Consider the following 57671-nt stretch of genomic DNA (forward strand, 5'->3'; position numbering starts at 1 on the left):
GCTATTTGACGAAGAAGCAGGAATTTTTAGACCAATTTATCGCAACCGCAGTAGGGTAGTCTATTCTCGGACAGGCTCCTAGGAGCCTGTCGGACTTAACCCGGATATTTCATAAACATGCTCCTGGCCTTGCTTGCTCCTTGCGGCTCTAAGGGCAGTTTATGAAATATCCGGGTTAAGACAATGTCGGCCTAAAATCCAGAAAGTGCGGCCAGAAGCGTTGTCACAGCATAGCATCATTTTATGCTTTTACTTTCTTTACGAATGTCTTCCGGCGAATTGAACATTAAATACAGCTCCATCAAAACGTCGGGAATCTGCTCAACCATATCCTCTGTCAGTTGTTCGTCACTGAGAATAGGCTGAAAGTCTGGCTCATCACTGAACAAGCCTGAAGCCAGCATAATTGGCAGCAGTAATTCGCAGACCTCCTGCTCATGGGCTTCAAACCATCGCTTTTCAGCAAGAAAATGTGCTTCCATAAAGCCTGTACACCAGTCAGCTAGATGACCTTGGTCGTTCATAGAGAAGGGCAGGCCAACGGTCTCTTCCTCATGAAAAGCACGGTCAATACTGTGCGTTAACCGGGTGAGGAGGGTTGTAAAGTCTGCACGAGCTTCAGTGGAAAGCCTGGCTTCACCATCAAGCATTACCGCAATGATGTCATCCTGCGTGTTTTGGCTGGCGCAAATAGCCTGTGCGGTCATAAAGCCATGGGCACAAAGGTATGGCATAGGATCAGCGCCGACTGCATGTTGTTGAATCAAGTCCTTGAAGTGTTGCTCAAGGTCAGCCATGATCAAAATCCTGACAGTAAAAAGAAGCACATTCTACGTGCTGCTTGCAGGTTATTAAAGCAATCAAAAACAGCTGATATCAATAACGGGAAGTGGTTATACTCTTTTTCCAGTTTTTCCAGTTTTTCCAGTTTTTCCAGTTTTTCCAGTTTTTCCAGTTTCGAAATAGCCTGGGATAACACTGTTTGTTACACATATGGGGTACCTATGTCCGAATCAGCTTTGGCGATTCTGAAAAACACGTTTGGGTATGACACTTTTCGAGGTTTTCAGGAGCAGGCTATTGCTGAAGTGCTGGCGGGCCGCGATGCCATGGTCTTAATGCCAACCGGTGGTGGCAAGTCATTATGCTATCAGATTCCAGCTTTGGCCCGCCCGGGCGTTGGGGTGGTTATTTCACCGTTGATCGCCCTCATGGAAGACCAGGTGGAAGGACTGAGGCAGCTCGGTGTCAATGCGCAGCGCTTACACTCCGGGATCGATTATCATCACCAGATACAGGTTGAGCAGGCGCTGCTAACGGGACACATTGATGTCTTGTATGTCGCGCCGGAGCGCTTGTTAACGGTGTCTTGCCAGCGCCTACTGGATCAGGTCCGTGTCAATTTGTTTGCTATTGATGAAGCCCACTGCGTCTCCCAGTGGGGGCATGATTTTCGCCCGGAATATTTGCAGCTGTCTCGTTTAAAAGAGCGATACCCGGGAGTGCCTCGTATTGCCTTGACAGCCACTGCTGATCAACGAAGCCGACAGGAAATTATTGAGCGATTGTCGTTGAATAATGCCCGTGTTTTTATCGATAGTTTTAATCGACCCAATATTTTTTACCGTATTGGTCAAAAAAAACAGGCCAGGCAACAACTATTGCGCTTCCTGCAAAAAGAACACCCTGGTGATGCCGGTATTGTCTATTGCCTGTCACGAAAACGGGTGGAAGATGTGGCCCGGTGGTTGTCATCACGGGGAACAAAGGCGCTACCCTACCATGCAGGCATGCCTGCTGAACAGCGTAAGGTTCATCAGGCACGTTTTCTCAAGGAGCAAGGTGTTATCATTGTCGCTACCACTGCCTTTGGCATGGGCATCAATAAGCCTGATGTGCGGTTTGTCGCCCATTTGGACTTACCGCGCAGTATTGAAGCTTATTATCAGGAAACCGGACGGGCAGGCCGTGATGAGTTACCGGCAACGGCATGGATGGTTTATGGTTTGCAGGATGTGGTGCTGTCGCAGCAAATTCAGTCCCGATCCACAGCCAGTATGGCGATTCAACGGGTAGAACAACAAAAGCTTGATGCCATGCTGGCGCTGTGTGAAGTGACTCGTTGCCGACGACAGGCGTTGTTGAATTACTTTGACGAACCCCTTGAAGAAACATGTGGGCACTGTGATTTATGTCTTGAGCCTGTGAAGACATGGGACGGTACAGAGGCCGCCCGAAAGGCGCTTTCCTGTGTTTATCGAACTGGGCAGCACTTTAATGCTGCCCATCTTATCGATGTGCTTACTGGTAAAAAGACAGCCAAAGTGATCCAGTACGGGCATCAACACCTGAGTACGTTTGGTATTGGCCAGACATTATCCATTACCCAGTGGCGTTCAGTGTTTCGCCAGCTTGTGGCTCGGAGACTGATCAATGTCGATACAGACGGCTATGGTGCCCTTCAGCTTCACCCAACGTGCAAACCATTGCTTAAAGGTGATCAGACAATTCACTTTCGAAAAGACCGTTATGAACAGCCTATTAAAGGAAAAGCAGAGGAAAGAGCTAAGGGTATCTCTGATTATTTGCACGACTTCGGCTAGTTTTGGACAAGCTGCCAGAGGAGTCGTAGGCGGCACCCCACAGGTATTTTCTGATACACTGTTTGACCGGAGTCCAGCAGTTAGCCGCTTTTGATACCCATTGACCTTTCTAACGAAACTGTTGTGCTGTCAACCTGAATGCCCGCAGAAAAATAATCACTCCGCCAAAAATAATGGATTATCAGGCGTTTTACGACACCCTCATTAGACGGATAGTCCGTCATTGACACTTAAACCTCATTTTGGTGTGAAAAGTGGGTTCACTTTTGACATTAGGCAGAAAAAAAACGACCGGATCAATAGCCTGTATCACTTCAGCAGTCTTGCCAATCGCTTTGTCTATTGCTTCTGGTTCGATTTTTTTTGTATCTATTTTTATCAAGACTACGTTTTTGCCCATGGCTTGACATCGTTTGCCGGCAGCTTTGTTGGCACTGGTTACCGCGTCTATTTCGGAGGCAGCACTCACTACCGCTTGAAACTCATTTTTAGGCAGATTCAGTATGGTAACTTTGGGTGAATTAGACCCACATCCGCCCAATAACAAAAAAAGACACAAACCAAGCGTATAGAAAGAAGTTACCTTCATCATTTATCCTTATTAATAAGAAACTGTGCTTTGGATAATTTCTATGCCACAAAAGATCAGCCAACAACGGGTCGCAAGCGTATCTTCCCTTTCTAGGAGCCTGTTGAGCTTAAGCTTTCGAGCATGAAATTCAGTAGCGCGAGTCAGATTTTTCGATGGATTTGCGCGAATAGTTGACCTATTTAAGCAAATTCATCGGAAAATATGGCCGCTATTTCTGGATTTCAGACCGAAATTGCCTTAAGTCCGACAGGCTCCTGGCAACTCATGGCCGGTTATGGGTTGCGAGATAGAAGAGTATAGACAATGCTTCAGACAGCCGCTGGTCAGTCAAACAAACGTGAATCCTTGTCTGGGAGCCTGTCGGACTTATGCTTTCGAGCATAAGTCCGACAGGCTCCTCGTTCAGGTGGGATTGGGTAGTGTTATGACCCATCTCGGTCACTTGGCCTGATGCTATTTATTGTTAGATAGACGTAATGGTATAACCGCACGTTATCTCAACGCCGCCTTTCCCGAGCATTTGCGCCACAGAGCAATACTTTTCAGCCGATAAACCTACGGCGCGCTTGACCAGAGCTTCTTTAATATTTTCTCCCTCTACGACAAAGTTCATATGAATATGTGTGAATACCGCAGGAATAGTCTCAGCCCGGGTAGCTGACATTTCAACATAACATTGATGAACGACCTGCCTGGATTTTTCGAGAATGCTGATAACATCCACCGATGAACAGCCACCAAGCCCCATAAGCACCATTTCCATGGGACTACCAGCCGTCCTGGCTTGCTTGTCAGCATCCATCACAATAGTGTTATTGCTGCCACTAATACCAACAAAGCGTTTGTTATCAATCCATTTTACCTGGGCTTTCATCTATAACCATTCCTGTAAAAAAGTAGAGGAGGCAAGGGTATAGAAAAAACGACCAAAGACCAACATCGCCAACCTTGTGATTGTGTAAGCGTACCTGACAACCTTGAAAAGCTAACTATGCTTGATGTTGAAAATATGTTGAGAGGTCGCTATGAAGCCTAGAGGTATGGCAGTGATTGCCACTGCTCTTTTCCTGTTACTATCAGGTTGCGCGAAACATTCAGTGACTGTAAAAATGCATAAGGTCTCAGATACAGGCGAAGGGGCTGACATGGGGGATATTATTATCACGCCGACGAAAAAAGGTGTACAGTTTCAGGTAGATTTAAAAGGCTTTACACCGGGGGAACACGGTTTCCATATTCATCAAAATCCATCTTGTGCTGCTGGTGAAAAAGAAGGCAAGCTCGTAGCAGCATTAGCTGCTGATGGTCATTTTGACCCACACCATACAAAAAAACATGCCGGACCCTACGGTAATGGGCATTTAGGCGACCTGCCTCGTTTGATTGCCAATGATAAAGGCGAAATTCATATGGCAGTGATTGCCCCGCGCCTTACCATGAAAGACCTGAAAGGACATTCACTAATGATTCATATGGGTGGTGATAATTATACAGATACCCCCCCTATGGGTGGTGGTGGCGCCAGGGTATCATGTGGCGTAATGAACTAAACGCGGTGAGTGTGGCTGTCTTTGAGCGTGCCACACTGTCTTTTGTTTAGCCGCCTGAACAGATAACCTTTGTCTTGTATCCCTGTTTCGTATGAGTGTCTCAAGTCGTGCGTTTTGCCCCCTCCAAACTACTTGTTTTTCCGCTGCTACGATAAATAATCAGAAAATAACCGCTGTAATCCTTCCCCTGGCTCAGGCTCACGCATAAAAGCCTCACCCACCAGGAAACAACGGATATTGTGGTCGATCATTGCCTTTACATCGTTTTGTCTGTGAATGCCACTTTCAGTAATCACCAGCCGTCCCTCAGGAATAGCAGGTAACAATGAGAAAGTGTTGTCCAGGCTAACCTCAAACGTGTGCAGGTTGCGATTATTGATGCCAAGCAAGGCATCAGGTAACGGCAGCGCCCGGGTCAGCTCTTCGGCGCCGTGCACTTCCACCAAAACACTGATCCCAAGCTCCTGGGCAATACCGTTAAAATCACGCAGCTGCCCGTCGGATAAAGCAGAAACAATAAGCAAAATACAGTCAGCGCCCATCAAACGAGCTTCATAGAGCTGCCAGGGGTCAATCACAAAGTCCTTGCGCAAAACCGGCAGTGAAGTGGCGGCCCTGGCTTGGCGCAAATACTGTGCATGCCCCTGGAAAAAATCCTGATCGGTCAGCACCGACAGGCAGGTTGCGCCCGCTTGCTCGTAGCTTGCCGCAATACTCGCCGGGTCAAAATTCTCACGAATAACGCCTTTGCTCGGGGAAGCCTTTTTCACTTCAGCAATCACAGCCGCCTTTGAGGCAGCGACCCGTGCCGTCAACGATTGGGCAAAACCGCGGGCAGGCGCACAATCAGCTGCCCTGGCTCGCGCTTCTGTCAATGGCAATTTTCGCTGACCAAAGGCCACTTCTTCCTGTTTACGTGTGATAATTGTATTCAGGATGGTGGGTAAGGACATGGCGCATTATTCCTGATTAAAACCCTGGCTGAAAGTAGCCAGGGTCCGCATTTTTTTAAGGGCCAGGCCACTCATAATGGTTTCCCTGGCAATGGCAACACCCTCGGCCAGTGAGTCGGCGACACCGGCCACATAAATAGCGGCACCACTGTTCAGGGCGATCATATCAGCCGCTTTTGGCGCATGCTGCCCCACCCGTTGGCCCAGGGCATCTTTGATCAGCGCAAGGGAGGCTTCAGACCCGTCAACTTCAAGGCCTTCAAGGCTTTGGCGCTTGATGCCAAGGGCTTCGGGGCTAATGGTGTACTGCGCAATCTTGCCGTTTTTAAGCTCAGCAACCCGCGTTTCAGTGGCAAGACTGATTTCATCCAGACCATCACCAGAATGTACGACCATTACCTGCTCACTACCGAGCTCACGAAACACCTCTGCCAGGGGTTTGCACAGTGTTTTGGAAAATACGCCGACCACCAGATTTTTTACGCCAGCAGGGTTGGACAAGGGGCCGAGGATGTTAAACAGTGTGCGAATCCCCAGCTGCTTACGCGCAGCGGCAACATTTTTCATGGCGCTGTGATGTGCCGGAGCAAACATAAAACCAACACCCACTTCTTTAACACACTTTGCCACCTGCTCTGGCGAGATGGCCAAATTAACACCGGCTTTTTCCAGCAGATCCGCACTGCCACTGGCGCTGGAAACGCCCCGATTACCGTGTTTGGCCACATGGGCACCCGAGGCGGCAGCGACAAAAGCAGACGACGATGACACATTGAATAAATGCGCACCGTCACCGCCTGTGCCAACAATATCCACCAGGTGTTCAATATCGACACTGACCGGCGTTGCCAGAGCGCGCATCACCCTGGCTGCGCCGGTAATCTCATCAAGGCTTTCACCTTTCATTCGCAGGCCAGTGAGAAAAGCACTGATCTCAAGATCAGAGCACTGACCTGCCATGATCTGCTCCATGACACTGACCATTTCACTCCCGCCAAGGTCACGGTGCTCAACAATGCAGGCAATAGCTTCTTTAATATGCATAAAAAGGTCTGTTTTTATCGGCGTAAAAAGTTATTGAGTAGCTCATGACCGAGCTCGGTCATAATAGACTCTGGATGAAACTGAACACCCTCAACGGGTAATGCGTTGTGGCGTACCCCCATGATTTCATCGTCTTGACCGTCATCCGTACGCGTCCAGGCAGTCACTTCGAGGCAGTCAGGCAGACTCTCTTTCTCAATGACCAACGAGTGGTAGCGGGTGGTCTTGACAGGATTAGGCAAGCCTGCAAAGACCCCTTTATCGTTGTGAAATACCGCTGATACTTTCCCGTGCATCACTTTTCGGGCACGAATGATCTTGCCGCCATAAGCCTGCCCGATACTCTGGTGCCCAAGGCAGACACCGAGCAGCGGAATATCACCCTGAAACCGTTCAATAACAGCCATGGAAATACCCGCTTCATTGGGCGTACAAGGCCCCGGGGAAATCACTATATGATCGGGCTTGAGTCGTTCAATGTCAGCCAGGGTTATTTGATCATTACGGTACACCTCAACGCTGGCACCGAGCTCACCAAAATACTGCACCAGATTCCAGGTGAACGAATCGTAATTATCAATCATCAACAACATGAGTTTGGCTCCTCTGGCATTTTTTTGTTCAACCCTGCCTGAGCCATTGCAACAGCCCGAAAAACAGCACGCCCTTTATTCATGGTTTCTTTCCATTCCAGCTCGGCAATGGAATCTGCTACGATGCCGCCGCCAGCTTGTATATGCAACTGTCGGTCTTTGATCACGGCCGTTCTGATAGCAATGGCGGTATCCATATTGCCATTCCAGGCCAGATAGCCCACAGCACCGCCATAGACACCGCGTTTAACCGGCTCCATTTCGTCAATAATTTCCATGGCCCGAACTTTGGGCGCGCCACTTAACGTGCCAGCAGGCAAGGTAGCTTTCAGAACATCCAGCGCGTCAAGCCCCGGTTTTATCTGACCGGTGACGTTTGAGACGATATGCATCACATGGGAGTAGCGCTCCACGATCATTTTATCCGTCAGACTAACGGTGCCCGTTTTTGCTACACGTCCCACGTCGTTACGGCCAAGATCTATGAGCATCAGGTGCTCCGCCAGCTCTTTGGGATCAGCCAGTAATTCAGCTTCGAGGGCTTTATCCCGTGCCTCTGTGGCACCTCGCTTACGGGTTCCGGCAATGGGACGAACAGTAACCTCACCGTCTTCCAGTCGTGCCAGAATTTCTGGCGATGAGCCGACAATATGGAAGTCATCCAAATCCATGTAATACATGTAAGGGGATGGGTTGGTGCTGCGCAGCGCACGATATAAATCAAGGGGGGCACTGTCAAAGGGAATGCTCATGCGTTGGGACAGCACCACCTGCATGGCATCACCACTGAGAATATACTCACGAATTTTTTCCACATAGTCTTTATGACTGGCCTGCCCCATGCTGGAGAGAAAATCCTGCTCTGCTACCTGATGGTCATTAGCGTGCGACGTGGGTATAACATAGGGTGACTGAAGCCGATATTCCAGCTCATTGAGCTTTGCTTCTGCTTTTTGCAGCGCGTCGGACTCTGCCGGGTCAGCGTGGGAAACCAACATCAGCTTACCACTGAGGTTGTCAAAGATCACAATATCGTCAGAAACCATCAACAGGATATCCGGTGTACCAATAGTGTCTTGCGGTGTGGTTGCCTTTAGTCGTGGCTCAATATACCGGACAGTATCGTAGCTGAAATAACCCACCAATCCCCCATTAAAGCGTTGCGGATGGGGAAGCTCAGCCACACGATAGCGCTGCTGAAACGCTTTGACGAAAGCCAATGGGTCATCAACGGTATGACTCTCAACCACGGTTGAGTCTGTCTCGACTTCAACGGTGTGACCATAAATACGAAGGAGCGTGCGACAAGGCAGGCCAATCATGGAGTAACGCCCCCACTTTTCACCACCGTGCACAGACTCCAGCAGATAAGAATAACGGCCATTGGCCAGTTTAAGGTAGGTGGTTAACGGGGTATCAAGGTCAGCAAGTATCTCACGACTCACCGGAATACGGTTGTACCCCTTGCTGGCCAGATGGGCAAAATCTTCAGGCGTCATATGGCTCTCTTTTTGAAAGTGGATCGGTCACAGAAAAACGGTAGCAGATTAAGTACAGGTTTGACGCAGAGTACTCTATATTGAAACCTTGTGCCAGACATCCCATAGCCCGCTGAAAACACATGGGGGAATTCCCCATGATCATTATGACTTTTTTTTCTTTCTTGTTATTTCCATAAGACTCCCCAATAAAGTACTGGCTTTTTCAGCACTAGCCTCTTGAATTAAATTTGACAGCTCTTGGGATGAATTTAAGCAGTCAGCGAAATCTTCCAGTAAATACTTGTTAAGGCGAGCCAGGCGGTGTACTAATCCTTTGTACGTTGGGGCAAATAACACAAAACCCCGTTTTATTTCGAGTGGCGAATTTCGAAAGGATAAATAAAAAACAGTATTGTCGTCTAACTCACCGGACATAAGGCAGAAATTACTGTGCTTAGGATCAGCAGCACCCATGATTTGTTCCTCTGACAACGGTCGTGTTACTTTATTCCTGGTGCGGCAGTATGAGATAAGATGGATAATCTTAAGCTCTCTGCCCATGCTGGGCTGAAAAGCACTTCTTTGTATGGATTTGTAGGAACTTTTCTCGGTATCGTTAGTGATCCGCCAGTTATTGACCTCGGCAAGTATAGGCTCAATCTTACCTACCAGGCTCACCGGATAAGGAATTACCCTCATTAAGCCATCGTATAAAAGAATGCCACGCAGGCCAGTGGTTGCGTGACAGTGTAAAATAGCTTGTCTGAGGTTACTGATGTCTTTGAAGTCCAGGTACTTAAAAAGCGTTGTATAAACAGGCGGCTGCTCCATTACATGAACGAAAAGCCGCAGCGTTCTGGCTTCCACCAGGCACGTTAATTCATGCCTGACCATCCCTTCCTCAGACTCAGTTCCACCTAACAGGCTGACCGCTTCTTCAGGTTCAATCATGTCACAGACCCTCGTCAAGCTAACTGCTAATAATGCTACCGTTATCCCCACTGCGAAAGCTGGCATCTATTATCTGAACAGCCTTACCTTCGCCAGGAGCCTGTCGGACTTAAGAAGCAGTCTTGGAACCTTGGGAGACAGGCCCCTTTTTCAGGGCCAGGCTTATGTTTTGAATAAAGAGTTATAAAGGGTGGAAGTCGAAAATTCTTCCCTTACAAGTGGATCGTACACAAAAAACGGTGGCAGATTAAGCACAGGCGTGACGCGGCGTAGTCTCTATTCAGGCGTTGAGCCAGAGGTGAAATGGCCAGCTCGAAGCACTAACTCTCATCACCCTGATTTCTTACCTGGCTTTATCTCAATAGCACCCTGTAATACAGTACTGGCTTTTTCAGCACTGGCTTCTTTGATTAATTTTTTCAGCTCGTGGGATGTATTTAATTGGTTAACGAAACTAGCTAAAAAATTCAGGGGAACCATCGGAGTCAGGCGTGTTAGTAGACTTTTATACGTTGGGGCAAAGACTACACAACCCAAGTTTCTAAAATCTGAACGTGAACTATTTATAAAACAGAGATGAAAAAAAGTGTTGTCATCTAACTCGCCGCCCATTCTGCAGAAGTTTCTATACTCAGGATCAACACCCTCGAACGCCTGCCCCTCTGGCAACGGGTCTAATAATTTAACCCTTTTGCGTGAGTAAGAGAGCAGATGGATAACCCTCAGCTCTCTACCCGGGTTGGGCTTGTATCCCCTTCTCGTCATGGCCTTCCAGGAATCGTTATCTTCATCAGATATCAACCACCTCTGAACTTCTGCACGAAAAGGCTCAAGCAAATGACATAGATTTATACTATAAGGAATCACCCTTATTAAGCCATCGTATAAAAGAATGCCACGCAGTTCAGTCGTTGCGTGACAGTACAAAATAGCTTGTCTGAGATTGCTAATGTCTTTGAAATCCAGGTACTTAAAAAGCGTGGTATGAACAGGCGGCTGCAGCATCGCACGGACGAAAAGCTTCAGGGCCCTGGCTTCTACGATGCAAGTTAACTCATGCCTGACCATTCCTTCCTCAGATTCAGTTCCACCTAACAGGCTGACCGCTTCTTCAGGTTCAATCATGTCACAGACCCTCGTAAAGCTAACTGCTAATAATGCTATCGTTATCCCTACTGCAAAAGCTGGCATCTATTACCTGAACAGCCTTACCTTCCCTGGGAGCCTGTCGAACCTAAGACAATTTCGGCCTGAAATCCAGGAAGTGCGAGAAAGTGCGAGAAAGTGCGAGAAAGTGCGGCCAGAATGATGGTAATGGAAGTGTTTCAGCAGTCTTGGAACCTTGCGAGACTGAACCCCTTTTCAGGGCGCAGCCTTATGTTTTGAATTCAGGTAAAGGGTTAAAAAGGTGGAAAGTGGAAAGTGGAAAGTGGAAAAATCTTCTCTTGCAGATGGATCTTACACAAAAAACGGTGGCAGATTAAGCACAGATGTGACGCGGCGTATTCTCTACTCAAGCCCTGTGCCAGAGGTTAACACACCCAGGGATGCTAACTCTCATCATCCTGACTTCATGCCTGGCTTTATCTCAATAGCATCCTTTAATACAGTACCGGCTTTTTCAGCACTGGCTTCTTTGATTAATTTTTTTAGCTCGTGAGATGTATTAAAATTATTAATGAAATGATCGATAAACCCCTGGCGAATCAAGCGGTTTATTAACACTTGATACGTTGGGGCAAATATCGCTATTCCCTCGTTTTTTTCTTCGGCTGTATCATGTTTGAATGAGAGATGAAAAAAAGTGTTGTCGTTTAACTCACCGGCCATAACGCAGGAGCTAAAAACACTCGCGGGAGTCCCCCCCCCATAGGCCCCTCGCAACGCCGGAATTCTTACCTTTTTGCGGCGGTAAGAGATAAGGTGTAACACCGTAAGTTCTTTACCCAGAGAATTCTGGGAAGTCCACCTCGGCTTTTTTCTTGAAGAAGTGCTGCTCTTATTACAAATCTTCCAACTATTGATTTGTGCAAGTAAAGGCTCAACCCCACGCACCAGGCTCGTCTGATAAGGAACTATCCTCATCAAACCATCGTATAACAGAATGCCACGCAGGAAACTACTGGTTGTATGACAATGTATAATAGCCTGTCTGAGATTAGCGATATCTTCAAATGCTAAATACTTGAAAAGGGTGGTATGAACAGGCGGTTGCATCATTGCATGAACAAAAAGCTCCAGGGCTTCACTTTCCACGATGCAAGTAAAATCACACCTGCCCCCCCTCTCCTCAGTTTCACCTGACGAGCCGGCCACTTCCTCTTCAAATTTATTGTCAATCATGTCATAAATCCTGATACAGACAAATGAAAAACTACCGTGATCCCTCTACTGCGCGCGCTGAAGCCTATTATCTGAACCTCCTCCCCTTCGCAGGCATGATGGCGATGGAAGTGTTACAGCAGTCTTAGCCTGGCGAGATTGACCCCTTTTCAAGGTGAAGCATTATGTTTTGAATAAATAATTAAGATAATTAAAATAATTAAAAATTGGAAATGCCTCCCATACGGGTGGATCAATCACAGAAACGGTAGCAAGCTGCTTACAGTTTAACACAGCAGCGTAATTCCTACTCAAATCTTGTATCACATGTACCAAAGCCTGCTGGAAGCGCATCGGAGGTTAACCATGTTCATTATGACCTTTTTTTGTCTTTTTATTTCTATAACTTTTTATTTCTATAACACTGTCCAATAAAGCACCGGCTTTTTCAGGGTTCTCCTTTTTGATTAAAGTTGCTAGGAGCCTGTCGGACTTAAGACAATTTCGGCCTAAAATCCAGAAAGCGCGAGAAAGCGCGAGAAAGCGCGAGAAAGCGCGAGAAAGCGCGAGAAAGCGCGGCCAGAATTTCCGATCAATTTGCTTAAACAGGTCAACTATTCGCACAAATTGATCGAAAATTCTGACTCGCTCTATTGAATTTTATGCTCGAAAGCATAAGTCCGACAGGCTCCTAGTCAGAAAGACTCTATGTCCCTCACCAATTTATTCTGCGATCTCGATGGTTTCTACCTTGAGAGCATCAAATTAACGTTACTTTATCTCTTGCATAAAAACCATTGATTACAAAATCTCACCGGCTTATCCTCCTGCTATTAATAGGTGTCAGTCCTTCCAGGGAGTCGGTGAGGGCCTATAAGATACCCGACGACAAGGTACGCTGTAGAGGAATCGTTGTTCATGCCCGTTTATCGCTCCAAAACCTCAACCTATGGCCGCAATATGGCCGGTGCCCGTGCGCTCTGGCGCGCAACAGGCATGAACGATGATGATTTTGGTAAACCTATTATTGCTGTTGCCAACTCATTCACCCAGTTCGTGCCGGGGCATGTCCACCTGAAAGATATGGGACAACTGGTCTGTCGTGAAATTGAAAACCGCGGTGGTGTCGCTAAAGAATTTAATACCATCGCCGTGGATGACGGGATTGCCATGGGGCACGATGGCATGCTTTACTCCCTGCCCAGTCGCGATATTATCGCAGACTCCGTCGAGTACATGGTGAACGCTCACACCGCTGACGCTTTGGTGTGTATTTCCAATTGCGACAAAATCACTCCCGGGATGCTGATGGCGGCCATGCGGTTAAATATCCCGGTGATCTTTGTCTCTGGCGGCCCTATGGAAGCCGGAAAAACCCGGTTGGCAAGTCATGGACTGGATCTGGTGGATGCCATGGTCATTGCTGCCTCTGATGCTGATGATGAAACCGTTGCAGAAATTGAGCGCTCTGCCTGCCCAACCTGTGGCTCCTGCTCAGGAATGTTTACCGCCAATTCCATGAACTGTTTAACCGAAGCATTGGGCTTATCATTACCTGGCAATGGGTCCATGCTGGCAACCCATACTGACAGGAAAAGCCTATTCCTGGACGCTGGTCGAATCATCGTTGAGATAACCAGACGCTACTATGAACAAGACGATTACAGTGTATTGCCTCGAACCATTGCCAGCTTTGAAGCTTTTGAGAATGCCATGAGCCTTGATATTGCCATGGGCGGTTCTACCAATACTATTTTGCACTTACTGGCAGCCGCTCAAGAAGGTAACGTCCCTTTTACTATGAAGGATATTGACCGTCTTTCGCGCAAAGTCCCCCAGTTGTGCAAGGTTGCACCGAATATTCAACGGTATCATATGGAAGACGTTCATCGTGCCGGTGGGGTAATGGCTATTTTAGGCGAACTTGAGCGTGCGGGTTTATTCCATGACCACATTCCCACCGTACACAGTACCTCATTCCGTGAATCACTGGCAAAATGGGATATCATTCAAACCGAGCATGAGGGGGTAAAACAGTTTTACCGTGCAGGGCCTGCCGGCATAAGAACCACGGCAGCCTTCAGCCAGAGCACACGCTGGGACACGCTGGATGATGATCGCAAAGAAGGCTGCATCCGCAATCATCAACATGCTTACAGTGAAGAAGGGGGCTTAGCTGTCCTTTACGGTAATATTGCCGAAGAGGGTTGTGTGGTTAAAACCTCGGGGGTTGACGACAATATTCTGGTGTTTGAGGGCTCTGCCCACATTTGTGAAAGCCAGGATGCTGCCGTGCATGATATTCTCAATGGCAAGGTGAAAACCGGGGATGTTGTGGTCATCCGCTATGAAGGCCCCCGTGGTGGCCCTGGCATGCAGGAAATGCTATACCCCACCAGCTACCTGAAATCAAAAGGGCTGGGTAAAGCCTGCGCGTTATTAACCGATGGCCGCTTTTCTGGTGGCACCTCTGGCTTGTCCATTGGTCATGTGTCACCCGAAGCGGCTGCCGGTGGTGCCATAGGGCTGATTGAACAAGGTGATATTATTCGTATTGATATTCCTGCACGCTCAATCAATGTCCTGCTTTGTGACAAAGAGCTGAGCCAGCGGCGAACGGCAATGGAAGCTAAAGGTTCACAAGCCTGGAAACCAGCAATGGACAGACCCCGCCAGGTATCAGCAGCCCTTAAAGCCTATGCCATGATGGCAACCAGTGCTGATAAAGGCGCTGTTCGGGATATTGAAAAGCTGCGTTGACATCCTCCTCCAGCCAGATCACTGGAGAAGTCCAATTAAACAACGATTTTCTTACGGCTTTGACCATGTTTCTGCTTCATGCAGACAGCTGAGGGGCGCTGACATTAACGTCACAGGATTTACTTTTCTTCTATCTCAAGGTAAGTCAACTGACAAGTGGAGGTTTAACAGAATATCAGTTGTGCCCCAAATGGCGTGAAAAAGAGACGTTATTTTTGAACAAACCCCTAGGAGCCTGTCCGAGAATAGACTACCCTACTGCGGTTGCGATAAATTGGTCTGAAAATTCCTGCTTCTTCGTCAAATAGCCCCACTATTATCCTCAGAAGCAGAAATTTTTATCCTCAATTTCTCGTAATCCTCGCTACGGGCGCTATTCTCGGTCAGGCTCCTAGCAGTAATGTTTGGAGGCTTGCTATGCGACTGGTGATAGCTTTCAATTTTAGTCAAACGCTGGCTTGCAAGAAGACGGATGAGAATGCGATTCCTAGAGGCAGAAATGATTATGAAAGTTGTTTAACCGAGTGTCAGCAAAATGAAAAAGGAGTGGAACCCCTCTTAATTCCAGCCCTGAACAGTAAAAAGGATCCAGTTAAAACCTTTCAATACCCCCTTGCTGTTGGTGTCATGCGGAATTTGGTTTTTGCATTGAACGATAACCCACAGATCGTTGGGCGATCAGTATTTATCATGGTTATTACCAAGGGACGCTATACGCCAGACTCTATCAGGCGCTTTTTCATAGAAGCATACAATGCTTCACTGCCGGTTGCCGCAAGTATAAGAGTTGTGACCAGTATCGCACATTGTGATAGAGGTCTACGGTACAATGCTATCATCAACAACGTGCTGGAAGGCTTTTGTCAATTCCTGAATAGTTCAGATAATAGACAAGAGTCTTATAATGCAGCGGCTGATCTTTGGAGTTTTATCAGGCCTGAAATGGTTTATTTTTTTGATGATAATCCTGAAAACCGTGAGGCAGCAAGTAGTGCGGGGTTTACTGCTGTTAATTCACGTGAACCAGAATTTTTCAACCATCTTATCATGCTGGCGAATATTATTCGTTCTGAAAGCTTTTTTAAGGGAATACCTGATATAAGCTATGACGATGCGGAGGCACTTGAGGCTGATGGTTGGGCAGTCGTCAGTGGGCCTTTGCCTCTCTGATTCTCAACAGTTAAAAACTGTTTAACACCAGCAAAAATATCAGCGCAGGACACACAATCCGAATATACCAGGGCCATATTGTCCAAAACAGGTGAGTCTCCACGTCTGGAAAACCACGACGAATTTCACTTAACAACCGGTCCTGCCTCATTAGCCAGCCACAAAATATTGATGTAGCCAGACAAAGCAGGGGCATCAGGTAGTGAGTTGTTATTTTTACCGTCAGGGACAACAGGGTATCCCTATGGATAATAATGGCGAAGGCGATCACTGCGGCAATGGTGCTTACCAACCAACAAGCAGTGTTACGTCGCAGGTTGCCCCGTTCAACCAGGAAAGAAACCGGCGTTTCCAGCATAGCGATAGAGGACGTTAACGCAGCAATAGTCATCAGTACAAAAAAGGCAAAAAATACCCATTGACCAGCTACCCCAAGCTGCTTAAACAGTGCGGGCAAAACGACAAACACCAGTGCGTCAGCGTTGAGCAGCGAGCCATCAGGAGCGTAGATGGTTATGCCCTGACGCATCGCAGCGTACATGCACGGTATCACCAGTAGCCCTGCCATAAAAGCCACCGTACTATCAAGGACAGCCACATGGGCGGCTGTTGTTGGAATATTCGCGTTTTTATTCAGATAAGACCCATAGACCATCATTGCCCCAACCCCCAGGGACATGGAGAAAAATGACTGCCCCAGTGCGCTGATGAGCAGTTTTGAGTCCAATAACCGTGAAAAGTCCGGCAACAGGTAGACCTTTACCCCCTCCATACCGCCTTCGCGGGTCAACCCAAAAGCAATCAGCACCAATAAAAGAACAAACAAAGCAGGCATCAAACGACTGGACCATCGTTCAATACCTTCTTTCACACCCCGGGTCACCATTAACGTGGTCAGTAGCATAAAAACCAGCATAAACAGGAGAGAAAATACGGTAGAAAATGCGCCCATTGACTCTCCGAAGCCCTTTAAGCCTAACCCGTCAGCAACGGGGATAACGCTAAAACCAATAAACCAGCCTCCAACAATACTGTAGAAACTGTAAATCAGTGTGATGGTCGTCATTGCCGCTAAACCTGTCAACTTACCCAGCTTTTGCCACAGCGGACGGGGATTAATACGCTCAAGCGCGGTCACCGGGTCAGACGTACTGAAGCGCCCGATGGTCAGCTCTGCCACCAGCGCCGGGTAGGCAAGGGTGAATGACATGACAAGATAGACCAATACAAAGGCCGCGCCCCCATTTTCAGCGGTGAGGGCAGGGAAACTCCAGATATTGCCAATGCCCACCGCACAGCCTGCGGCAGAGATGATAAACCCGAGTCGGGAACTGAATTGGCCGCGCGTTGAAGAAGGCGGTATCACTGTCCCATGACCGAATGAAGGCAAAATACGATCCTCGTGTGCTTTATACCAAAGACCTTTGTTAGTCAGCTCTACAGGCGCGGTTAGAGTAAGCCATTGGTGTTATTTATTTCACGCCACTATAGCACAGCAGGTCTATCATCGCCCCCTTGTTCCCATGTCATTGGTATCATCCATGCGCGAATAGACAACGTATTTTAAAGAAGTCGACAATACGCTCCAGCGCATAGAGAGCATGATAACCTGCTTTGATAAATGACTGCCAAAGTAAAACCGCGCGGCTGCACCCTAAATGGCGTGAAACAGAGGCGTTATTTTCGGAAAAATCCCTGGCAATGGTGTTTGGAGATTTGCTATGCGGCTGTTGATAGCCTTCGATTTTGACGACACTCTGGTTTGCGTGAAATCTGATAAGAACAGGGTTGCTGGAACTAAATCTAAAAAAAGGTTTTAACGCTATTAATTCACGTGAACCCGCACTTTTTAACCCTCTCAATCTCCTGGTGAATATTATTCGTTCTGAAAGTTTTCTTGGAGACATACATAATACAAGCTATGATCAAATAAAAACACTCGAGACGGATGGTTGGGTGGTAGTTTGAATTAAATACTCAAGTGACCTGGCGCAAGCACATCACCATGGTCTCATTATAGGTAAAGTAGAACAACACAGCCGCGCCCCAAATGACGTGAAGACATGAAGACGTGAAAGAGAGGAGGCGCTATTTCCGGTAAAATACCTGGCAATGATGTTTTGAGGTTTGCTATGCGACTGTTGATAGCCTTCGATTTTGACGATACTCTGGTTTGCATGAAAAATAATAAAAATGTGACTGCTGGAAGTAGACAAGATCGTGAAAGCCTCTTAACACACTGCCAGAAAATGCATAAGTCAGAGGAGCCGATCATCATTCAAGCCACGCTTAAATCGGGATCGATTAAAACCATTCAATACCCCCTCGCTCGTGGGATGATGAAAAATTTTGTTTTTGCATTGAATGATAACCCACACGTCATTGGACGATCAGTATTTGTAGTGGTCATAACCAACGGATCATACATGCCAGTGGCTATCAGGCGATTTTTCATGGAAGCTTACGGTGCTTCAGAAGACGTTGCTATAGGTATAAGGGTTGTTTCAAGGTGTTGTCATCATGATCGAGACCTGCGATACAACATTAACAGGGCAACCGCATTAGAAACTTTTTGTAGATTCTTAAATAGTTCACGTCATAGACCAAGGCTCTATGAAAACACGGCTACTGATCTTTGGAGTTTTATAACTCCTCAAATGGTTTATCTTTTTGATGACCTTACTCACAACCTTCTGGGAGCCAAGGAAAAAGGTTTTAACGCTATTAATTCACGTGAACCCGCATTTTTCAACCACCTCAATCTCCTGGTGAATATTATTCGTTCTGAACGTTTTCTTGGCGGCATACATAATACAAGCTATGACCAAATAAAGACACTCGAGACTGATGGTTGGGCGGTAGTTTGAATTAAATACTCAAGTGACCCATTGCGTTCACATAACTCTTACTCGGTTTTGATGCTACCTATACTATCTATTCTATCTATACTATGGGAATGAATGATTCCCGGTAAAGCAGCCTGTCAAAACACTCAGGCGCCAGCAGCTTTACTGAGCAGGGTGAATAAAAAGTAAAGGCTGACCTTTTGAGACAGTCGAAGCCGCAAAGCATTACATGGAGAAAAACGACGATCCAGACTCAGGAGGACGGTTGGTATCTTGACAACGTATTTTAAAGAAGTCGAAAACACGCTTCTGACTTGCCTGGGAAGCATGATAACCTGCTTTGATAAATAACAGCTAAACCAGAAGCCTGTCGGACTTAAGACAATTTTGGCCTAAAATCCAGAAAGTACGAGAAAGTACGAGAAAGTACGAGAAAGTACGAGAAAGTACGAGAAAGTACGAGAAAGTAAGAAAAAGTGCGGCCAGAATTTCCGATCAATTTGCTTAAATAGATCAACTATTCGCACGAATTGATCGAAAATTCTGACTCGCCCTACTGAATTTTATGCTCGAAAGCATAAGTCCGACAGCCTCCTGGAGCCACACGACTGTACCCCAAATGGCGTGAAACAGGGATGTTATTTACGGACAAATCCACGGCAATGATGTTTTGAGGTTTGTTATGCGACTGGTGATAGCTTTCGATTTTGACGACACTCTGGTTTGTTCAAAGACTGGTGAGAATATACCCCAGGGAAGTCTATGGGATCGTGAAGCCCGTTTAACAGAGTGTCAGAAAAATGAAAAAGGAGAGAGTCCACTCACCGTTTTGGCCATGCCTATGTCGGGAGAATCGGTTGAAACCCTTCAATACCCCCTTGCTGTTGGGATGATGCGGAATTTTGTTTTTGCATTGAATGATAACTATCCCATGATGGGACGGTCAGTATTTATCGTGGTCATTACCAATGGGCGTTATACGCCAGAGGCTATCAGGCGCTTTTTTATAGAAGCTTATGGTGCTTCACAGACAGTTGCTTCAAGTATAAGAGTTGTGTCCAGGTACTCGCTTGCTGACAGAGGTCTGCAATACGAATCTTACAGGGGCCGTGCGTTAGAACGTTTTCGTGCGTTCCTAAATAGTTCAAGCAATAACACACGGCACAGTGCCAGTAAAGCTTTTGATCTTTGGAGTTTTATCAGACCTGAAATGGTTTATCTTTTTGATGATTCCTCTGACAATCTTCTAGAAGCAAAGAGCATGGGTTTTAACGCTATTAATGCACGTGAGCCCGCATTTTTTAATCATCTCCATCTTCTGGTAAATATTATTCGTTCTAACAGCTTTTTTGAAAGAGAAATGCCTGTAGGCTATGACGAGATGAAAACACTTGAGTCGGATGGTTGGGCGGTAATTTGAGTTAAACACCCAACTGACCCAGTACTCCTGTATGGCCCTTACCTGGCTTTGACAAGCGGTTTATGCTGGGGCAATAAATATTGCCAGTAAAGCAGCCTGTCAAAACGCTCAGGCGCCAGCAGCTTTACCGCACAGGGCGAACAAAAAGTAAAGGTTTACCTTTTTCAAGCAGATACGGATAACCAATGGTTTTATTTTTATCCCCTATCCCTACTTCTGCTGGTGCCAAATAAAGGTATGCCCATCCGGGCATGCGAGCGCTGAGCTTTTGATAAAACACATTTTCTTCCATGCTCTTCAGACCGTCGCCCTGGGTAAGGGCAACTCTTGGATAACGCTGCTCATCAGCAACGTGGAATAACCAGGCATTCTGCCCTGCCGTCGCATAGTAGGAAAAAGGCGGCGTAATGACCGGTCCAATAGGTTCAGGAATATAGACACTTAACATACAGTTCATTTGCTCGAATGAGCACTGACCGTCACTGCGCTCAAGGTACCATTGCTGAAAAGGAAGCCCCATATGGATAAAAGGTGTTTTTACCGGTTGCAGCTGATACTGCATCTCCTGAAGTACCATGGTTGACATTTTGACGACCAGGTTTTCCAATACCTGCCGGGCATGCATTTCATCCATCGCCTGGTTTTCAGGCATCCAGGCAAATAGCCGATGATGTTTTCTGTGGCTGGCACCGGGTACGCCCCATCCCCAGTAGAAGCTTTCATAAGCGCCATAGGGGGCAATGCTGACACCGGCTATCCCACTGGCTCCACCATAAGCAGGATGAGAGATACCGCTTAGCTTATAGTCCATTAACTGACCTTCTTTATTGTAAGCAGTCTCCGGCAATTGCTGGTCATGAATCTGAAAGGACATACCTGCCGTATTGGTCAGGTTCTTAGCCTTTGACCACGCCTCGTTATAATGGACAGACTTACTGACACAACCACTTAAGAAGATGGCTGTAGCTGTCAGCAAGAAGTGTTTATTCATGGTGCCCGCTCTCTGGAGTTTCCTTATTATCTTGATCGACAACAGACAGAGATAACTTTATACCAATCGTCTTTTCTAACGCCGCTTTAGTAAGAGTCTGATAATAACTTCCCAGTTTTGCCGTTCGGGCTGAGCCTGTCGAAGCTCGCTGCCATCACCGTTCGACTCTTCAGCAAGCTTAGAGCTCAGGGTGAACGAAAATCGGGAAGTTATTTTTAGACTGCTTCTTAGGAGCAGAGGCTGAAAACTGAACGCCAGCTCTGCGTTAAAACGCCTGACAATAGCGGGCTTCATTCCCCGGAAGGCTGCCAGGATAAAGAATGATTCTCAAGCCAGTGCAGGTTGAACGAATAATACAGTCTGCTGGTCAGAAGATGAATCGTGCCATCGGGGGTTTGTGTCAAGGTGACATAGCCGGCAGGTTCTCCCTGCGTTTTTGTGGCAATAAACCTGCCGGTCCAGGCGCCGCCGTCATACGTTTTGCCATCCGCGGGCGTCAGAGGTTTCCTTACCGGCCAGGTTTGCCCTTCATCATAGCTCAAAGCAGCGTACAGTCCCCGGTATTCTATTTGATGACCGTCGTTATCAATAAAGGCCATGGCCGGACCGAGGTTGGTGTTCTCAGCTGGGTTATTTTCATTGCGATCTCTGTTTCTAAGACCTGTGAACGACACTAACAGCAGAGGTGATCGCCCTGATGTGAGTTTATCCGTTAAACGGATCAACCCGAGCCGTTGACCACTGCCTATGGCCGGCAACCCTGTCAGAGCATACGACCAGTTAATGCCTGCTTGATCTGAACGACTGACAGGCATATGACCTTCTTTATAATGTGAACGATCCGCCTTCCATAACGCTTTCACCCATGTGGGGTCCGCACGACCGAGGGCCAGCAGGCGTGGGGGTTCGTTTGCCTCTGGGTACACTTCAACAACACCGGCATGAATACCGCATATATTCCCCATTACTGAACCAAGGTCTTCTGGCTGTTTTCCTGTGTAGTACAAGGGTTCTTTTTCCCCCTTGCCATAATCAACCCACTGATCACCTGTGTGTAAATATAAAGCTGTCCCCCCCAATCCCCCGTCAGTATTGTCACACGGTAGCACCCGGTCGCCATTTTCTCGCCTGAAAGCCCCACTGATCACCTGATGACGATAGGCAAATACCGGGTCAATGATGTCAGGTTCAGTCCATGTTCGGCCAAAATCAGTGCTTGCGCGCTGTATTAAAGCCAGCTTTGCCCACCCTTCTACCCCGGGTTTTCCGATACCGTTATAATGGTAAAGGGTCTTGTTTTTATCGTCATAAAAAAGTGCCGTTCCATGGTCGTTAGAATTATCGACCTTAAAAAACTCGCTGGCTTGTTCCCATTGCTTGTTTTTATAGTTGTACCTGCTGGCCAGAACAGTGAGTTCAAGGCTTTTTTCTTGTTTTGCTGAGGGTGTTGAGTAATAAGCAACCAACAACTCACCTTTTTCATTGGATGTAACGCTTGGCTGGTGCTGGTGGGTATGGCGCTTAAACGTTTCGGGAAGATTAATAAACGGGGTAGGTCCCCTGAAAAAGCCGTCTTTTGACAGATCTTTTGACAGATCGCCAGGCTGATACTCTCTGGATTGCCTTGACCACAACGGTATATCATCAGGAAGCAATAGAACGCCTGATATGTCTTCAAGCCTGTTCCCATCATCTGAGAGCGAAACTTTTGCGTGATTGTAGGTGTAAGGTTGCGCGGCAATGTCGCCTGTAACCAGCAATCCACTGCAAACAATTATTACCAGGGAATATAAAATTTTCATCTCTGAACCCGTTGTGACCGGTAATTGATAAATAAGCAGCACGCTGAGGGTACAAAACCGATCGGGCTGGTCTTATTATGATTATGGTTATTCTCTGGTTAAATGCTTTCCCCGTTGAAAATATAAACGCTACCATTGTTAGAAGGCGTGTTGAAACGAAAAACCCATTAGAAGATGACTAACGAAAACCTTCCCCCAAAACAAGCGGGCGTTAATCTTAAGTGACCACGGTGAATTATTCACCATGGTCATCATAGGTCACATATGATTAACGTGCCATTATTTCCAGTGTATATAAATTCCATCGGGATATTTTAAGAGGGAAGCACCCGTTTTAGCACAATTGGAGAACATACCGGTATCAGGATTAATTTTGCATTGAATAACATGATAATTATAGGCATTGGCCACATAAGCCCGGGTGCCTTCGGGATTAACCGCAATACCAGCGGGAACATAAACTTCTGTAGCGCCCGCATCACCACAGGCTGAAAATTTACCCGTAGCCACATCAACCTTGCAATGAACGACTTTTGAATCCTGATTGGTGATATAAACCTGATTACCAGCGTCATTGAAGGCCATTCCAAAGGGAATATAAAGTCCGGTAGCACCTGCATTTTGGCATTGTGAAAATATACCAGTAACGGGGTCAACCTTACAAGCATTAACACGGCACCCCCACGAACTTAGTACAAAGGCACGATTTTCTTCTTTATTGAATTTTATATCCGCAGGATCCGAGAAACCAGCCCCCTTGGTATCAACACAATTGGAAAAATTACCCGTAGCTGGATCAACTTTACAGGTAATAATCTTTGAGTCATAGAAATTCGCCACGAAGGCGCGCGTGCCCTTTTTATTTAACGTGATACCTGTTGGTTGTGCCAAGAGCGTAGCACCGGTGTCGCCACAGTTTGAAAAATTACCCGTAGCCTGATCAACCTTACATTGAATGATCTTGTTATTATCGGAACTGGCTATAAAAGCATGCGTACCTTGCTGGTTAAGCACAACCATAGTAGGGTTATTCAAGCCAGTGGCACCGGTATCACTGCAACTGGAAAAAGCACCCGTGGCCGGATTAATTTGACATTGAATGATTTTACTGTAATCCCCTTTAAAAATATTATAACTGGTAATATAAGCTCGGGGGGTAGTGGCTTTAGTCAGGGATTGAAATTGACCGTTTTGCGTTGACTCCTTTTGAATATAACTGGCTTTTTGAATATAACTGGCTTTTGCTAGATTGACACCAACTAAAACTAAACCAGCAAGTAAGAAGGTAACACAATATAAAACACGACTTTTCATCTTGGACAGAAACATGCTTTAACTCTCCAATTTCCAATGAGGGAACGTTGCCTATTCGTTAATCAAAACAGGCAAAGCGCTCGATATGAGTTGGATTTGATACTCTAGTGCGCCACCATTGGCTTTTACAAATTGCTCGCCTTTTTTCCCTATCATCCTCCTGTAATCAGTATTATCGAGCAGTGTACTTACGGTTTTTATCAACGTATCCACATTGTGGACCATGAGAAGCCCACCAGCCTTGGCCAGTGACTGGCTGATATCGAGAAAGTTAAAAGTGTGGGGTCCACTAATAACAGGTAACCCCAGTGATGCGGGCTCCAGCATATTATGCCCTCCGCGTTCAACCAGACTTCCACCCACAAACGCGATGTCTGACGCCCCATAGAGCATCATCAATTCGCCCATGGTGTCCCCAAGTATAACATCTGTAGACGATGTTAACACGGGATGCTGGCTATGCCGCAGGCAGGTAAGTTGATTTCTGAGCACCTGCTCGTACACTGAATTAAAGCGTTCAGGGTGCCTTGGCACAATCACCAGCAGCAAGTCTTTGTGGGTTTTCTTTAAGGCGATGAAGGCATCAATGATCGGTTGATCTTCCCCATCATGGGTGCTGGCAGCGATCAACACTGTTACCGGTCGCCCAAGACCCATTTGCCAGGATGTTTTCAGTTGCTTTGATTTTTCTTGCAGGTGAGCATCAACAGCCAGATCAAATTTTATGCTGCCTGTGACTCGCATGCGCTCTCTGGGGAGACCTAATTGCAGGAAACGTTCACCGTCATCGGCATTCTGGCAGGCTACCATGGCAATTTTACTCATCATTTTGCGGGTCAGGCTACCCAGCTTCCGATAGCCTTTTGCTGAGCGAGCTGACAATCGGGCATTGGCAATTACTACAGGAATGTTACGCTGGTAACAGGCATTGATGGTGTTTGGCCAGAGCTCAGTTTCAATCACGATGGCAATAGCGGGGTTTACATGCGTTAAAAAGCGAGACTGAGCACAGGGAAGGTCATATGGCGCATACAGGTGGGACACAGTATCTCCGTGGATCTTTTTCACCTGCTCTGAGCCTGTCGGCGTCATGGTCGTGACTAAAACACGATAGCCAGGGTAGCTATCTATCAGCTTTTTAACCAAAGGGGCGCTGGCAATAGTTTCACCGACAGAAACGGCATGCACCCAGATGACGGGTTGATGGAAAGAGAGCGTTCTATAGAAGCCCAGACGCTCACCCCAACGCTTTCGGTAAGCGGGTGCCTGGCGCGATCGCCAAAGGTGTTTAAGGAAAACACAGGGCACCAGCAGATACAGAATCAGAGAATACAGGTATCGGTTCATAGCCACATTTTTATCCAATTAAGAGCATGCCGGGCACTGGAAAGAACAGGGCTTCTGCCGATAGTTAACACTCCCGGCAAGCGTTTTCTCATCGTACACAAGGAGGTCCGCATGTTACTGGTTGTTGTTGTCGTGTCAATTATCGCATTGACCGGACTGCTTTCCATGGTTGAATCTGCCATTATCTGCGTTGACGAGCTCAGGCTGGCCCGCATACTGCGGAAAAAACCGTCTCACCAAAAGGATATCAAGTACATTATTCGCAATAAAAGCGAACACCTCTCTTCTATCGTTCTGCTGACCACACTCATCAGCATTGCCGGCAGCTCTTCAGTCGGTGCTTTGGCATCACAAAGGCTCGATAGCTTTGAGCTGGCAATTTTTACCGGCCTGCTGACCTATTGTATGCTGGTCTTCGCCAAGATGCTGCCCAAACTGGTTGCCGTACAAATTGCTGACCAGGTTCTAACCCATGGCGCTCCTACGATTCGTATTTTCTGCCGGCTGCTTACCCCCGTACTCTGGTGTATCCTGCTCTGGGCCAGGTTACTGCCCAAAAAGCGGAGGGAGCGCATTACTCGCGATGATTTAAGAAGTATTATCAAGTATTACAAAAAAAACGGGGCAATCGCCCCTGAAGAAAGTGTGATAGCAGAGCATGCCTTGAACATTCACAGCCGCAAGCTGACCGATTTACTGTCAGACCGGGGACCGATGATCTGGCTGCCTGCTGATGCCACCATTGACTCCGTTTATGAAAAAGTCAGAAAGTCAAACTTTAAGCGCTATATCGTGATATCCAAGGGCAAAGCAACAGGTATCGTTTTATACCGCCATCTGGCGCGTGCGGTGATTAACGGTGACCAGGACAGAAAAATTGGCGAGCTGGCCCGGCAGGCCATTTTTTTAGCACCAGAGACCACGTTACTTGAAGCACTGGAGCAATTCCGCGAAAACCGCGCGTCGGTGGCTATCTTGCCCGGAGACAGCCCAGAAGAAAACAAGTTTGTGACAGTTAAGCAAATTTACCGTGCTGTCCTGCATAAATCAGCTTATTGATGATACGTTTAAAATCCTTCTCCTTCGCCTGTTGGTATTAACCGCATATGGCAGCGATTGCTAAACTGATCATCCATCGCCTCAAAATGCGCCTGTAGCTGAGGTTTGGCCCCCTCTATTACAACCTCCTTGAAATGTAATGTTATTTTTAATGTAAAGAAACTGTCTTGTTCACCATGCAAAAGTCTACTCTCTGGAAGAAGGAAGTAAGGAACACTGGACGATAAAGTAAATTCGACAATCATTGCAGGCTCACAGGACACCATAAAACTATAGTTCAAATCTGCAGTGCCAAAGCCAAGGCCTATAAGCTGGTGCCCGAGAACCGACCATAGCCCCGACATGACTCTTGCCTCAAAAATCATCATAATGAGTCCTTGGTGCATAAAAGATGAAAGCCCTTCAATATTTCTCTCCACCCAGGAAAACTCACTTTCTTTCATCAGATGGTTCCATTGTTTTAAACTCAATTCCCCTTTCCCTCGCTTGCTGACCTTCCAGCCACCCAGGTAATAATCCGCGCGGGGTAAATCAGCTTTCATAGTGTGGGACATACCACTCCCAGGTGGCGCATTCCTGATTTCTTCATTAATTATATTTATAAGATGATTCCTCCAGACAGAGGAAAGCGATCCCCTTGACTCGAACCTGTCAGATCCGAAGCAGGGTGAACGCTGCTTTGAAAAAAAATGTTGTCTTATTTTTCTAAACACAATTCTGCCTCTGCAACGTATAATACTTATTAACTTTTGATTAATATAGCTGTAAATACTCAGAGCATACAAAAAATAACCGTAAAATCATTACCAGTATACCGAGTGTTGCTTAGCAAAAATATCGGCTTTCCGTCTTTTATTACGGTGCTCCCTGATAAAACTTACTATCGCCTTTCCAGAAAATATAAAAAACCAACGACATATTTAAAGAGTAATCTTTTCTTCAATGGCTTTGGCTTCTTTCCTAACTTACCTTGCCATATTACTGCCGTTTAAGTTGACTGCCGTCAAATGTAAAGATAAAGCTGATTTTTAGTGCCTGTGGGTGAGCTGAAAAAATAGAAAGTGTCAGATTGTCTAATTTTTATTGTCAGTTTTTTATAGTCATTGTAATTAACCTATTTACCATGCCTTCTATTTTGTCAGAAAGCATAATAAGTAGAACTCACATTGAGGGGGTTATAGTAATAACCTACGCTTACCGGAAGCCTGTCGGACTTAAGACAATTTCGGCCTAAAATCCAGAAAGCGCGAGAAAGCGCGGCCAGAATTTTATGCTCGAAAGCATAAGTCCGACAGGTTCCTAGCGCTTACATTCTTAATTGTTCACTTTTTTCTTTTATCTATGCTGTACCACAGGTCAAACAATAGTAACTGGTTACAACAAGTCACTAAGAGTGACTTGGTGGGCAGCAATTTTAAAAAAAGTATGAATGAATATGGAAGACCAATCCAAGTTGGCTTTTTTAGCCGGTTCCGCATTATTTCTGGAATTGATGGACACATCGCTGCTGTCAAATTTAACCATCCCTCTTGCTCATATTTTTAACGTTAGTCCAGACCAGATTGCCGAACCCATTTTATCGTATACCATTGGCTCATGCCTGTTTATTCCACTGGTTGCCTGGCTGTGCAAAAATTACTCGCCAATAAGACTACTGCTGATGTCTATTTTGGCCTTTTTAGTCAGCTCTCTAGCCTGTGGCCTCGCCAGTGATTTAACAACATTTACACTGGCCCGATTCTTTCAGGGAGTGTCGATCTCTTTCGCCGCCCCTGTGGCCATGATTATGCTGATGGAAAGATGCACGGAGGACAAGGTAGCCTTTTACGTAGGCATGGTAAATATGCCAGGACTGATTGGCATTGCCATTGGCCCGGTTGTGGGAGGATTCTTTTCTCACTACGCGTCCTGGCGATATGCATTTTATATTAATGTTCCCACCGCGTTATTTCTGTGTGTATTTATCTATATTCACTTTATCAGACACAGTTTTATGCCTGCCATAAAAGAAAAGGTGCCTTTTGATTTTTCAGGTTTTTTATTTTCATCCCTGGCCATTGTCCTGATTTCTACAGGTGTTGAGCTACTTGCTCAAAAACAAAGTCATTTATCCATGGTCGCGTTAATGCTGGGCACTTTTTGCCTGCTCTTTTACTTACTACTATGGTGGAGAAGAAGGGAAACCAGGGTTCTTGATCTTGGTGTTTTTAGCAATACAAAATATTTGCTGGGAGCGTTGATAAACTGCATTACCCGTATCGGCATGGCGGGTGTACCAGTGGCTATTTCTATTTATCTCCATCAGCACTTTCAATTTAGCGTGCTGCAAACGGGTTTCTATCTGGCAGTTATCGGAGCAATGGCCGCAACCGCAAAGTTAATGACTGGTTTTTTAAACAACCTAGGGCTTGAAAAAAGCCTCGCTCTATCCATATTAGGCAATAGTATTAGTATATATTCTGCTCAATATCTGACAAACAATGTCTATAGCATGAGAAACCTTTTAATCCTCACTGGATTTGGTTTTTTTCAATCAACACTATACACCTGCATGAATGCGATTATGTTGGTTGATATTAAAAAGCCAATGATGGGTAATGCCTGCAATATTCAATCTATTATTCAAAAACTATTTATTGGCTTTGGCATTGTTTTTGCTCTGTGCCTACCTGGTTTATTACACAACTTTTTTAGTAATGCCGGGTATATTTTTTCATACTATTGTAACTTATCTGCCCTGATCGTCGCTTCTGCAATGATTTTCATTGCAGTATTCCATCGTAAGCACATAACTACTTTTTGTAGTTGTTTACTTAATCTTCAGAAGAAGTAATTCAGGAGTAATATCCATGAATGTAACAGTAATTGGTGCAGGCCCGGCTGGCTTGGCAGCTGCCGGTCATATGGCCCACAAAGGTCATAAAGTAACGCTGTGGAACCGATCATTAGAAAAAATTAAAGCATTAAAGGAAATAGGCACGATTATCATGGAAGGTGTTATCAATGACACTGTTCAATTAATCAATATTACTACCGACCTTGAAGAGGCTGTCAAAGGCGCTGATTTCCTCTCCTTAATGGTTACTTCTGATGCTTATGAAAGTATTGCTACCAAAATGGCACCTTACCTTGAAAACGGACAGAGAGTGTTATTGAACTGTGGAGGAGTTGGCGGGTCACTGTTATTTCAGAAAACATTACATGGGGCAGGTTATCATCCAAAGATCACCGTTGGAGAAACAGATAACACTACTTACGTGGCCAGATCTCCAGGTGTGGGAAAAGTTCTGATTAGTGGCATTAAAAGTAAAAACTATTTCACAGCTCTGCCTCTGAATCAGGCTCAGGGTTTTCTTGATGCTATCCATGACGTATATCCACAATTCCAGTTAATTGAGGATCCGCTATCTGTAGGGTTGCGTAATGTAAACGGCACTCTTCATTCAACTGGTATCGTACTTAATGCCGAGCGTATAAGACGTAAAGAAAGTTTTAACTTCTATGTTGAAGGTATTACACCAGAAATTGCCCACTATATGGAAATGCAAGATAAGGAAAGAGTAACTGTTGCCCAAAGGTTGGGTGTCCGGACACAAACGGTCATACAGTGGTTGCATTCCGTTTATGATACACCTATGGCTGATCTTTATACAGTAATACAAAATAACAAGCCTTATAAGGCTGATTTACCTGCCCCAACTACGTTTCAGCACCGCTATATTCTGGAAGATGTACCCTCCAAGCTTATCCCCCAATTGGATATTGCAAGAATTCTGGGTATACCACAACCACTGACAACCGACATCGTGAATAAAGCGTGTGAATTGGCAGGGGTTGACTTTTTTGCTATAGGACGAACCGTCGAAAAGCTTGGTCTGACCGAAGAAGATATTCTTCATTATTCTCAGCAAAACAATGCCCCCTGTCTGGAGAAGTTAAGGTATGCAGGCTAGGAGCCTGTCCGAGAATAGACTACCCTACTGCGGTTGCGATAAATTGGTCTAAAAATTCCTGCTTCTTCGTCAAATAGCCCCACTATTATCCTCAGAAACAGAAATTTTTATCCTCAATTTCTCGCAATCCTCGCTACGGGCGCTATTCTCGGTCAGGCTCCTAGGAGCCGGTCGGACTTAAGACAATTTCGGCCTGAAAACCAGAAAGAGCGGCCAGAATTTCCGATCAATTTGCTTAAATAGGTCAACTATTCACACAAATTGATCGAACAATCTGACTCGCTCTACTGAATATCATGCTCGAAAGCTTAAGCCCGACAGGCTCCTGGTGGCAATAAACAATCTACCAGTGTGCCTTCTCGCGCACACTGATCCCGATTACAGGGTTACAATCAGAAAGAAAGCTATACGGTGGTGTCATTAAAAGCATTAAAAGCATTAAAACACAATAGTCACCTGTCCATGGTTTGTCAGGCAGTGCCACCGACAGTAATTTCGTCAATCTTCAGTGTCGGTTGACCGACGCCCACCGGGACAGACTGACCATCCTTGCCGCAAACCCCCACGCCAGGATCCAAAGCAAGGTCGTTGCCAACCATGGAGACTTTATTCATAACATCCGGGCCATTGCCTATTAACGTAGCTCCTTTTACTGGCTGCGTTTTTTTGCCTTTTTCAATAAGCCAGGCCTCACTCGTAGAAAATACAAACTTTCCAGAAGTAATATCAACCTGCCCCCCCCCCATATTTTCAACATAAATGCCTTTATCAACACTGGCAATAATTTCATCGGGATCATGCTGACCTGCCAGCATATAGGTATTGGTCATTCGTGGCATTGGCAGATGGGAGTAGGATTCTCTTCTGCCATTTCCGGTGGAGGAAACTCCCATTAACCGGGCATTGAGCTTGTCTTGCATGTAACCTCTGAGAATACCGCTCTCAATCAAAACAGTTGACTCAGCAGGAACGCCCTCATCGTCAATATTAAGGGAGCCACGTCGTCCTGCCAACGTACCATCATCAACAATAGTACAAAGTGGCGAGGCAACCCGTTCACCAATACGACCTGAATAAGCTGAACTCCCCTTGCGGTTAAAGTCACCCTCCAGTCCATGCCCTACGGCCTCATGTAGCAACACACCAGACCAACCGGCGCTTAATACGACAGGCATCGTACCTGCAGGTGCGGCAACAGCCTCAAGGTTCACCAGCGCCTGTCGAACAGCTTTACGGGCATATTCCAGACCTTTGTTGTTCACTAAAAACTGCCGATAGTCTCCACGACCACCACCACCGGCTGTACCTCGCTCAATCCGGCCATTTTTTTCTACAATAACACTCACGTTTAAACGGACCAGGGGGCGAATATCACCCGCCAAAGTACCATCAGAGGCGGCAACCAGAATAGTCTCATGAACACCGGCTAAACTGACATTGACCTGCTTTACTCGCGAGTCCGCTTTGCGCGCTTCCTGGTCACAAGCATGCAGTAAAGCCACTTTTTCTTCAGGTGTGACGGAATCCAGAGGGTTATCAACACCGTACAACGCTAATGGCTGACTACGCTGCCACGCTTGCACCTGCTTTTGCTGACCTGATCTGGCAATACTGCGTGCGGCGCCCGCGGCTTCTTCCAGGGCAGGTACAATGATTTCGTTGGAGTACGAAAAACCGGTTTTCTCTCCACTCATAGCCCGCACGCCTACGCCTCGGTCGACATTAAAACTGCCGTCTTTCACGATGCTGTCTTCAAGACCCCAGGCTTCATGTCGAGTAGACTGGAAATATAAATCAGCCGCATCTACCGTATGACCAAGCATGCTGTTCAGCACCCGCCCTAAATCGTTATCACCAATATTTGCAGGCACTAACAGTTGGTCACGCGCTTTTGTTAGAATATCGGTCATAGGTAATCACTTCTCTCTGGGCGTCAGTTGTATAGGGTTTATGGTACGGGATTAGATGGGGTGACGTCTATTTCTCCAGACGCGTACTCAGCTTGATTATATAGCCTGAGCTCCAAATAAGTAATGCGAAGTCTTGCGGTATAATACCACTTATTTGAACTGTGCAGTGGCATCATACCCATAGCAGTATTTTATACTATTGACGACTTCTTGATCACAAGTCACAGTGCCTGTTTATACTGCGTCTTCACCGGTTTCGCCAGTTCGGACGCGAATCACTTGCTCCAGCTCTGTCACAAAAATTTTACCGTCACCAATTTTCCCGGTATTGGCTGCTTTTGTGATGGTTTCAATCACCTGGTCCAACATATCATCACCAATAGCCACTTCAATTTTGACTTTAGGCAAGAAATCCACCACATACTCTGCACCGCGGTATAGCTCTGTATGCCCTTTTTGACGACCAAAGCCTTTGACTTCTGTAACAGTGATACCCTGCACGCCAATATCAGAAATCGACTCACGAACATCATCCAACTTGAAAGGCTTGATAATTGCCGAAACCAACTTCATACACTTCTCTCCCGGAGGCCATTACTATAAATGCAGGGGTAGCCCTGACAAAATCAGCGTATCAGTCTACGCCGACGGCCTGGTGTATCCAACCCGTTAAACAATCATTGTCTGATTTTCAAGATCCATATCAGGCTGATCAGTAGAATCAAAGGCGTTTTGTTTTCAAAAAAGGGCCAATGCCAGACATGGAGCCTTTTTTTATTGTTCATCATTATTATGTGTGGAATGCTTAAAGCAGAGGAGCGACGTCAATGCCCCTAATTTTTGCTGGGCCACTAATATGGATAATAATCATAAGGTTTCCACGAAAAATGCATCGTTCACTACAAAGCCTTTGCAAGAGGAACAAAAGAACGGTGCTGGAAAAAAGGTCTTTTTTGGGCGCCGGAATGCTCAGGGGAAAGATGAAAAATCAACCCTTGTCAGCCATGACAACCCCGTTTCGGCGCCTGAACAGGATAAAGCTATTCGCTCGTATCATATCTCACCAGCCAGTGCTATCAAAAAACGGATACAAGCTGGCAAGGCTGTTTTGGGGCAATGGTATGGTAACGTGGCCAAGGTTTATTCAGCGGCTGTTAAACCAGAGAAACCCGGTAACGCTTCTGCCTCAACAAAGCGCAAGGGGATTTTTAGTGGTCTGGTTAAAACCTTCCGTTCACGCAAGGCAAAATGGATAGAAGGCGATAAGTGGAAGCAACAGCGTTACGAGAATACATTGCAGCATTTGAAAGAAGCACTGAAAGGGGGTATACCAGATAAAAGCGCGCTGTCAAAAGAGTTGCGACAACTGGAAAAAAAACGGTTGGCGATGCTGGCAGAAATCCTCAATGAGAAAGGTGGCGCTCATACGCCAGGCAAAACACCAAGGAGTCGGTATAAGCATTTTTTAGCGTATTTTCGAGAAACAGAAGAGCATCTGAGGCATTGCATGAAAAAGAACACCGATGCCGCTAGCACTGAATACCTGAACGGTATTTTCCACGAACTCAATACCCTTTCAACGCATCTATTCACAACGCCCCTGCAGCCATTTTACAGTGCGTTTATTCAATCTTTAAAACCTGCTCGAAAGGGGGATGTACTAACACCCGACTCTGGCAGTGCCCTGGCATTAAGGCTGGAGGAAACGCAAAGGCTGATTCAGGGAACAAGGTCTGAGTTGGAAAATGCGGCGACCCCCTTTCACTCCCTGCGCAATCAAGCCGGTAATATTGCTGCCGGGGAGTTGGGGTTCAATTATGACCCGTACTATCAGGGGAATACCCCCTATAAGCTGTTCGAACTATCAACAGGCAAGGGGGAAAAAGGTATCGCCTGCATTCGGATGGGCACCCCCACCATTCAGGCAGTGGGGACATTACCTGAGCTTTCCCCTGAGTTTAAACGATTTATCCGGGCCCAGGGGGATAATGAACACCACCTTTACATTAACCGACAGCGACGAGTCGGGGTTGAAGGGCAAAGGAGCCGGCTGTTGGAAAAAACCAGAGACGACAAGACCCTTGAGAAGCTTTCTGTTGTCACGATTCCCGCTGATGGCAACCTCTATCATCAAACAGGAAAATACAGTGAAGATGTTGATTTTCAAACTTTCAGTAATACGATTGTCAGTCATTTACTGGACGACAAGGAAGGTTTTTTCTTTCCGAGCCATTTAAGAAGAACCTTCAGTGGGGAAGAAAACAGTTTTGAACACTTTATAGAAAACACACTACAAGAAGTAAAAAAAGAGCTGAATATCCCCGATGGCAAGAAATTAACGCAAGACAAGCGGCGGGCTATTTTATTTCATTTTCTCAATAAAAATCTGGTGACAGGTCTTATTCAAGCCACCAGGGCAACCAGTTACAACAATACCTGCAAAGACGACATTGATCGTGGCGGTATGGCAAATGCTTACCTGTATGCTGTCTCTCACTGGCCCGAAGCCAGGAAAAGTACAGAAGCACTTGAAACCTTCACCAGAGAACTTGAGGGAATGACGTTTGCGCCGGCTGTACTGGTTAAGAAAAGGGGTGTGATCGAACACCGCTTCCATGACTTCACCAATGCTTTGCGAGAATTGGACGCCATTTGGCGTTGAGGCTATACCTATCGCCTTGTCTAACAAGTGTAATGAGTATGATGGCAGGATTACAGCAGTCATAGGAAAAACAACGCGTCTCTTGTTTTTTACCCTATAGCTGATTTGACAATGCTGTGTGTCATCGCTCTTTTGTGCTGATTAATCTGAGAGTCCCCCTCTTGGTAAGAAACTCTATACGACGATAGAGTCATTGCAGTTTGAACCAGGAGCCTGTCGGGCTTAAGCTTTCGAGCATGAAATTCAGTAGAGCGAGTCAGATTTTTCAATGGATTTGTGCGAATAGTTGACCTGTTTAAGCAAATTCATCGGAAAACATGGCCGCTCTTTCTGTATTTCAGGCCGAAATTGCCTTAAGTACGACAGGCTCCTGGACGAATGGCTAAACGTCTACAATACTGAGCAAGCACTGCGATGGAAGCTCATCCATCGAACAATGGTGACCGGGAAAGCAATCTGGAAGGAAAAGTTTTCAGCTTGAATTTGAGCTGACAAACACCCGCTGAAAATCGACAACTGTCAGGTCAAGTCTGAGCTATTTACAGGCTCAAAACGGAGCAGTGATGAAAACATACAACCAATACGTCCGCAAACAAGAAGGTATCCAGGCAGAAGTATTTGTTGAACCATCCAATGAAGCAAAGTTCCTGCTGCGCAATTTTGGCTGGTTAGTTTCTCCCCCTGACAAACGTGGCAATTTTCTTAGCCGCGCGATCCGTTCCGCAATGGTCGCGCCGTTCACACAAATGACCTTTTTCAGCTTTGACTTACAAGCGTTCTTGTTTCAGATCTTCCACCAGACCAAGCTTGCTCGCTTTGGTCATTTCACCTTCATGATGTTCGTTAATATGTTCATCATGGCAGGTTTGCGCGGCGTTGAAATCGCTACACTGAGCAACGGAGTTATATTCTCAGGCGCGACCACCTACGCTGCGATTCTGCTTATCTGGTACGTTGCTATAGCACTGGTGACCAAACTATATGGGTGGATGCTTATCTCATTACCGTCAGTTGTCGTATTGTATGCTGCCAGTGGCGCTTATATAGAGTGGTTACCGGCTGATCACGCTTTGTACCTAAACCCCTGGATTGCCACGGTAATCAGTGCTTTTTTGATCGCCACTTCGCATATACTGGAACCCAAGCTACCGCCGCGCGCTGCTAAAGACTTTACGTGGATCAGCGTACACGATTTTATCTTGGGGAAAAATGGCCGAAATTCCACGTTTACCATGGCTCGAAACACCATCAAGACTGCCTCATTCCTCATTTGGGGCACCCTGGACGAATGCTGGGCTTCACCACGACTGATGCCCTATAACTTTTTGATGCTCATGTTTGAAGCGGGCTATAAGCCTGAAGTATACGACAAGCTCAAAGCGCGAGCTGACAAAGCTATGGAAAGCGGCAATCCAGCAGTGGACTACGTTGGTATTGGCGGTGGCTCGTTCATGCAAATCCCCAGGGCCTGAGCACCACTGCTAAATTACCAGATTCTTATGTCAACAGAACCCGGGACAACGCATTGATGCCTGGTCGGTTTTGTCTAAACTATTTAACATAGTGTTACAACTTGTTAATAACTATCAGTGTCCATCGTAGTAAAAAAGAACAAGGGTAAGGAGCAGTGTTATGCCAAATGAAAATGCCACAGAGGCGCAACCTCTGATTGCTCAACCCTTATCCATAGAAACGGGGCACGCCCCTCTCCGTCAGGATAATACTCATTATCCCAAAATGCGGGAAGCCGACTTGGTAGACATCAATTGTAGTATCTGTCGGAACAGTTTTGAGAAAGGTGATACTGCTGCCAAGCTAAAGGAATGTGAGCACATTTTTCATGAGAATTGTATGTTGCGGTATCTTGGTGTGCCCGATGCCTACCTGGACCCTTCTGAACCTTACCGGACGCTCTGGTATAAATTGACACATTTAGCAGAACCATCGGCTTGTTCTGGTATTTTTAGCTGTTACTACCCGCCTTGGAGTTCGCGCCGGAATCCGCGTAATGTTAAACTCAGTGATAGTGATATCTCACTGCTTCATCAACCCGATCATCCCCAGTTCCTCGCAGGCCACCTGTATAAAATGAATCATTATGGGAATCAGTACAAGTATCGATATTACCAGAGCGAATGGTTCGATTACCAGGGTAGACGACCTGATTGTCCCAATTGCCGTCAACCGTTCAATGTCGTAGGAAGTTACACGCTTTACCAAATTACAAATACCCCTGATACTGCTTTTGGATAAACCGCAAAGTGCAACAAAAGGAAAAAATTTTCCAGAAATAACTTTCTGATGCCCTTCCTTTTCAGATCAAGCTACTTCATTCCAGTTCAGTCACCGTTTGTCTAGGAGACTGTTAATTTAAGGCGTTTGTTTGTTGGGCCGTTTGTTGAGCCATATAAACTTTGGGTAAAGAAAGTTTTTTGTTAGTAAAGCGTGATTACCCCTCAGGACTGTGTAAACACTGTTTAAAATAGTATTTACTGTACAGAAAAAAATAGACGTTCTCATCATAATAAAAAAGAGCAATAGTGAGGAGCAATGTCATGCCAAATGAACATAGCAACTCTGGCGTTCGGTCTACTTTCGCCGGACTTTTATCAACAGCAAGGGGACATGCCCCTCTCCATAAAGGTAATAGTGATTATCCTGAAGTAAAGCCGGGCATGATAAATGACAACTGTTCTATCTGCCTAGATGATTATGTGGTAGGTGAAGCTGTTGCCAGGCTGAACAGTTGCAAACACGTTTTTCATGAGAATTGCATGTTGAAGTACTTAGGTGTACCCGATGAGTATTTGGACCCGGCTCAATCTCTCCGATCGCTCAATGTTAATAGGTCTGCAGCTTCTTGCTCTGGTTTTTTTCGCCGGTTTTTCGATTCTTTTATGATTATAAATCCGAGTGAAAGCACGCTCAGTGATAGAGATATCGCTCTGCTTCATCAACCCGAAAATCCCCTGTTCCTTGCAGACCATATTGATCGTATCAATCGCTACAGGAGCTACGCATTTGGCGGAGAATGGTATGGATACCAGGGTGGACGACCTAATTGTCCGAATTGCCGTAGCCCTTTCAATTTCGCAGGAGGTTACACCCTTTTTCGGATTACCAGATATCAGTCAGATCCTCCCGTTTTTGCAACGAATGTATAAATTACACTGTGTAATGGGGTTAAAACTTTCCTGGAATAACTGCCTGAGCCACTGTTGACTCCCATGAACTGAGTGATCGTCACCAACGGAGATAACGGTCTAAGTCGTTACTGGCAGCACCTTTGAAGTGGCAGTTAATCCAGGTTTGCAGCGTGCGGTGGTGAGTATTGACAGGCTGTCAGTGAAAGACTGACTCACCGACAATGTGGGCAGTGAAGTGAAGCAGAAAAATGTTGTTCCAGCCTTTGATATCCAGCTACGTTATTTTAACTCGGTAACCGTTTGTTCAGGTTAACAACCTCTGCCGTAACGGGCGCAAGGCTCTCGTTTGTTGGACACTATAAAACCCCGGGTAAAGAAAGTCATCTGCTGTTACAACGTGCTGATGCCTGACTACTTATTTGTAAAAATAGTTAAAAAAGGGTCTACAATGCAGAAAAAGTTTTCCGTTTCCGTTTTCGTCATGGTGAAAAAGAAAAAGAGTGAGGCGCAGCGTTATGCCAATTGAACATCAAAGCCCTACTGAGCACATAGAGCAGCAGCCTGCTATCGCTCGACTCTTATCCTGTGTAAGGGGGCATGCCCCTCTTCATCAAGGTAACGCTCATTATCCCGAGATAAAAGAGACTGATCTCCCAGATGGTGAGGTCTGTTGTATCTGTCTGGATAATTTTGCGGAAGGTAACAGTGTTGCCAAGCTAAACGAATGTCAGCATATGTTTCATGAGAACTGTATGTTGCAGCTCCTTGGTATACCCGATGGCTATCTGGACCCTTCTCAAGCCCACACGCTCCGACTGCTCAGTTATAACATTCACAATATATTCCCCACGCGTTTCTTTGGTTTTTTTCAGCGATTTTTCCATCCTGATATCTATCTGAACCAGCGCAATGTCAAGCTCAGTGATAGTGATATCGCACTGCTTCATCGACCCGAGCATCCTGGGTTCCTTGCAGACTATATGTACAATATAAATCACTATTCGAGCTCTTCATCATCCACTGGCGAATGGTATACTTTCCAAGGTGGTCGGCCTAGTTGCCCTATGTGCCGTAACGAGTTCACAGTGGGAGGAAGTTACACCCTTTACCGGATCAGCAAATAATCAGTAAATAATCAGTAAATAAAAGTGTAACCATTTTTCCGGAAATAACTTTTTGGCTCTACGCTATTTGAAGTACAGCTACGTCATTCCCGTTTGCTAATGGTTTATCACATCATCAAATCCTTATAATCAGTGCCAGAATCAATAACAGGCTGTCGCAGCTTGAATAACAGGCCAATCCGGGTAGAGCTGGGCTATCAGTACCATGCTGTTAATTTGAATAAAACATTAATGTTTATATGCGCTATTATTTTTTGTCAGCGAGATAAAAAACAAAAAAATTGACCAGGAGCCTGTCGGACTTATGCTTTCGAGCATAAAATTCAGTAGGGCGAGTCAGAATTTTCGATCAATTTGTGCGAATAGTTGACCTATTTAAGCAAATTGATCGGAAATTCTGGCCGCGCTTTCTGGATTTCAGGCCGAAATTGCCTTAAGTCCGACAGGCTCCTAGACTAGTGATTCATTTAACAAACCAGTCAGATAAATGATAATGAAAAAAAATAGCTTTTTTATTGATGCCTTATTGATTTCACTGCTTTTCAGCAGTGCTGTTTTTGCCTCACCACAGTTAATGAGAGAGCTGTACGTGGCAAAAGAGCATATTCAAAACCATATGGATATACACTACCCTAAAAAATTTAAATTCACCATTGACGATGCCTCTCCCCTTGAAGTAACCGCAGAGTTTACTGCTCCTTTTGGTTGGTGGGAAGGCGCTTACTATAAGGTTGTATTTGATTTCTCAACTATAACCAAACATAATGATGGGCCAACGGTTGATGTTGTAAAATCACCGCCTATTGCACACCGCTATAATCGATCCTTATGTCTTGCGCAGATTATACCTAACAGTGATTTTGAAAATTTTTGGGATTCAAACAAAAGCCTTAAAAAATACGCTAGTTATAATTTTGACAGGGTGCAACAAATCATGACTGTTGTTAATTTTATGTTGCTGGATTATGATATTTTTGATGAGGGTTTTGGTGAAAAATATGTCGTCTATTCGTCAGAAGAAGGGGATGACAGGGAGTATATAGAAAAAAGTAATGTTATTAAACTTCTTGAGTATACTGAAAATATAGCTTCTTTAAATCAAATGTTGAGTAGCGAGATAACCTTAAATGCACAACCTGAAACAGGCGAGAAAAGCTTGCCTGACAGTAAGTGCGGTCTATTGGAAAATATGCCTGAAACGGTTTCTTATCCACTAAAAAAACCGTTAAAATACTGTCAATCCTACTATAGGTGTGAGTGTATAGCATGCAACCCGAAAAAATTGGATGATTTAAAAAAGGCAACATTATATAGTGTCCATGATCTATCTGCTAGAATGAATTTAAGTCCAATCGTTGTTGATTTTAAGGATGATTGGGCTGAATATTCGAAAGAAAAAAATAAATATAATTATTTTGTTCCCGTTAGAATGCAGGCTTTAGGTAGGGTAGAAGATTTCGATGCAAACAGCCATTCAACCCTTGAGGACTTCAAGACTCATCTTAATCAAACGATACCAGGCACTTTTATCTCAAAGGTACTTTACAAAAATAAAGACATTACCGATGACAAAGAATTCCGTGAAGCCAGGCAAGGGCTACGGGACACAAGCGCCAAAAACGTTAATCTCGAACGACAGTCTGGTAAGAAAGTTACACCTAAAAAGAAAAAAAATAAACCGCCCAAAGTCAAGAATAAGCATCATGCTATTTTGTTATCAAGAAAAGAAGCAATAGATGAATCCTTTGAAAAAGTTAATTTCTCTACAGTCGTGTTAAAATCATCAAAAAAAATGGCAAAAACCAGTAATAATGCGATAGCACATGAGCTGATAATCTCAGAGGAAACACCGAACAAATCGGCACGCTTTCGCGATGGCAGGCAATTTGGCATTGAAGCAAATACCTGGATACCGACGTTAGTTCCTGATATGACAGAGTATGAAAAAATAGCCATGATAAAACTAATGGCGAATCTCGGCAGTGGAAAGTTCAAACTACCCATTAAAAGAGAAGCATTAACGGCTTGTGCTGCTAATAATATTATTATTAAATCATTAACGATGAAAATGGCAAAGGCATTGGATAAAAAAGAGGTGGACTGGCACCCCTCCCAATGTTTTTTAGATCTTATCATTAATGCAGCCAATATGCATTATGCAATTGGTTCAAGAAGCGCTGATATTCATTATAAAAGTCTTGCTTTGTTACTGGCTTGTTACGAAGGGCAGCTGAACAGAAAAAAATTAAAAGATTTTGCTTTTTTGCCTAATTATATATTATCGGGTTTTGCCCTGCTAAGAAAACTGTATCCTGATAATTATGACTATATGGTTACAGTAATGAAACCTCGAATTTTGATCAATGCTTTTATTGAATACCTTGTCAGAGTGCTTGAAAAATTGCCAGAAGGCAATACAGCACTATCTACTGATGATGAAGAAGAAGCAACAATGCTAACAACATTAATTGAAAGCTCTCAAATTGGTTTTAACGTTGTCGCTCACCAATTAACTATTCTTAATTTTATGATATCCAGAGCTGAATGTCTTGCCCCTTTAGACGAGTTTGAAAGAAACCAGCTCCAGGGGGCTATAAAAGATATGCAACAGGGATGTACAGGAGAATATCGCAGTGGCAGTTATAGTTATTCTTCGCTGATGCGCAGACTATTTCCTGATTCTGATTCCTGGTGTTTAGGACCTGATTTCTTTTCATTCAGACACAGGGAGCGACTAATGGAGGTCGTTTCCATTAAAGCAAACGACAGAATGAAGCCCTCTGCCAAAGCCGTTCAAGGTGGTGCGCTATCAAACAGCAATACTGCGAAAAGCAGAGAAAATATACCCTCCAACAGGGGAGCGATGGGAGCAACATTTTTGGTTGATAATTTTGGAGAATATCATGACGTTTTAAAAAAATTAGACAAGTTAGTTAAAACGTTAAAACCCTGTAAAAATGAACCACTGCAAAACGACCCTGAATATCATTTTAGGCACGTCTGTAGTTTGTGCGGTAAAGGCTATAAAACGCGCAATTCACTCCACACCCCGGTAGAAGCGTGGAAACAAAAAAAGGCGAAGCGTGGTTTCATTTACAAAGGGGGGAAACCTGAATGCCCGGATTGCAGAACCCCTGAAAACAAACAGATTAGAAAAGAGACTATGGAGAAAGCATTAAGGCTCATTGAAGAAATAGAAGCAGGTTATCCTGAAATTGACGGCAAGACAAAAAATTGTACTGTTTGCGGGGAGTTGTTTGAAGGTAAGCGCTCCATGCTCTCCACAAAGCAACATGACTATGTGTACCGTGGAGGCCAGTTAATGCATAAGACTTGCCGGGCAAATTATTACCGTTTAATAAAAAATAAACAAACTACTGAGTCTGAATCAACAAATAACGCAGCTTCTAATGCGATTTCAACCCAATAATAAGGTAGTAAAAGATAGAGTCAGACTGAAGCAAATTTTTTAAAAGTAGCTACACTGCCTGTTATCACTGCCAAAGAGGCCGTTACAAAAGGGGCGAGAATACAAGCTGAGACAAAGCAAAAAGTGGCGAGAGACATCGCGAAAAAAGGCGCGAGAAATGTTACGCAAAGTGCAATTCACCAGGAGAGAATGAGCGCCTTGAGCCACTTTTCGACGTCGTATCAGCAAGCGCGGTACTTTTGCGACAGGCTCCCAGGATCCTGTTTACAACGACAAGTCGCCATGTGGGGTTGATAGAGTCCACCTTGACTGCCGTGTCAGTGGTAATCGAACTTTAGCGTAACCCCCCCCCACCGGGGAAGGTGGCGGGGATGTCAACGTTAAGTGTTGATGGGTATCAAAAAAACAACCGCATAAGATTAAGGAGGTAAGGGTATCTACATTTTCCAGGTTCACTCTCTGTAGATACTCTGATGTAAATTGTCAGCACTGCTATTATTGTTAACTTTGTTTTGCGCTGTCTGCGACGCCGGGACTGACCAGGATGATTCAAAAGGAATAGAAAAAAAAGCGCAGGGTATCAAGCGCGGGGCTGAGTTTCGTCCTGCTTATTCATCAACGTTCATGGGAAAAAAGAGAAAGGTAGCATGTTTTGTTCTCAACGAGGACAATGCGGATCAAATCAATTATTTTAAGAATGATCAAAGAAGTTATAGATTCAAGAATTTACTTAAAACCTTTAATGGGCATGCCCCCAATTGTCAGTATTTTCACTCAGCTAAAGCGCTGTCTTTGATCTCAAACAGGTTATCTAATAAGAAAAGTGTTCTCCAGGTGGTAGCCGCTCAGGTAATCAAAACTGATCTATCAAATAGCGATTGGATAGCGCAGCCCCTGTCAACAGTAGCCAGTGCCCTGAGCAAGGCAAGTGATGATCCTGTTGTACAGAAGGCCCTGCAAAACATCGCTCTTCAGGTGATCAAAACCCATCTTTCAGACAAAGATTGGACAGCTCAGTCCCTGGCAATGCTGACCAATGGGTTGAGCAAGGCGGCGACTAATAGTGATGTAAAAGAGGCTCTGAAAAAAATTGCTCGCCAATTGGCCAAAACCGATTTATCTGGCAACGAATGGACAGCTCAGGCCCTGGCAATGCTGGCCAATGGGTTAAGCAAGGTGGAAAGTGACAAAGATGTAAAAGAAGCCCTGAAAAACATCGCCCGCAAGGTAGCTAAAACCAAGCTATCAGGCAGGGACTGGATAGCTCAGCCCCTGGCAATGCTGGCCAATGGCTTAAGCAAGGTGGAGGACGATAATGATGTAAAGAGCGCCTTGAAAAACATCGCCCGTAAGGTGGCTAAAACCGATTTGTCACTCTGGACAGTCAATCACCTGGCAATGCTGGCCAATGGGTTGAGCAAGCTAGAGTGTGATGATGTAAAGGCCGCCTTGAAAAATATCGCCCGGCAGGTGTTCAAAATGAACCTGTCAGCTAAGGGGTGGACAGTGCAGCACTTGACAATGGTAGCCAATGGGGTGAGCAAAGCCGGTGGTGATGATGATGATGTAAAAGCCGCCATGAAAAAAATTGCCCGCCAGGTGATCAATGCCAATCTGTCAGAGAGGTTTTGGTCAGCGAAACACGTGGCGATAATGGCCAATGCGTTGGGCAAGGTAGATAGTGATCATGCTGATGTAACAAAGGACGCCCTGAAAAATATTGCCGAGCAGGTGCTCAAAAGGACTCTGTCAGACTGGTCGGCACACAACGTGGCCATGGTGAGCAATGGAATAAGCAGGGCGGGTGGCCAACGAGTAACAAAAGCCCTGAAAAAAATCGCTGTTCATGTGACCAGCGTCGATTTATCTCACAAGGATTGGGTAATAATACACTTGGCAATGGTAGCCAATGGGTTGAGCAAGGCGGAGGGTGATGAGATAAAGAGCGCCCTGAAAAAAATCGCCTGGCATGTGGTCCAAACCCGCCTGCTCAGCTTGAACTGGACAGCGCACTCCTTGACAATGCTGGTCAATGGGTTGATTAAGGTGGAAGATGATGACGATACACAAGAGACTCTGAGAAAAGTTGCCGAGCTGGTGACCGTAGCCGATTTGTCACTTTGGTCAATAAGGCACCTGGCAATGATGGCCAATGCATTGAGCAAGGCGAATGGTGGACGAGCGACACAAGCGTTGAAAACCATCGCTCACCAGGTAATCATAGCCGAACTGTCAGTCTGGCCAGTAAACCACCTGGCGTTGATGACCAATGCGTTGAGCAAGTTAGAGGGTGATGACGCACAGGGCGCCCTGAAAAAAATCGCTATTCATATGGCCACGGCCAATCTGTCAAGCACACGGTGCACAGGGCAGTTCCTGGCAATGATGGCCAATGGCTTGAGCAAAGCGGACGGTGGTGGTGATGATGTAGATGATGTAGATGATGTAGATGATGTAGATGATGTAAAGAGTGCCCTGAAAAACATCGCCCAGCAGGTGGCCATAATGGATCTTTCAGACTGGTCAGCACAAGACCTGGCAATGGCGGCCAATGGGCTGATCAAGGTGGAAGCTGATGATGATGTACAAGACGCCCTGAAAAACATCGCCAGTCAGGTAGCTGAAGCTGATCTGGCAGACAAGGAGTGGACGGTGCGCCCCCTGGCAGTACTCTCTAATGCTTTTAGCAAGACCCGTGGTCAACGCGTGACAAAAGCGCTGAAAAACATTGCTTATGAGATAGCCAACATTGATCTGTCTGTCTGGGCTGTAAGGGACTTGGCAATGATGGCCAGTGGATTGAGCAAGTTGGACGGTGATGATGTACAAGACGCCCTGGAAAACATTGCCACTGAGGTGGCTAAAGCCGATCTGTCAAGGGGCTGGACAGAGAACCACTTGGTAATGGTGGCCAGTGCGTTGAGCAAATGGCGTGATTACCGATCTGCAGCGCTGATTGTAACGTTAATAAAAGCTTATAATGAAGGCAGTGATCATGACGACTATTATGGGCTCGCTTTATTAAAATGCCTCTGTCGATTAACCTTGTCTTTAGATGACAGTATTGAAGAAGGAATCAACCTTGCCTTCTCAATAATGAGCAACGACGAATTAATCAATGGAAGGTGCAAGGTTTATTTTTTTTGGTATGTGACTCTTCTGAGATTTGCGGCTCTGGAGAAATACGGTGACAAATACGCCAGTGATAAAGCTACCCCTCTATTTGAACATCTTAATAATCTTGATTCTGTTGATCAGCAAAAAGATGGGAAAATAGCTCCCTGGCAAATCGTCTTTGCCAAGATTTTTCATAAAAGCCCCGTTTCTGAGTTGCCAGATAGTAAGACGATACAGAAGAAAAATAAGGCCGTTACCACTTCCATAACTCAAATGACTGTATTGAACGCAATCAAAAAAAGGATAAAAAATAAAATAAAAGATAAAAGCTTAACTTTTGTATCAGAAAGGCCAGTTCTGTTATTTCCTGTTGATATTTACATACAGTCAGAAATTTCTGAAAAAGTGTTATGTGTTGAAGTTGACGGAGCAAGCCACTTCCTTGAGGATGATCAGGGAAAGCTGTATGAGTTAGCAAAACATCGATTTTCCAAGAAAATCATCAGAGAAATATTACACTACCCATTGCTCAGTATTAATTTTCAAGAAGTGGATAGAAAAAAATTTAATCCGCTCATTGACTCGGTTATAAAGTTTTTCAATGACAAGGAGTAAACGTTACCGCGAAGCAACCTGCCTTGTTGTAAAAATTGCTGTAAAAGTTGTTGTAAAAAAGTACCCAGGTTTAAAGCAGCGACATATCCCCCCTCAGAAGCAGTCTTAAAAGTCTGCCCGTAGCGAGGACTGCGAGAAGTTGATCTAAAAATTCCTGCTTATTCATCAAATAGCCCCGCCATTCTCCTCATAAACAGAAATTTTTATCCTCAATTTCTCGCAATCCTCGCTACGGGCGCTGTTCTCGGTCAGCCTCCTAGTCAGTTTTTACCACAGGCATTGCACAAACGACACTGGCAACTGCATCTGAATTCAGCCGTTGACCATTTTTAACTGACTCGGAACCTTATTCCTTACAGGAAAAACAACGTTCAGCTACTTACCTGATTACCTGATTACCTGAAAATGAGTAAAGCAAATTTTTTTAAAGTGACTACACTGGTTATTACCGTATTTAAAGGTAGTGTCGTATGATCCCAAGCAAGCACTCTGTTGATGCTATTGCTGGATTCAAGCAATAAGTGCAACAGATCGCAATGTGGGTTTTTGCTTTTTATCGAACCCAGGCTATCTGCCCGTTATGGTTGTAGTGTCATGCTGATGGGAATCGAATAAAAATACTCGTACAAGATTAAGGAGGCAAGGGTATCTACGTTATCCAATATTTATTAACCGTAGGTATTCTGATGAAAATTGCCAATACTGTTATTATTATTAATTTTTTTTTGCACGGTTTGCGAAGCTGTCACTGATGAAAAAAGCAATGCGTCACATATAGTTAAAAATCAAAAGCCTGGTAACAAGCGCAAATGTAATACATACCCTGTTAGTCCAGAAAATTTTACGATAAAAAAAAGAAGAAATGAATGTTGTGTTATTAGCGAAGCAAATGCAAGTAAAATAAAATATTTTAAGCTGACCAAAAGAAGTTATGCCGTAAAACGTCTACTTGACGTTATTAAAAGGCATGACCCAAATTGTCAAGATTTTCACTCAGCTGAAGCGCTGGCTTTTATCTCAGGCGGGTCGTTCAATGACAAAGGTACTCTCCGGGTGATCGCCGATCAGGTGATCAAAACCGATCTGTCAGGCAGGGACTGGACAGCCCTGCACTTGTCAACGCTCGCCAATGCATTGAGCAAGATGAATTATGACTATGTTGTACAGAAGGCTCTGAAAAGCATCGCCCGTCAAGTCATCAACACTGATCTGTCAGGCGACGACTGGAAAGCGCAGCCCTTGGCAATGCTGGCCAATGGGTTGAGCAAGATGGATTCTGACTATGTTGTACAGAAGGCGCTGAAAAAAATTGCCCATCGAGTAGTCGGAACCGATCTGTCAGGCAAATACTGGACAGAACAGCCCTTGTCAATGCTGGCCAATGCGCTGAGCAAGGCGGAGGGTGATGATGTACAGAACGCCCTGAAAAATATCGCCCGGCACGTGACCAAAACCAATATTAGGTTCTGGACAGCGCAGTCGTTGGCCATGCTGGTCAATGGGTTGAGCAAGGCAGCTAGTGATAATGATATAAAGCACGCCCTGAAAAACGTCGCCCGGCAGGTGACCAAAACCAATCTGTCACGCTGGCAAGAACAAGACTTGACAATGATGGCCAATGCGTTAAGCAAGGCAGAGGATACTGATGCACAGGAGGCCCTGAAAAACATTGCCCGACAGGTGACCAAAACCGATCTGTCAGGTAAAAACTGGACAATGCAACACCTGACAATGATGGCCAATGCGTTAAGCAAGGCAGAGGATGCTGATGCACAGGAGGCCCTGAAAAACATCGCCCGACAGCTGCTCAAAACCAATCTGTCAGTCTGGGCAGTAAAGAACCTGGCAATCATGGCCAATGGGTTGAGCAAGGCATATCGTGATGATGATGTACAGGACGCCCTGAAAGACATCGCCTATCAAATGGTCAAAAAGGATCTGTCACGCTCGCTGGTAAAGGACTTGGTAATGCTGACCAATGGGTTGAGCAAGGCCAATGGCCAACGAGTGACACAAGCCCTGAAAAAAATCGCTGTTCATGTGGTCAAAACCGTTTTATCCCTCAAGGACTGGACAGAGTATCACCTGGCAATGTTAGCCAATGGGTTAAGCAAGGCGGAAGGTGATGATGATGTACAGGACGCCCTGAAAAACATCGCCCGGCAGGTGGCAAAAACTGATCTGTCACACTGGTTGATAAAACATCTGGCAATTATGGCCAATGCATTGAGCAAGGCAGATGGTCAACGAGTGACAGACGCTTTGAATAACATCGCCTATCAGGTGACCAAAATGAATCTGTCAGCCTGGCCAGAAAAACACTTGTCAATGGTGGCCAATGCCATGAGCAAGGTGAATGGTCAACAAGTGACACAAACGCTGAAAAACATCGCCCGGCATCTGACCAAAATAGATATGTCAGTCTGGTCAGAAGAGTCCTTGGCAGTGATGACCAACGCGTTGAGCAAGGCGAACGGCCAAAGCATTACACAAGCCCGGCAAAAAATAGCCCGTAAGGTGGCTAAAACCGATCTGTCAAACTGGTCAGTAGAGAGCTTGGCAAGGGTAGCCAATGGGTTGAGCAAGGCATATCGTGATGATGTACAGGGCGCCCTGAAAAACATTGCCCGTCAGGTGGCAAAAACCGATCTGTCAGTCTGGCTGGTAAAACACCTGGCGATGATGACCAATGGGGTGAGCAAGCTGAATGATGATAATGATGTACAGGGTGCCCTGAAAAACATTGCCTGTCAGGTGACAAAAGCCGATCTGTCAGGAAAGGACTGGACAGCACATCACTTAGCGGTTATAGCCAATGGGTTAAGCAAATGGCATAGCTACACATCTGAAGCGCTGGTTATAAAGTTAATAAAAGCGTATAACGAATTCTGTCATCAGGATGATCATTATGGGCTGTTTTTATTAAAAAGCCTTTGTCAGATGACCTTGTCTTTAGATGACAGTATTGAAGAGGGAATCAACCTTGCCTTCTCACTGATTGGCAGCCGTGAATTACTCAATGAAAGCTGTAATGCCTGGTTTTGTTGGTGTATTACTCTTTTGAGATTTGCCATCCTGGAAAAACAGGGTAACAAGTACGTTAATGATAAAACCACGCTGCTATTTGAACACCTTAACACGCTTGATCGTATTGACTGTCTTGATTATCAAAGAGATTATAAAACAGATTATGAAACAGATTCCTGGCAAATCTTATTCGCCAAGATTTATTATAAAGGAATAACGCCAGAATTAAAAAAAATTCAGAAAATACAGCCGACACAGAAGATGGTTAAAATTTCCAGAACCCAAAACAATACACTGAAAAAAATCAAAGAAAACGTCAAAGAAAAAATAAATAAAAAACGTGTAACCTTTGTGTCGGAAAAGTTAATTATGCTATTTCCCGTTGATATTTACATCAAAACAGAAACCTCTTCAAAAGGGTTATGTATTGAAGTTGATGGGCCAAGCCATTTCCTGGAGGATGATAACGGAATAGGTTATGAACGGGCAAAACATCGATTCTCCAAGAAAATAATCAGGGAAATATTAGGTTATCAATTGCTCAGCATTCATTATCGAGACGTCAATAGAAAAAAATTGGATCATTTCACCGATTCAGTCGCAAAGTTCATCAATGGTGAGAAGTAAAAGTTGCCACGAAACGACCTGCCTTATAGTAAAAAGCCCACTGATTTAGCGCAGCGAAATGTTGCTACTCACTATCCGTCAATGGCTTTTTGATTTGCGCCCCTCTGGTTAGGAACCTGTCGGACTTAAGACAATTTCGGCCTAAAATCCAGAAAGTGCGAGAAAGTGCGAGAAAGTGCGAGAAAGTGCGGCCATAATTTCCAATCAATTTGCTTAAACAGGTCAACTATTCGCACAAATTGATCGAAAATTCTGACTCGCCCTACTGAATTTTATGCTCGAAAGCATAAGTCCGACAGGCTCCTGGTCAGTTTTACCAAATATTGCCAAAATGGCACTGACAACTGAAGCAAATTTTTCTAAAGTAACTACACTGTTCATTATCGCATTGAAAGGTGGCGTTCTGCTTTTAATAGAACACCCACTGTAGCTGCCCGATTTCTTATAACCATTCAGTGTTGATGGAAGTCGAATAAAAAACAACCGTATTAGATTAAGGAGGCAAGGATACCTACGTTTTCTGACGTTTACTATTCGTAGGTATTCTTATGTAAATTGCCAGCACTATTATTATTGTTACTTTTTTTTTGCGCTGTTTGTGAAGCTGTTATTGATGAAAAGGTAAGCAGGGTGCCTGAAAAAACAGAAAAAAAAGCCCTTGGTAGTAAGCGCAGGGCACCATGGCTTGCTCCCTCACCGAATGTCACCCGTACCCGTGATAGTACCAGTTCCAGTAAAAGAAGAATGCTGGAATGCCTGGTGTTAAGCGATGTCAATGCATTAAAAATAAATAATTACAAGAAAGGAGAAACAATTATCGCAGTAGAAAGTATCATTGAATCCATTAAAAAGCATTCCCCCCATTGTCACTATTTTCACACGGCTAAAGCGCTGGCCCTGATCTCAAATGGGTTGCTCCGCAACAATAATGTTCTCCAGGTTATCGCCACTGAGGTGATCAAAACCAATCTGTCTGGCGACGGCTGGGAAGCGCGGCAATTAGCAATGGTGGCCAATGCGTTAAGCAAAACCGATGGTAATAAGATACAGAAAGCCCTGAGAACAATCGCCGCTCAGGTGGTCAAAACCAATCTCTCAGGCGAGGGCTGGACAGCTCAGCCCTTGTCAATGGTGGCCAATGCGTTGAGCAAGGCCGATGGTGATGAGGTACAGAGCGCCCTGAGAAAAATCGCCGCTGAGGTAGTCAAAGCCAATCTGTCAGATAAAGACTGGATAGTTCAGTCCCTGGCAATGGCAGCCAATGGGCTGAGCAAAGCCCATGGTGATGAGGTACAGAACGCCCTGAAAAATATCGCCCGCCAGGTGGCCAACGCCAATCTCTCAAACAAAGACTGGACAGCTCAGTCCCTGGCAATGGTAGCCAATGGGTTGAGCAAAGCCCATGGTGATGAGGTACAGGACGCCCTGAAAAATATCGCCCGTCGAGTGACCAAAATCAATCTATCACACTGGCAGGTAATGGATCTGGCAATGGTGGCCAATGGGTTGAGCAAGGCCCATGGCAATCATGCTCAGGATGCGCTGAAAAGCCTTGCCGCTCATATAGCCAACACCAATCTGTCAGGCATGAACTGGACAGAGCCTCACTTGACGATGGTGGCCAATGCGTTGAGCAAGGCAGATGGGCATCGAGTGAAGCGAGCTTTGCGAAAAATCGCCGGTCAGGTGGGCAACACCAACCTGTCAAACTGGCTACTGGAACACCTGGCAGTCATGGCCAGTGCCTTTTGTAAGGTGGATGGCCAACGAGTGAGCCTCGCTTTGGGAAATATCGCCGCTGCGGTGGTCAAAAAAAATCTCTCAGGCTCCCTGGTAAAGCACCTGACAATGTTGGCCATTGGGTTGAGCAAGACCCATGGTGATGATACGCGGAACATCCTGAAAAAAATTGCCCGTCAGGTGGCCAAAACCGATCTTTCAGGCCCACACTGGACGGTTCATGCTTTGGCAATGATAGCCATTGGGTTGAGCAAAGCCCATGGTGATGATATACAGGAGGCTCTGAAAAACATCGCCGGTCAGGTGATCAAAACTGATCTGTCAGTCTGGCCAATAAAATACCTGGCAATAATAGCCAGTGGATTAAGCAAAGCGGAGGGTGATGATGTGCGCGACGCCCTCAAAAAAATCGCCCATCGGGTGGCCGGATCCAGTCTGTCAAACTCGCTGGTCATTGACTTGGCAATGTTGGCCAATGGGTTGAGCAAAGCCCATGGCGATGAGGTGCGCGACGCCCTGAAAAACATCGCCCGCCAGGTGGCCAAATCTGATCTATCAGGCAAAGATTGGATAGCGCGGGCCCTGGCAATGGTAACCAATGGGTTGAGCAAGGTCGATGGCGATGATGATGATGTACAGGGCGCCCTGAAAAATATCGCCCGTCGGATGGCCAACACCGATCTGTCAAGCTGGCCGATACAGGATTTGGCAATTGTCACCGATGGGTTAAGCAAGGCGGATCAAGATGATGCGCAGGGCGCCCTGAAAAACATCGCCGGGCATGTGACCAACGCCGATTTGTCTGCCAGAGACTGGACAGCGCAGAACTTGGCAATGGTAGCCAATGGGTTGAGCAAATGGCGTAGTTACACGTCTGAAACGCTTATTGTAAAGTTAATAAAAACTTATAAAGAAACCTGTGATCGTGATAATCAAAATGGTCTGTTTTTATTAAAAGTCCTTTGTCGGCTGACCTTATCGTCAGATGAAAGTGTTGACCTGGGAATCGAGCTTGCCTTATTCCTGCTGGGTAACTGCGAATTAATCAATGAAAGTTACAAAGGGATCTTTTGTTGGTGCGTCGCTCTTTTGATATTCGCGAAACTGGAAAAAGGTTGTACCGAGTATGTTAACAATGAAGCCATGGTTTTATTGAATCACCTTAACATTCTTGATCACCTTGACAAAAAAGATGATTATAAAATAAATCCCTGGCAAATTGCCTTCATTAAGGCTTTTCATAAACAAGTGGCACCGGATGCGCAAGAGATACAGAAAATAAAAGAGATATACCATGAAGAGAAGAAGTACAGAACGTCTAACACACAAAAACTTATATATGAAAAAATCAAAGAAAAAATAAATGATAAATATGTAACCATGACATTGGAAAGTCCAGTTATGCTATTTCCTGTTGATATTTTCATAGAATCAGAAACTTCTTCGAAAAAATTATGCATTGAAGTTGATGGGCCAAAACACTTCCTGGAGGATGATAAAGGAAAGCTGTATGAACTGGCAAAACACCGATTCTCCAAGAGCATAATCAGGGAAATATTAGGTTACCCATTGCTTAGTATAAACGTTAAAGAGCTGGATAATAAAACATTGAATAAGTTCACTGATTCGGTCATGAATCAAATACGTTGACCCCGTGTACGCCATAGCAGATAAGCCTATTCTCGGTCAGGCTCCTGGCTCAGCAGGAGTACTCTTTCAAAAACCGATAGATTTAACTCACGTTCACTGGTGAGAAGCCTTATTTATTGACGCCAAAATGTTGGTACGCGCTTTGTGTCACCGTTCGCCCCCTTGGGGTTCTCTGGATATACCCTTGTTGAATCAGATAAGGCTCAAGCACATCTTCAATGGTATCACGCTCTTCACTAATGGCTGCTGCCATACTGTCAACACCGACAGGTCCGCCACCAAACTTTTCAATCATGGCCAATAGCAGGCGCCGGTCCATACTGTCAAAGCCTTTGGCATCCACATCCAGCATGGTGAGCGCGGCATCGGCAGTACTCTGAGAGACATGGCCTGATGATTTGACTTCGGCGTAATCACGTACTCGCCGCAGCAGGCGGTTAGCAATGCGCGGTGTGCCACGTGAACGACGGGCGATCTCTCGCGCTCCCTCCTGATCAATATCAACACCCAGAATACGGGCGGAGCGGCTGATAATAGTGGACAGTTCCTGCTCATTATAAAACTCCAGCCGCTGCACAATACCAAAACGATCCCGCAATGGTGAGGTCAGCAAGCCCGCTCGCGTTGTCGCCCCTACCAGGGTAAACGGTGGCAGATCGAGCTTGATAGAACGTGCGGCTGGACCTTCACCAATCATGATATCCAGCTGATAGTCTTCCATTGCCGGATAGAGCACCTCCTCCACCACGGCACTGAGACGATGAATCTCATCAATGAACAAAATATCATTGGGTTCAAGGTTGGTGAGCAGTGCCGCCAGATCACCGGCTTTTTCCAACACAGGGCCTGAGGTTGTGCGAATATTGCTGCCCATTTCGTTCGCCAGAATATGAGACAGCGTTGTTTTCCCAAGTCCTGGCGGCCCAAAAATCAACGTATGATCCAAAGGCTCCTGACGATTACGTGCCGCTTGTATAAAGATCTCCATTTGCTCCCGGACTTTGGGTTGACCAATGTAGTCCGACAGTGTCACAGGCCGAATAGCCCGATCCTGTCCTTCTTCCACCGGCCGCTCCCCGGCCGAAATCAGTCGATCTGCTTCTATCATAACGTTGCCTTCACTGAAGAGCCTTTAGCGTATCACTGAAAACACCTGCCAAACCATCAGGGAAATGGTTTCGTTGACTTGAACAAGCAGATAAAAAACCCGTGTTATGATGCACTCGCTTTGCTCCTGTACAATAGAATTATCCGTAATGATAACACCGGTGGTTGCTATCACCAGTGGCGTCTGCTCCATTGGTGCCCCTGCTTTATCGAGTTCCGCGCGGACAACAACCCAAAACCGCCTCCCCGAAAGGCTGGAAAAATGCGTTGGTCTCTCCCCACGGCCAGCGAATAAATGACCGGTGTTAACACCGCTTCGCGCTGACAACCTGAACGCTAATCCTGCATTGAAGTCCCTTGCATTAGCCGACTTTACTCATCATCCATACTGCAACAGCAGCAGACAACTATACTGGCTGTATAGCCCCACACTTTTTTATGAAAAATAGATAGGTAAATTTAAGACTAAAAAGAGATTTTATTATGAGATATTTTTGTATGGGCCAAGCAATAAGTTGCAGGTCAATACCTGCTGTGGAGCGTTTTTTAGAAGAAGGGGTAAGCATAAATAGTCGTGGTGATCATAATATGACGCCTTTAATGACCGCCGCCAGTCTGGGCAGCTTTCGCATGCTAAGTTATTTTATTCAATTGGGCGCGGACCTTAACCTGGTTGACTATTACGGGCAGAGCGCATTGACATTATCAATAACAAACCCCTTCGCGGCATCCAACAGAAAAGCAAGAATGGTTCGCGCGCTGCTTCGTGCAGGGGCAAACCCGAATATAGGGGTTGCGTGGCATGTTCCACCTTTCAAACGCCCAAGCGACCGAAAAAATGCCGATGATAAGGATGTTTGGGGTTGTTTTGGTCAAGCTGCCAGACGCAGGGAGTTTGATATTGGCGAAGTTTGCCTGGATTTTGGTGCCCGGCCTTTGACCACCAGCAAGCTCAAGCGTGACCCTGACGTCCCTGACGCGACAAAAAAAACATTTGAGAGGATGGTTAAGCACCGCACATCCCTGGAAAGCCAAACCGTCAATTATATCAGCAGAAATGTGAATCAGGACAAACTCGCAAGACTCGGTATCCCACCCGCTTTACTGAAAGATTGCTTTAGCCTTCCCAATACGCCAGCCGAAAACGCCATTTTGAAAGATGCCCCTCCCACTCCAGAACCCGAAATACCCCCTTGGTACCAATGACCTGTTCTCACGCGGGTTCGCGCTGACAACCCGAACGCCAATCATGCGTTGAGTCCCCATGCGACACCTGGCTCTGATCATCATTTCTACACCAGCGGATAACCATACTTGCTTTAGTCCCGAATACCTTTTTTATGAAAGATTCGCAGGTAAATTTCAGACTAAAAGGAGATTCTGTGATGAGATTTAAAAGTATAAATGAAGCAATAAGTTTCGGGTCATTAGATGAGATGAAGCGTTTTTTAGAAGAAGGGGTCAGCATAAATAATCGTGGTGATTATAATATGACACCTTTGATGGTTGCCGCCTACCGAGGTAAACTCCGTCTACTCAGTTACCTGATTCAATTGGGCGCGGACCTTAATCTGGTTGATAAATACGGGCAGACCGCATTGATATGTTCAATAACTTCTCCTTTCACGCATTCCATCACAAAGGTAAGAATGGTTCATGCACTGCTTGGTGCGGGCGCAAACCCGAATATAGGGGTCGCGTGGCATGTTTCTCCACCTTCTGTAGGCCTGACCTCCCCTAAATATGAACCGGATAAGGATATTTGGGGTTGTTTTGGCCAAGCTATCAAACGTCGTGAGTTTGATATTGCCCAAATGTGCCTCGATTATGGGGCCCGGCCTTTGCCTGTCAGCAAGATTAAGTCTGCTCCTGTGCTCTCAAAAACACTTGTGGCGATGGTTAATAATCCTCCATCGTTGGAAAGCCAAACCATACGCTATATCAGGGAGTATGTCAGTCAGGACAAAATCGCAGAACTGGGTCTCCCCCCCGCTTTACTGAAAGGTTGCTTTGGCCTCCCTAATACGCCGGTGGAAAATCCCGCAATCGAAGATGAAGACCCCCTGCATAGCCTCCAGTCCCTTGGAATCAATGACCAGTTCTAAGAAGCAGTCTTGCGCTGACAACCTGAAAAGCAGCGCTTCGTTAAAACTCCTCGCGATAGCAGGCTTTACTCATCATTTATGTAGCAACAGCAGCAGACAGCCACACTTTTTGCGCAGTCCTTAACACCCTGTTCATGAAGGATTCTCAAGTAAGTTTTAAACCAAAAGGAGATGTTATTATGAGACACAGATGTCTTGATATTCATCAGGCAACACGATACGGCTCGATAACTGAGGTGGAGCTTTTTTTATCAGAAGGCGTCAGCATTAATTGTGGTGATCGAAGTATGATGACTCCTTTGATGTTCGCCGCCTATCAAGGTGATTGCCGCATGCTAAATCACCTGATTCAATTGGGCGCGGACCTTAATCTTATTGACCATTTCGGGAGGACTGCATTGATAAGGGCAATAGCCAGTCCCTTTGCGGACTCAGACAAAAAAGTAGAAATGGTTCACCAACTGCTTCGTGCAGGCGCAAACCCAATTATTGGGATTTCCTATAGAAACCTATCATCCACGAACAAACATGTACCGGATGAGGATATTAAGGGTTGTATGGGTCTAGCTACCAAGTATGGGGAGTTTAACATTGCCAAAATGTGCCTGAATTTTGGTGCCCGGCCGTTGCCTGCCAGCAGGCTCAGATTTGATCCTGAAG

41 protein-coding genes (1 of these 41 running past the window's edge) are annotated in these 57671 nt (G+C 45.6%); 21 read left to right on the forward strand and 20 right to left on the reverse strand.

The annotated features are described in order from the left end of the window. Positions 1-236: 236 nt before the first annotated feature. Positions 237-797, reverse strand: a complete 561-nt coding sequence (locus tag V4C51_RS03965; protein ID WP_330924832.1) for a YecA/YgfB family protein — start codon at positions 795-797, stop codon at positions 237-239. Between the two features lie 207 nt (positions 798-1004). On the opposite strand from V4C51_RS03965, the gene recQ reads away from it, so the two are divergent. Continuing rightward, positions 1005-2603: a DNA helicase RecQ gene (gene recQ, locus V4C51_RS03970; protein ID WP_330924833.1), complete on the forward strand. Its 1599-nt coding sequence runs from the start codon at positions 1005-1007 to the stop codon at positions 2601-2603. A gap of 220 nt (positions 2604-2823) precedes the next feature. Here the strand turns inward: recQ and V4C51_RS03975 are convergent, their stop codons facing one another. Beyond that, complete coding sequence (locus V4C51_RS03975) at positions 2824-3195, reverse strand: hypothetical protein (protein WP_330924834.1); 372 nt, start codon at positions 3193-3195, stop codon at positions 2824-2826. Positions 3196-3658: 463 nt separating this feature from the next. Then, on the reverse strand, positions 3659-4069 hold the full coding sequence (locus V4C51_RS03980) for an OsmC family protein (RefSeq protein WP_330924835.1): 411 nt from the start codon (positions 4067-4069) through the stop codon (positions 3659-3661). 151 nt (positions 4070-4220) lie between these two features. Here V4C51_RS03980 and sodC point away from each other — a divergent pair, with 151 nt between their 5' ends. Further along, positions 4221-4745: a superoxide dismutase [Cu-Zn] SodC gene (gene sodC / locus V4C51_RS03985; RefSeq protein ID WP_330924836.1), complete on the forward strand. Its 525-nt coding sequence runs from the start codon at positions 4221-4223 to the stop codon at positions 4743-4745. Between the two features lie 146 nt (positions 4746-4891). Here the strand turns inward: sodC and trpC are convergent, their stop codons facing one another. The 7 genes from trpC to V4C51_RS04020 form a co-directional block, all read right to left on the reverse strand. Next, positions 4892-5698 carry an indole-3-glycerol phosphate synthase TrpC gene (gene trpC, locus V4C51_RS03990; RefSeq protein WP_330924837.1) on the reverse strand — a complete coding sequence of 269 codons (807 nt, stop codon included), beginning with the start codon at positions 5696-5698 and terminating at the stop codon, positions 4892-4894. Between the two features lie 6 nt (positions 5699-5704). Beyond that, positions 5705-6742 carry an anthranilate phosphoribosyltransferase gene (trpD, locus tag V4C51_RS03995; protein WP_330924838.1) on the reverse strand — a complete coding sequence of 346 codons (1038 nt, stop codon included), beginning with the start codon at positions 6740-6742 and terminating at the stop codon, positions 5705-5707. A 14-nt stretch (positions 6743-6756) separates the two neighbouring features. Next, positions 6757-7335 carry an aminodeoxychorismate/anthranilate synthase component II gene (locus tag V4C51_RS04000; RefSeq protein ID WP_330924839.1) on the reverse strand — a complete coding sequence of 193 codons (579 nt, stop codon included), beginning with the start codon at positions 7333-7335 and terminating at the stop codon, positions 6757-6759. Next, positions 7326-8834, reverse strand: coding sequence for an anthranilate synthase component I (gene trpE / locus V4C51_RS04005; RefSeq protein WP_330924840.1), 1509 nt, complete (start codon positions 8832-8834; stop codon positions 7326-7328). Before trpE ends, V4C51_RS04000 begins: the two co-directional genes overlap by 10 nt. A gap of 144 nt (positions 8835-8978) precedes the next feature. Then, positions 8979-9767 carry a hypothetical protein gene (locus tag V4C51_RS04010; RefSeq protein WP_330924841.1) on the reverse strand — a complete coding sequence of 263 codons (789 nt, stop codon included), beginning with the start codon at positions 9765-9767 and terminating at the stop codon, positions 8979-8981. Between the two features lie 330 nt (positions 9768-10097). Next, positions 10098-10892, reverse strand: coding sequence for a hypothetical protein (locus V4C51_RS04015; RefSeq protein WP_330924842.1), 795 nt, complete (start codon positions 10890-10892; stop codon positions 10098-10100). Positions 10893-11327: 435 nt separating this feature from the next. After that, complete coding sequence (locus tag V4C51_RS04020; protein WP_330924843.1) at positions 11328-12110, reverse strand: hypothetical protein; 783 nt, start codon at positions 12108-12110, stop codon at positions 11328-11330. Between the two features lie 897 nt (positions 12111-13007). On the opposite strand from V4C51_RS04020, the gene ilvD reads away from it, so the two are divergent. Together ilvD and V4C51_RS04030 are read left to right on the forward strand one after the other, a co-directional pair. Next, positions 13008-14849: a dihydroxy-acid dehydratase gene (ilvD, locus tag V4C51_RS04025; RefSeq protein ID WP_330924844.1), complete on the forward strand. Its 1842-nt coding sequence runs from the start codon at positions 13008-13010 to the stop codon at positions 14847-14849. Between the two features lie 417 nt (positions 14850-15266). After that, complete coding sequence (locus V4C51_RS04030) at positions 15267-16019, forward strand: hypothetical protein (protein ID WP_330924845.1); 753 nt, start codon at positions 15267-15269, stop codon at positions 16017-16019. A 10-nt stretch (positions 16020-16029) separates the two neighbouring features. Here the strand turns inward: V4C51_RS04030 and V4C51_RS04035 are convergent, their stop codons facing one another. Further along, on the reverse strand, positions 16030-17409 hold the full coding sequence (locus V4C51_RS04035) for a sodium-dependent transporter (RefSeq protein WP_330924846.1): 1380 nt from the start codon (positions 17407-17409) through the stop codon (positions 16030-16032). Positions 17410-18151: 742 nt separating this feature from the next. On the opposite strand from V4C51_RS04035, the gene V4C51_RS04040 reads away from it, so the two are divergent. Together V4C51_RS04040 and V4C51_RS04045 are read left to right on the forward strand one after the other, a co-directional pair. Then, positions 18152-18886, forward strand: coding sequence for a hypothetical protein (locus V4C51_RS04040; protein ID WP_330924847.1), 735 nt, complete (start codon positions 18152-18154; stop codon positions 18884-18886). A gap of 661 nt (positions 18887-19547) precedes the next feature. After that, entirely contained in the window at positions 19548-20285 is a 738-nt protein-coding gene (locus tag V4C51_RS04045) for a hypothetical protein (protein ID WP_330924848.1), read from the forward strand. Positions 20286-20409: 124 nt separating this feature from the next. Here V4C51_RS04045 and V4C51_RS04050 read toward each other — a convergent pair whose 3' ends face one another. The 4 genes from V4C51_RS04050 to waaA form a co-directional block, all read right to left on the reverse strand. Beyond that, entirely contained in the window at positions 20410-21276 is an 867-nt protein-coding gene (locus V4C51_RS04050) for a hypothetical protein (protein WP_330924849.1), read from the reverse strand. Between the two features lie 290 nt (positions 21277-21566). Next, complete coding sequence (locus tag V4C51_RS04055; protein ID WP_330924850.1) at positions 21567-23078, reverse strand: sialidase family protein; 1512 nt, start codon at positions 23076-23078, stop codon at positions 21567-21569. A 279-nt stretch (positions 23079-23357) separates the two neighbouring features. Continuing rightward, positions 23358-24407 carry a beta-propeller fold lactonase family protein gene (locus V4C51_RS04060; RefSeq protein WP_330924851.1) on the reverse strand — a complete coding sequence of 350 codons (1050 nt, stop codon included), beginning with the start codon at positions 24405-24407 and terminating at the stop codon, positions 23358-23360. 36 nt (positions 24408-24443) lie between these two features. Next, a complete protein-coding gene (gene waaA, locus V4C51_RS04065; RefSeq protein WP_330924874.1) occupies positions 24444-25739 on the reverse strand; it encodes a lipid IV(A) 3-deoxy-D-manno-octulosonic acid transferase in 1296 nt (431 codons plus the stop codon). A 111-nt stretch (positions 25740-25850) separates the two neighbouring features. On the opposite strand from waaA, the gene V4C51_RS04070 reads away from it, so the two are divergent. Next, the gene (locus V4C51_RS04070) at positions 25851-26798 is read left to right on the forward strand and encodes a CNNM domain-containing protein (RefSeq protein WP_330924852.1); all 948 of its coding nucleotides are present in this window, start codon (positions 25851-25853) and stop codon (positions 26796-26798) included. Between the two features lie 8 nt (positions 26799-26806). Here V4C51_RS04070 and V4C51_RS04075 read toward each other — a convergent pair whose 3' ends face one another. Continuing rightward, positions 26807-27340, reverse strand: a complete 534-nt coding sequence (locus V4C51_RS04075; RefSeq protein ID WP_330924853.1) for a hypothetical protein — start codon at positions 27338-27340, stop codon at positions 26807-26809. 893 nt (positions 27341-28233) lie between these two features. Between V4C51_RS04075 and V4C51_RS04080 the strand changes: the two genes are divergently transcribed. Both V4C51_RS04080 and V4C51_RS04085 read left to right on the forward strand, forming a co-directional pair. Continuing rightward, positions 28234-29631 carry an MFS transporter gene (locus V4C51_RS04080; protein ID WP_330924854.1) on the forward strand — a complete coding sequence of 466 codons (1398 nt, stop codon included), beginning with the start codon at positions 28234-28236 and terminating at the stop codon, positions 29629-29631. Positions 29632-29647: 16 nt separating this feature from the next. Next, positions 29648-30751 (forward strand): NAD/NADP-dependent octopine/nopaline dehydrogenase family protein, encoded by a 1104-nt coding sequence (locus tag V4C51_RS04085; protein WP_330924855.1) that lies wholly within the window; start codon positions 29648-29650, stop codon positions 30749-30751. Positions 30752-31221: 470 nt separating this feature from the next. Here V4C51_RS04085 and tldD read toward each other — a convergent pair whose 3' ends face one another. Together tldD and glnK are read right to left on the reverse strand one after the other, a co-directional pair. Next, positions 31222-32661, reverse strand: coding sequence for a metalloprotease TldD (gene tldD / locus V4C51_RS04090; protein ID WP_330924856.1), 1440 nt, complete (start codon positions 32659-32661; stop codon positions 31222-31224). Between the two features lie 234 nt (positions 32662-32895). Continuing rightward, positions 32896-33234 (reverse strand): P-II family nitrogen regulator, encoded by a 339-nt coding sequence (glnK, locus tag V4C51_RS04095; RefSeq protein ID WP_330924857.1) that lies wholly within the window; start codon positions 33232-33234, stop codon positions 32896-32898. Between the two features lie 283 nt (positions 33235-33517). Here glnK and V4C51_RS04100 point away from each other — a divergent pair, with 283 nt between their 5' ends. The 9 genes from V4C51_RS04100 to V4C51_RS04140 all read left to right on the forward strand — a co-directional run bounded on the left by V4C51_RS04100 (position 33518) and on the right by V4C51_RS04140 (position 53799). Then, positions 33518-35323, forward strand: a complete 1806-nt coding sequence (locus V4C51_RS04100) for a hypothetical protein (protein WP_330924858.1) — start codon at positions 33518-33520, stop codon at positions 35321-35323. 563 nt (positions 35324-35886) lie between these two features. After that, positions 35887-36795 (forward strand): hypothetical protein, encoded by a 909-nt coding sequence (locus V4C51_RS04105; RefSeq protein ID WP_330924859.1) that lies wholly within the window; start codon positions 35887-35889, stop codon positions 36793-36795. 160 nt (positions 36796-36955) lie between these two features. Beyond that, positions 36956-37576, forward strand: coding sequence for an RING finger protein (locus V4C51_RS04110; RefSeq protein WP_330924860.1), 621 nt, complete (start codon positions 36956-36958; stop codon positions 37574-37576). A 302-nt stretch (positions 37577-37878) separates the two neighbouring features. Next, positions 37879-38487, forward strand: coding sequence for an RING finger protein (locus tag V4C51_RS04115; protein WP_330924861.1), 609 nt, complete (start codon positions 37879-37881; stop codon positions 38485-38487). 497 nt (positions 38488-38984) lie between these two features. Then, positions 38985-39593, forward strand: a complete 609-nt coding sequence (locus V4C51_RS04120) for an RING finger domain-containing protein (RefSeq protein ID WP_330924862.1) — start codon at positions 38985-38987, stop codon at positions 39591-39593. Positions 39594-40086: 493 nt separating this feature from the next. Then, positions 40087-43023: a hypothetical protein gene (locus V4C51_RS04125; RefSeq protein WP_330924863.1), complete on the forward strand. Its 2937-nt coding sequence runs from the start codon at positions 40087-40089 to the stop codon at positions 43021-43023. A gap of 480 nt (positions 43024-43503) precedes the next feature. After that, positions 43504-46755, forward strand: a complete 3252-nt coding sequence (locus V4C51_RS04130; protein ID WP_330924864.1) for a hypothetical protein — start codon at positions 43504-43506, stop codon at positions 46753-46755. Positions 46756-47808: 1053 nt separating this feature from the next. After that, positions 47809-50409 carry a hypothetical protein gene (locus V4C51_RS04135; RefSeq protein WP_330924865.1) on the forward strand — a complete coding sequence of 867 codons (2601 nt, stop codon included), beginning with the start codon at positions 47809-47811 and terminating at the stop codon, positions 50407-50409. 630 nt (positions 50410-51039) lie between these two features. Beyond that, a complete protein-coding gene (locus V4C51_RS04140; protein WP_330924866.1) occupies positions 51040-53799 on the forward strand; it encodes a hypothetical protein in 2760 nt (919 codons plus the stop codon). A gap of 109 nt (positions 53800-53908) precedes the next feature. Here V4C51_RS04140 and ruvB read toward each other — a convergent pair whose 3' ends face one another. Together ruvB and V4C51_RS04150 are read right to left on the reverse strand one after the other, a co-directional pair. After that, the gene (gene ruvB / locus V4C51_RS04145; protein ID WP_330924867.1) at positions 53909-54907 is read right to left on the reverse strand and encodes a Holliday junction branch migration DNA helicase RuvB; all 999 of its coding nucleotides are present in this window, start codon (positions 54905-54907) and stop codon (positions 53909-53911) included. Between the two features lie 24 nt (positions 54908-54931). Then, a complete protein-coding gene (locus V4C51_RS04150) occupies positions 54932-55234 on the reverse strand; it encodes a hypothetical protein (protein ID WP_330924868.1) in 303 nt (100 codons plus the stop codon). 170 nt (positions 55235-55404) lie between these two features. On the opposite strand from V4C51_RS04150, the gene V4C51_RS04155 reads away from it, so the two are divergent. The 3 genes from V4C51_RS04155 to V4C51_RS04165 form a co-directional block, all read left to right on the forward strand. Next, the gene (locus V4C51_RS04155) at positions 55405-56112 is read left to right on the forward strand and encodes an ankyrin repeat domain-containing protein (RefSeq protein WP_330924869.1); all 708 of its coding nucleotides are present in this window, start codon (positions 55405-55407) and stop codon (positions 56110-56112) included. A 179-nt stretch (positions 56113-56291) separates the two neighbouring features. Beyond that, positions 56292-57011, forward strand: a complete 720-nt coding sequence (locus V4C51_RS04160) for an ankyrin repeat domain-containing protein (RefSeq protein WP_330924870.1) — start codon at positions 56292-56294, stop codon at positions 57009-57011. Positions 57012-57190: 179 nt separating this feature from the next. Beyond that, on the forward strand, positions 57191-57671 hold the 5' portion of the coding sequence (locus tag V4C51_RS04165) for an ankyrin repeat domain-containing protein (protein WP_330924871.1). The gene runs 239 nt beyond the window's last position; only the first 481 of its 720 coding nucleotides appear in the window; the start codon lies at positions 57191-57193; its stop codon lies beyond the right edge, outside the window.

It is taken from the genome of Candidatus Sororendozoicomonas aggregata (genome assembly GCF_031528575.1).
GTDB classification, from domain to species: Bacteria; Pseudomonadota; Gammaproteobacteria; order Pseudomonadales; family Endozoicomonadaceae; genus Endonucleibacter; species Endonucleibacter aggregata.

Bases quoted from the DNA above. Each gene is read 5' to 3' on its own strand.
- V4C51_RS03965 (WP_330924832.1), bottom strand. From the start codon at position 797: ATGGCTGACCTTGAGCAACACTTCAAGGACTTGATTCAACAACATGCA.
- recQ (WP_330924833.1), top strand. From the start codon at position 1,005: ATGTCCGAATCAGCTTTGGCGATTCTGAAAAACACGTTTGGGTATGAC.
- V4C51_RS03975 (WP_330924834.1), bottom strand. From the start codon at position 3,195: ATGATGAAGGTAACTTCTTTCTATACGCTTGGTTTGTGTCTTTTTTTG.
- V4C51_RS03980 (WP_330924835.1), bottom strand. From the start codon at position 4,069: ATGAAAGCCCAGGTAAAATGGATTGATAACAAACGCTTTGTTGGTATT.
- sodC (WP_330924836.1), top strand. From the start codon at position 4,221: ATGAAGCCTAGAGGTATGGCAGTGATTGCCACTGCTCTTTTCCTGTTA.
- trpC (WP_330924837.1), bottom strand. From the start codon at position 5,698: ATGTCCTTACCCACCATCCTGAATACAATTATCACACGTAAACAGGAA.
- trpD (WP_330924838.1), bottom strand. From the start codon at position 6,742: ATGCATATTAAAGAAGCTATTGCCTGCATTGTTGAGCACCGTGACCTT.
- V4C51_RS04000 (WP_330924839.1), bottom strand. From the start codon at position 7,335: ATGTTGTTGATGATTGATAATTACGATTCGTTCACCTGGAATCTGGTG.
- trpE (WP_330924840.1), bottom strand. From the start codon at position 8,834: ATGACGCCTGAAGATTTTGCCCATCTGGCCAGCAAGGGGTACAACCGT.
- V4C51_RS04010 (WP_330924841.1), bottom strand. From the start codon at position 9,767: ATGATTGAACCTGAAGAAGCGGTCAGCCTGTTAGGTGGAACTGAGTCT.
- V4C51_RS04015 (WP_330924842.1), bottom strand. From the start codon at position 10,892: ATGATTGAACCTGAAGAAGCGGTCAGCCTGTTAGGTGGAACTGAATCT.
- V4C51_RS04020 (WP_330924843.1), bottom strand. From the start codon at position 12,110: ATGATTGACAATAAATTTGAAGAGGAAGTGGCCGGCTCGTCAGGTGAA.
- ilvD (WP_330924844.1), top strand. From the start codon at position 13,008: ATGCCCGTTTATCGCTCCAAAACCTCAACCTATGGCCGCAATATGGCC.
- V4C51_RS04030 (WP_330924845.1), top strand. From the start codon at position 15,267: ATGCGACTGGTGATAGCTTTCAATTTTAGTCAAACGCTGGCTTGCAAG.
- V4C51_RS04040 (WP_330924847.1), top strand. From the start codon at position 18,152: ATGCGACTGTTGATAGCCTTCGATTTTGACGATACTCTGGTTTGCATG.
- V4C51_RS04045 (WP_330924848.1), top strand. From the start codon at position 19,548: ATGCGACTGGTGATAGCTTTCGATTTTGACGACACTCTGGTTTGTTCA.
- V4C51_RS04050 (WP_330924849.1), bottom strand. From the start codon at position 21,276: ATGAATAAACACTTCTTGCTGACAGCTACAGCCATCTTCTTAAGTGGT.
- V4C51_RS04055 (WP_330924850.1), bottom strand. From the start codon at position 23,078: ATGAAAATTTTATATTCCCTGGTAATAATTGTTTGCAGTGGATTGCTG.
- V4C51_RS04060 (WP_330924851.1), bottom strand. From the start codon at position 24,407: ATGTTTCTGTCCAAGATGAAAAGTCGTGTTTTATATTGTGTTACCTTC.
- waaA (WP_330924874.1), bottom strand. From the start codon at position 25,739: ATGAACCGATACCTGTATTCTCTGATTCTGTATCTGCTGGTGCCCTGT.
- V4C51_RS04070 (WP_330924852.1), top strand. From the start codon at position 25,851: ATGTTACTGGTTGTTGTTGTCGTGTCAATTATCGCATTGACCGGACTG.
- V4C51_RS04075 (WP_330924853.1), bottom strand. From the start codon at position 27,340: ATGAAAGCTGATTTACCCCGCGCGGATTATTACCTGGGTGGCTGGAAG.
- V4C51_RS04080 (WP_330924854.1), top strand. From the start codon at position 28,234: ATGGAAGACCAATCCAAGTTGGCTTTTTTAGCCGGTTCCGCATTATTT.
- V4C51_RS04085 (WP_330924855.1), top strand. From the start codon at position 29,648: ATGAATGTAACAGTAATTGGTGCAGGCCCGGCTGGCTTGGCAGCTGCC.
- tldD (WP_330924856.1), bottom strand. From the start codon at position 32,661: ATGACCGATATTCTAACAAAAGCGCGTGACCAACTGTTAGTGCCTGCA.
- glnK (WP_330924857.1), bottom strand. From the start codon at position 33,234: ATGAAGTTGGTTTCGGCAATTATCAAGCCTTTCAAGTTGGATGATGTT.
- V4C51_RS04100 (WP_330924858.1), top strand. From the start codon at position 33,518: ATGGATAATAATCATAAGGTTTCCACGAAAAATGCATCGTTCACTACA.
- V4C51_RS04105 (WP_330924859.1), top strand. From the start codon at position 35,887: ATGAAAACATACAACCAATACGTCCGCAAACAAGAAGGTATCCAGGCA.
- V4C51_RS04110 (WP_330924860.1), top strand. From the start codon at position 36,956: ATGCCAAATGAAAATGCCACAGAGGCGCAACCTCTGATTGCTCAACCC.
- V4C51_RS04115 (WP_330924861.1), top strand. From the start codon at position 37,879: ATGCCAAATGAACATAGCAACTCTGGCGTTCGGTCTACTTTCGCCGGA.
- V4C51_RS04120 (WP_330924862.1), top strand. From the start codon at position 38,985: ATGCCAATTGAACATCAAAGCCCTACTGAGCACATAGAGCAGCAGCCT.
- V4C51_RS04125 (WP_330924863.1), top strand. From the start codon at position 40,087: ATGAAAAAAAATAGCTTTTTTATTGATGCCTTATTGATTTCACTGCTT.
- ruvB (WP_330924867.1), bottom strand. From the start codon at position 54,907: ATGATAGAAGCAGATCGACTGATTTCGGCCGGGGAGCGGCCGGTGGAA.
- V4C51_RS04155 (WP_330924869.1), top strand. From the start codon at position 55,405: ATGGGCCAAGCAATAAGTTGCAGGTCAATACCTGCTGTGGAGCGTTTT.
- V4C51_RS04160 (WP_330924870.1), top strand. From the start codon at position 56,292: ATGAGATTTAAAAGTATAAATGAAGCAATAAGTTTCGGGTCATTAGAT.